This is a genomic window from Pseudomonas sp. W15Feb34 (assembly GCF_023127765.1).
In the GTDB taxonomy this organism is placed as follows: domain Bacteria; phylum Pseudomonadota; class Gammaproteobacteria; order Pseudomonadales; family Pseudomonadaceae; genus Aquipseudomonas; species Aquipseudomonas synxantha_A.
Map to the genome: position 1 here is coordinate 286,773 of NZ_SPKN01000046.1, position 57,671 is coordinate 344,443.

The following is a 57,671-nucleotide window of genomic DNA, read 5'->3' on the forward strand; positions in this document are numbered from 1 at the left end:
TCCTAGGTACAAAGGTACGAGGAAGCTGATTGATGGATTAACGCAATAACGCAATAACGCAATAACGAATTAACGCAATAACGAATTAACGCAATAGCGCAATAACGCAAGTAACCACAAACCGCATTTTAGCGGCTAAAATTTTCCTCAAACCGTGCTGCTGTTGGGGCAGACTATTTCTCCTCAGATGGGAGAATCAAAGAGGCCCCTTGATTCCGAGGGTTGCCGACGGCTTTGTTCACTGTGTACCACCCAAAGTCGTCAGTTGGTTGGCAGCACGTGCGCGCGATTTCTTCGGCTCGTGCTGGAGTGAGATTCGGATCAAGCCATTCCCTGGCGTGCTCAGGTGTCAGCACCAGCGGCTTGCGGTCGTGGATGTCCACCATGCCCTGATCGCTGGCGGCGGTGATGATCACGAACCCATCGCCGTCTTGGGGATCTAGGCCAGGATGAACTTGGGCGAGCGCGCCAAAGAACATGGGCTTCTGACTCTTCAGGCGAATGAAGTAGGGCTGCTTTCTCTTCGGATCGTCAGGGTCTTTGACCCACTCGTACCACCCTTCACTCGGCACCAGGGCTCGGCCTTTCGGCCAAAGTTGCTTGAAGAACTTTCCCGTGGTGACCGTCTCTACACGGGCGTTGATCGGATCGGGGCGCTTGCCCTTGGCCCAGAACGGCGCCCATCCCCATTTGACTGTATCAATATGCAGCCCATCCTCTGCGGCGTGTAGCACCTGCACCCGTGTCGACGGCGCGACGTTGTAGCGATCAATAGGCTGAGCGTCGTAACCGCTGAACAGCTCTATCTGGGGGCTCAGTTCTTCAATGAAGATCGCCATCCCTTCGTACTGCACGAATCGTCCGCACATATGCACCTCTCCGCCTGTCGAAATCCCCTACAGAAAAATTGACCGCAAGCGCCCTACAAAGTTAACTGTACATTCGTACAGTATCTGTAAAAGGCCGCATCATGAGCTTCACCATTCTAGGTCCTATCGCTGAGGCAGGCGCAAAGCTGCCTATGTGCTCGTTCCAGGTTCCAGCCGGCTTTCCTTCGCCGGCGGCGGATCATATTGAGCAGCACATCTCATTGGATGAGGTTCTGAATATCCGCGCACCGCATGTGTACCTGGTAGCAATCACCGGGGAAAGCATGCAGGGGATTGGTATCTTCGAAGGCGATCTCGCCGTGGTGGATCGTGCCATTGAGCCTGCTCACGGGCATGTGGTGGTGGCTCTGCTGAACAATGAGCCCGTCTGCAAGCGCCTGTGTAAGCGCGGCCGGGAGGTGGTCTTGCTATCGGAGAATCCCAAATACCCGGCGCGTTACGTTCTCGAAGGGGATGAGCTGTCAATCTGGGGTGTGATCACCAGCACAGTGCGCAGCCATGTCTAAGCAAGAACCGACCTTTGCGCTGATCGACTGCAACAGCTTCTATGCCAGTTGCGAGCGAGTGTTCCGGCCGGACCTGGCGAAGGTGCCCATTGTGGTGCTGAGCAACAACGATGGCTGTGTGATCGCACGCAGCTACGACGCGAAGCCGTTCATCAAGATGGGCGAGCCGTATTTCCAGATCAAGCATAAGCTCAGGCAGCACGGCATTGTCGCCTTCTCCTCCAATTATGCGCTGTACGGCGACATGAGCGAACGCGTGATGAGTCTGATCGAGGCGATGGTGCCGGCAGTTGAGGTGTATAGCATCGACGAGGCATTCGCCGACCTGACTGGTATCGGTGGCCTGGATGCCTTGGGCCGACAGATTCGCGCCCAGGTACTTCGTTGCACCGGCATTCCTGTCGGCGTTGGTATAGCTCATACGAAGACACTGGCGAAACTGGCAAACCACACCGCGAAGCGGTTGCAGTCGCAGACTGGCGGTGTGGTCAACATCACCGAACCGATTAAGCGCGACTGGGTGTTGCGCAATACCGACGTGGCGGAAGTGTGGGGTGTTGGCCGAAAGATGAAACTCCACCTGGGAGCGATGGGCATTAAGTCGGCCATGGACTTGGCTAAGGCGGACCCCTGGACGCTCCGCAAGAAGTTCAGCGTTGTTATTGAGAAGACTGCCAGGGAGCTGTGCGGAACGCCTTGTCTGGAATTGGATGAGCCCGATCCGCCAAAGCAGGAGATCTGCTGTAGCCGCATGTTTGGCAAGCGCCTGACTGATTTGCCTTCTATTAAGGAAGCTGTGGCCACCTACATGATGCGCGCCTCAGAAAAACTCCGGGCACAAGGATCGCTGTGCAAGAAAGTGCGTGTATGTATCCGCACGGGCATGTTCAATCCAGAGGAGGCGAAGTATGCCAACGGTGTGGTGGTAGATATGCCCTATCCCACCGACGACGTGCGACTGCTGACAAAGGCTGCTGTTGACGCGGTCGACCGTATTTACCGGCCAGGCTTCAAATACAGTAAGGCCGAAGTGATGCTACTCAACCTGTGTCGGCCCGGCGAGTACACCGAGGATCTTTTCGCTATTTCGCAGCCCGCTGAGTCGACTCGAGTAATGACTGTGCTGGACATGATCAATGGTCGATGGGGCAGGGGAACGCTGCGTTCAGCCAGCGTGCCCAGCAACCCAGTTTGGGCTATGCGCAGGGAAATGATGAGCCGGAGCTACACGACCAAGCTAGATCAACTTTGGTCAATCACATGCAAATAACGTTAGCTTTCGGCTTGCTTGGGCCTAGCTTCATGCCTTCAGGCAGAAACGCACAGCTTCGGCATCTCGCCCCAATGTTAGGTACAACACCTGACGTGCTGCCTTGAACATGTGGATACTAATTAGGTCTCGTCGTAGCGAGCACGCCAAGCATGGATTTACCCGCGTGGTGCTTCTCAACGACTTCACCTACTTTTTCCTTACCAAAACCAATAAGTGCACCGCTGGCTACGCCTGCGAGCGCAACTGCTGGAGCACTTACGGCCAAGAGCGGGGAGAGTAAGGGAAGCATGACAGCCGATGCGACAAGACCCGCGCCTAAGATGCCGCCTGTAAGGATCGCCGCTTTCTTCGGCGCGTACTTTGATTCAATATCCTTAAGACTCTTACGTTGCCGCTGTACTAGCGAAGCGAGGCCGTGGCTGACCTCTTTGATCATTTCATTCGTATCAATCGGGCCGATGGATGCTAGTTGACTGGTATATTTATTTAGTTCCTCTCGGAGCCACCGGTGTTCATTATTCAAAATTAGGTGAGTAAGAGTTGTTACAGGAATATTAGCGAGCCAGGATAGGCTGTCATCCTGGACCGCATGGAGCGTCTGATACGCCTGATCAGAAATCACATTTTTTGAACGGAGATCTCTTGCGTTTGCTTGAGCGATTTTTTCGAAATAGTGCCAGTGAACAGGCTGCGATAGAAGTGCCTGCGCTCCAAGCTCACTGGAATTTTCAAATAAATGGTATTGCGGACGCAGTCTTTCCAAGACTCCATTGAGGAGCAGCAGGCCGACGGGCATTCTTTTCATCTGATCTAGAATATGGAGAGAGCGCTTTCCCTCAAGCTCAATGAGATACTGGCTCGCCGCTTCGCTGGCGCTGAGTTGAATGCCGGGCTCCCCACCTGGTGGGATAAACAAACCTGATGGCATGAGCGCATCAAGGAAATCAGTTTCTTGTTTACTTGAATATTCGAAAAGTTCTTCCAGTGACTGAATCTGCCCGTCGCATAGTGGGGAGATCAGCCGAATTGCCAACTGCTCAAAACCCAACTTGGTATGTGCATCGTTTTGCTCCAAGATCTCCTCAAAACTTGGAAAAATGAAAACAGCTGGAACGGGAAGCTTTGCATCTACTAGCGGGCGCAATTGCAGTATATGGAAGAGCTGAATGGCAAGTTGCAAGTATGCAGCGTTCAGGTTCAGATCCGAGCTTAAGAATGGATATATAGGGTCCGGGACTAACTGTGTGTCCGCATAAAGTCCGGTTATGCGCACGGCATTAAGTGCGGATGGCCCAAAGTGACGCTGCCCCCCTGTAACCAACCTCATTCCGCCAAAATTCTTTGCTTGTTGGTAAATATTGACGGAGTGGCGATTATAAAATTCACCCAGCTCACCTATTGCTTGGTTTACAGAGTTGGCGAACACGTCTGGCTGATATTTGACACGGTGCATCATCCGTTGTTTGATCTCGTCCACGTCTTTGACCAAGTCGACAGAACGACATATCAATGCAGCAAATAACGAACTGAAGAGGACAAATAGTTCGGTTTGAACTTCGTTGATGGCAGTCGATGGTTGATGGGCTGTATCCTTTACTGCTTCTGCTCTTTGTATCGATAGAGCTGCGCCGAAACTCTTTGCCATCAATATGGTCTCTGCAGATAAACCTTGTGTATCTACCAATCCAGTAACCGTCAAAGGGGCAGCCAAGAGCTCATCCGCGTGGGATTGTAACGACGGAGGAAACTTTAGCCTCCCCTCTTTCATTGCCTTCCATGCATCCAGAAGTCGTTGTGCATTTTCTGGGCTGTCAAAACTGTTCATGATTTTTCTCAAATGAAATTCTAGGTTGTTTGAGTGATAGTGATTGTTGGTCGGTATAGCATCATCTTTAACTTGGTATCAACCATTTTTGGCTTCGGTTATTGACTACTACATACTGACTGCCAGTCGGCCACCTACGAGAGCTATGGGGCGGCTGCCGTCGGTGATGACAGGCCGAAATCAAGCATGAGCAAACTGTCGCATCAGACGACAAATCCAGTAGCTTCCGCCCCAAAAGCGGCCAGTGTAAAAGGCTTCGGCCAGACAAAAAAAACGGCCGATTTAGCTTGTGTTTGAGTTTTTGGACTCTAGCCTTCCTGCTGCTCAGACTTTTTGAAGTAAAATTTCCCTATATACCAAATAGATCGTCCAAAGTTGTGAATCAGTTGCTCACCTTGACGCAAGAATGAGCTGTTCTGGTCAATGCCTGCGAGCTTGATGGCATCTAAAACTTTTGACCCGGTCGGATGTGCATCTCCGACACGCATGTCATAGGTGCCAGCAATTTCGGCAAAAAAAATTCTGGCTTTATCTGATCCAATCTTCTGAGATAATATATCTTGCAGAAGCTTATTTGATCCAAACTTATCTTTTTCAGAGTGAGTTGAAATTTTGCGTAATTCGCGAATGTTGAGCCTGTCTGAGAATACTCGAATAAGTTCTTTTGCCAGTCTTAGTAAAGACGCTTGATCCTTACATACAAATCGAGAAATTTGCTGTGAAGTTTCAAAGTCATCTATTTCATGAGCGAATAGCGAGATTTGGTGTTCCTCTTGAAAGCCCCTCTCTAGTAAACGCATACTTTGGAATAAAAGATTTTCAGCAGCGTGTGTGGCTGCTGGCTGAGCTTTGACTTGGGACGCTAGCAATTCTCCAGACACCTTCCCCTCCGGGGCAACATTATGTGCTGCCCAAATGTGCTGTTCCCAAGAGGCAAGGCGTGCAATATCATAAGCATGAACAGTAAGTAAGTCGGAAGAGTTAATTCCAAAGTGAATCCTACAGCCAGATGTTGAATGAATTCCACCCGTTTCTGCGGTATACCATTCAAGCTTGAATCCACGATTAGTAAGAAGCTCAGTAACTATGCTGGAGCGGAACCACAACCAACGACCGATGTCTCGATCATAAAGTTTGGACGACCCTACGCGAGTCCCATCGGTCTCAATAATGAATTGAGGCAGATTCGTGTCTGCATCTCCACGTACTCGAATACTTATAGATTGATGATCAACCCATTCATCCCGCCAAAATTCACCCTCAATTCGAACACCTTCATAACCTCCACGATGTCCTTTTGAGCTTTCATAATCAGTGTTATTGTCATTTTCGGCGCCCATCACAGGCGCGTCCTCATCCTCATCGACGTCCGTTCGCCAAGTACGGAGCATTGCCCAGCCCCCTCCAAAAACATCATTGATTTCGCGAATTCGAAGCTCGAATCTACCATTGTCTCTTTCTATCTCATGTTTTTGTAAAGTTGAGTAGGTGCTCTCTTCAAATATAGGCACATTTTCCACTCTCTGACGATAATAAGATAAGCGAAGTGAGAGGTTTCTTGCCGCTAAATAGTCAAGCAAAAACTCTCTTTTTATCTCGATCAGACAATGTTCGCCTTTTTCGTCAAAGCTTTCGCGGGCAACTACGACGAAATTTTCTTCAGGTCTAACCCAGTTTGTTCCCTCCTTGATGAGGCGTAGCGCAACAACCAGGTCGGGATTTAAAATCCATTGTTTTCCGCCAACAACAGGTTGTGGGTGATCAAAGATAAAGTTAATACCTATAGGGTCTTTATCGTTGTGCTGAAACTGATCAATCGGGGCGTAATAGCCATCTGCATAAGCGTGAGGTGCTACATCATGACTTATTCCGATATTACTCCAGCCTAGTGAGTCCTCAACCAGTTCACGATGTTCTGGTGGGAATGCAACAGATCCGCAACCAAAATAGTCGCAAATGTAGCCTGCTCTTTTAATATCTCCTTTTTCGTAATTTACGGACGCCCTCAAGGGAATCCAAGTGGCATTAGAGAATGGTCGGCGAGTTTCTTTTGTTTGGAGAATCCATTCTTGATTCATGATCAGTTTTTCCGTTGTTAGTATATCGCAATATTTTCGGGGTCGTATTATTAGTAGTGGTAAACACTTGTGAAGTGATGATTTATACCACTAGCGTCGCATGACTTCCCAGGTTTACCTGTAAAATTTTTATGCATCGTGTCGAATAATCAGCGGATGGGAAAATACAGTAACTATAGACCGGAGGACACGAAGTCGCGTGGGAATTGTCTACGGCTGATTGCGAAGCAAGGGTATCGTAAAACCAAAGACCAATTCTGGCAAAAAACAGTCCGTCAAAATAATTCATATTGCCAATCATTTGGCTTGCCGAGCGTGACCTTGAACACATGGGATAGCCGGCAGCACCGGTGGGGCTATGGGGCAAAAATGGGGCAAACCGTACGCCAAATCATGCCATTCAATGCCCATTATGCGTTTTTGCAAGCAGGTAAGAACGGGCGTTACAGGCAGTAAGCGCGGGGCCCTAGCGCCAAAGCTATCTCATACCCCAGCACAATCGGGGTGTGCTTTGTCAGAGACGATTAGTTCGTAGCTTCGCCAAGCCCTGCTTGATGTGCCCAGCATTTTCGCCGATCACGAATAGAGCACCACGTACGTTGTCACCAACCTCATCCATGCCTTGCTTTTCGCTTTGGAGAGCCAACTCCATCAGAGCTGCTTCCAACGCGAGCTGATTCTCGTACATTCGTTCAAGCAAATCTGGGAGTGAGTATTCCCCTGCCATGTGTGTCACCCCGCCTAAAAGGGCTAAGCATAGCAGTGGCGTAGTAAATTGGTGCTTGCTTAGAAATTGCTACGAGAAAGGCCGCTCAATGCCTCGAAAGCAGGGGGTAGTGGCGGTTTTGGGGAGGGCGACGTCCAATCCGTCATCGGACGGATCGTTTAGCTAGTTTCCCTGCGGTCGTATGCGATCCTAAGCTGCCTTCCGCGAAGGGCAGCAGTCGGCCAAAAGCAGCCCGTCAAAAGGATCTAGGAAATCAGGCGTGATTCATAAATTGACCGACCTTGGTCTAGATTCAAAACGGCTGAGGGAATCGGCTATGATGATGGCCATTTGTTTATATGATGCCTTTGGCCTCGGCGATAAGGATTCGCGACATGAAAAAACCAGTGGCCGCTGCAGTCGTTCATCTTGATGGGAAAATTCTCATCACTCGTAGGGCCCCAGGTCAAAATCTCGAGGGCCTGTGGGAGTTTCCAGGCGGCAAGCTTGAACACGAAGAATCTGCCCTGGAGTGCATCACCCGTGAGTTACGTGAGGAGCTTGGTGTTGAGTCTGTCGCCGGTGAAATACTCACCACCACGACTTACGCCTATCCCGGCGGCGAGATCGAACTGATCGCCATTTCGGTTGAGCTGCAATCCACCCAGTTCACCTTGCAGGTCCATGACCGGTTTGAGTGGGTGCTAACTCAAGAACTCCTTCAATACAACTTGGCTCCAGCCGACATTCCCATTGCCGAAGAGGTCGTCCGGAAATATGGCTGATTTCATTCCTCCTGTCCCCGGATCAAACCTTAATAACGAAGACCTAATTCTTCATTTTTTATGCAGTCCTCAAGGTGGAATGCGCCGGTCGAATCGGACCAATACTCTCGTCATTGTTTCTAATCACGTGGCGTCAATTTATGACGATCGCTGGGTAGAAGATGTATTGCATTACACCGGCATGGGTCAGGTCGGTAATCAGTCTCTTACGTTCAACCAAAACAGAACACTGAACGAGTCGCGCATTAATGGAGTGGCCGTACATCTATTCGAAGTCTTTACAGCCAAAACCTATACCTACATCGGTGAGGTAATGCTGGCTGATAAGCCATACCAAGAGAGACAACCGGATGTGGAAGGGCAGGACCGCTTTGTTTGGATTTTCCCCTTGCGTTTGAGATCGGGCACTCCGCCGGCAATTTCTGATGTCACGCTGCAGCAACTCAATCGGATTAAAGATAAACAGGCCCGGAAATTTAGTGACGCTGAGGTAGAAGCGTTGGCCCGGCGTCAAGGACGGACCAATGTTGGGAAGCGCAGCGCTAGAGTCACGCAACACCAGCGCTCACCATGGGTGTCAGAGCACGCTAAGCGTAGATCCAAGGGGCGATGTGATTTGTGCCAGGAACCCTCTCCGTTCAACAGGAAAGATGGGACGCCATATCTGGAGACACACCATATTGAGTGGCTTGTACATGGTGGAGCAGACACGGTGGAAAACACGGTTGCTCTCTGCCCCAACTGCCATAGAAAAATGCATGTGCTTGATGACCAGGCCGACAAAATACTGTTGGTCGCACGGGTCAATGCCTACTAATTAAAGGAGCTATGTGTGGACGAGGAAATCAGTTTTGAGCATGAAGGGACAAAGTATACCGGCACCTACTCGCTTCACGGAGATGAGCTCATCGTTTATCTACCTGATGGTAGCCAGCGGGCAACCACGTTGCGTGGCCTTGATCCTGAAATGGCTGCCTTGACTCATCTACGTGGGTTTGTACTGTATTCGAAAAACGTTGATCGGACTGGTAACTGACAGTCTGCATCGTTATATAGACAGAAAAAATTCTACGAGGGATTAGGTGTTGCGCAAAAAAAACCTTAAGTGCTTTAATGGTTTAAGTCTGCACTTGAGGTATTGAATGTCTATTTAACGCATGAGCACTGATAATCAGGTCATTAAAGTTCAGGATGGGAACATGGTTTCGCAAAAAGAAATTACAAGCGCAGTTATGCGCTGCCTAGAAATAGCGAATTTGATAAAGGCTCATGAAAAGTACAATTCGAAATATACGGGAGCATTTCCAAGCGAGAAGGAGCTTGCAGATCCAGTAGCTCATTTGCCGGTAATCGCAGAGCAACTTGAAAAAATAGCCGAGAAATTGCAATCAGGCCAAATCAAGCCAAATTATCTCGGGATTTCAACGGAGGCTACCGATTTAATAGCTTTGTCCGAGATAATTATTTCAGAAATTAGTGAGCTTCAGCTTGAGCTCCCCGAACTTAATATAATCCCCAAAATAACTGCGAGTCAAAAATCCATCCCTGGTTATACCTTTCTGAATCATGCTCGTGAAGCATCCCTTCCTCACACTTATAGTTTTATTGAACTGCCCGATCAAAAAAGAATTCTTCAGCAATTCAGTGCGCCATTTTACATCCGGCTCGCCCTTGAAGATAAATTTCGCAACATGGTGGGCTTCAAGTTACTGAGGATTACTCGAGGCAATCGACCACAAACCGACGCAAGCTTTCCTATGAGTCTCTTTATAAAATTCCTCATGGAAAGAGGCTCTATTTTTTTTGCACTAAACGTCTCACTTGAAGACGTAAAAAACATTTACAGCTGGAGCTGTAAATTTGTCCACACTGGACAAAAAGAATATCGCTGGCTAATACTCAAAGCTCTGGATGTTGTAGCGCAGCTATTCTTAAATCATCAAGGAATGGGAGGGCGAATTCAAACATTAAAGCCTGGCATGACGCTAGACAAATTACAAACCGCTCTTAACGATTTCACCAAGGCCAATACAAAAAGAAATAGTCCGGAACGCCACTGGGAACTAAGTGACAAGATTTACGATATCAAGCATTACATATATGATTCGAGAAAATACTTAATGGGTCCTCCGAGGCGATAAATCAATCATCCGCACCTTATTCTCTATATACGATCAGCCGAGCAACCGTGAGTATTATTGAGCAACTAATAGTTGGTGAGCAGGCGCATGTGGCCCGAGAGGTCGACGGGAGAATTATGAGCGTAAGGGGCTATGTCTTCAAAATTCATTTCATTGGCGGGGCTTCAGTTTAGTGAGGCGGCACACGATGCGAACTGATCTGATTGAGGGGAAAATCGCTGCGACCGCTTTAAGTCGATCTCTATCGGTTCTGACCGGCTGCTTTTGGTCGATTGCGACCTTCGTGACTGGCTGCTACTGGCCGAAAGCAGTCACGATGTATGTCGTAAATCTTTGGGCAATTCTGCGGCTTGCCTTCATTCGACGCGATGCTTGGGAGGGCAAAAACGGTTCCCAAACTCAAAACGCACCCCCTGCAGAATGCGCTCTGTAGCCTGACCGGTTGCCATAAGTAATGGAACGCCGACGGCTTTCAGGGCATCGGCCCGCGTGAATTTGCATAGCGGTCTTGAAAACCGGCGGACGTTAATAGCGTCTCCAGGGTTCGAATCCCTGGTTTCCCGCCAAGATTCATACAAAAGCCCCGCGAAAGTGGGGCTTTTGCGTTTTCGGGTTTTGGATAGGCAGAAGCTCTAAAGCCTGATCGTTTCCGCATCATTTCTGGCGGTTTCCGCAACCTATTGCTTACCCCGGTCAGCGCGTAGGCTTCATACTCTCCTCGGAACGACGGTAAACCGCTACGTCGGTAGATCGTCGCTGCTTCAAACAGTTCGACAACGCAATTGCTCAATCAGTCATGCAGCCAGGGCGCACAGATCACGCCGAGCCGCTCCCACTTTACTGGTACTCCATCCATGCTGGATGCCTATTAAACCGGGAGATTCTCTCTTTTCCTGGAGGCAAAAGGTTTCACTTCATTGACCCGGATGGTTATGAGTTGGCGGTCTGGAGTGCGCAGGCATAAACCTTTGCCAGTCCAGTCCCGAGCTGGGTTTTTTGCATCCAGCCCTCTCAGTGCTACAGTCCCGCCAAACTAAAAAGGGAATGACATGCGGATTTTGATAGTGGCCGCCGCGGTGGCGATGCTAGCGGGGTGTATGGCGCCAACGATGAACGAGGCTCGCCAAGAGGGACCATACAAAGTCTTGACCTCGAAGAAGTCCGACGCAGCGCTGGCTAAATGTGTTCATTACGAATGGCAAAACCAGCCCATCTTCGGGGGTACTCCTGGCGCAACGCTTCAGCCTGGACGCGATAATGGATATACGGTCTTTACAGAAGGCTCCCAATATTTCGTCGATATTCAGCCTCAAGGGGCCGGCTCGGAGGCCAAATATTATGTGGTGGTTGGCAACTGGATCGCCAACAAAAGACTGGCGGCACTGCAAAGCTGTCTTTAAACGATCCGCCATTTACTCAAGGCTCGTTTCGGCGGGCTTTTTTTCCAGAGAAAATCTCATGGCAGTACTCGCCATCAATTACCAGCCCATGACTACGATTATGCTCATGGGCACCTTACCTATTCCAGTGCATCGGAACCTATAGGCGCGTCATCCAAGGCTCTTTCGTCTTGCTCTGATCGAATAATCAAGATGTGTTTCGGTGCAGTGATTCCTAGGGACACAGTGTCGCCTTCAGCCTTGATCACTTTGATTTGGATTTCGTCGCCGATGTATAGGCGTTTATTGGGTGTTCTGGTGACAACTAGCAATGGGTATCCTTTCTGGTTAGCTCCTTGAATATATGGGATTAATTGCATGAAATCAGCGCTAAAGATGTAAGACCTTTCTTATTTTTCCAGCGAAAATCCTTATTTAATTTTTCTCTCACTAACCGGGAGGGGCTCTGCTTTTACCGTTCAATATCGGCATTCGATCATTGTGAATGGCGGCACGGTCCCTCTATGATCAGCTCGCACTCACCAAAGAGGCGCTGAGCCTCGACCCCCTTTGAAGGATATGAGCGTGGACAAGTACTTCGATAATTCAGGTCTTTTCAAAAGCATTTCGTATCAAGCCAACGCCTCCCTAGATGTCAGCGTCGCTGGCTGGGAGCTGAAAAACACTGCGCTGAATACGAAGGAGTTTTTGATATGTCCAAAGAACTACTCGGAGTTTTTGCTCTAGGGTTGATGGTGATCGGGGAGTTTTGTGCAATCTACAGCGAGGTGGTAACCGCCAGGCTGGCCCACACCGGCAGCGGCTCCTGGGCGACGTTTGTGCTGCCCGTCGTGGTGATGTGTTTTGCCGGGCTTTGCCTGCTGGGCGCTTATTGGCTGGGGTACAAGGCGGTGGGTGATATCTGGATTGTCACCGTGGTCTCGGTCACGTCCTTGTTGCTGCTTGAGCCTGTGGTGGTTTGGTCGCTGTTTCATGAAGCGCCTGGGCGCGGCGCGTTGGTCGGGTTTTGCCTGGGCGCCTTGGGGATGCTTGCCACGATAGTGCTTTAGCGCATCCGGCCATCAAGTGCCGGGTCAGATCAGCGCCTGTAGTCCCATGCTTATCTGACCCGCACCGCTGCACTTTTTTCCATTTTGCTGATCTACCCCTGTCCCGGCCACTCGACTCCCGCACGTGGCCCACAGAATCAGACCCGGTGCCGATGGATCGAACGTCAACAGTTTTTACCTCTCTATGGCCGCTGTTGCTGGCTGCGCTGCTTGCGCTCTGCGCAGTGGGTTGCAGCCAGCAACAAGGCCGCGATATCGCCAGGCAATTCAGCGATGGCAAGCCCGATGAGTTCTTCCAGACCAGTGTCGATCGCATGGCCACCCTGGGGATGCGCGACAACCTGCAAAGCCTCTACCTGCTGATGAGCAAGCTTTACCTGCGCAATCCCAGCCAGTGGCGTCAGTCGGGCTATCCGGATGCGGTGAGCGCCGCCCGGGTCATTCGCCAGGCCATCGAAAACCGTCAACCCTTGCCCGCACTGGGAGACCGGCGTGATCTGGCCGCCCTGAGTTACTCCCTGAGTCCCGACTTTCGTGGTGACCGTGTCGGCGCGTTTATCTACGCGATTGGCAGTATGCTCGTGACCGCCCACGGCGGGCGTACGCAGTTTTATGTGACTGACTCGATTAACCCGCAATTTGTCAGCAATGCGGCGCGCAATATCGAAAAGGCCACTTGGCTGCTCAGCCAGCGCCAGGATGCCAACGGTGTATTGCTGTTGTTCTCCAATGAAATATCGGAGGAGGGCAGTAACCTCAGTTTTGCCGTTGAGTTTGGCAAGATCGTTGCGCGCCTGGACTTACTTACCCAAATCCTCGATGAGCGTTACCGACGCATTGGCCTCAATTACGCGCAAAGTTTATTGCTGATGAACTTCCTGCCGGTGCAGTGAGGCGCATCCATCGAACAATCAGTGGGGTGTTTCCCTTTCTGCTGTAGGAAGGTGCCTATCTTGCCTCTCGCTGCTTGAAACGCTTGCCTGCGAGCAATAGCCTCGGATTTTTCTTAAACACGAGGCCCTCCCTTGGGTAAACGAAAAACGGTTTGGCCCACGGATCGCGAAATACGTTTGCGGTTTATCCTGTTCGCGGTCATCGACGCCGCGACTGCTCAGGGCGTCTCTGCCGAGTTGCTGTTGCCGGCGCACACGCTGCTGCGCAACTCACCCTCGCAAGCCCAGCTGCTTGATGCCCTGGACGAGATTCTGGCTACCGATGAAATGTACGGTTTCCGCTTTGCGCCGGGTTCCGATGCGGATGATCTGATGCGGGAATTGGCGGAGCCGGAGGGCTGAAACCTGCCCGGTACTGTTTTGCCAGCGCCATGGTTCGTCAATAAGGCGTGACCTGACGGGCGTGCCTGCCTTCCCATCACTGTTCGCGTGGTGGGCCTGGCCTGCCGCGTTCCGTAATTCCAAGGACCCGCCCCAATGCTGCTGCGCCAACCGCCCTTTCTTTTTGCCGCCCTGACTCTCAGCTCGCTGGTACAGGCCGAAGGCCTGCAATTGGCGCCAGTCGAAGTCACCACCACTGAAGCCAGTGCCGGCGAAATTGCCCAGGCACAGCTACAGCGCGTGCCCGGCGGCAGCAATTACATCGATATGAGTAGCGTGCAACAGGGGCGGGTGAGCAGTAACGAGGATGTGTTCAAGTACCAGGCCGGGGTGTACGCCAAGGCGGCGAATAACGAAGGCGTGAAGCTGTCCATTCGCGGTTCTGGCCTGAATCGCAGCCCGGGCGCCCATGCCTCCGGCCTGTATGAAATGTTCGACGGTCTGCCGCTCACGGGCCCGGGCGGTACACCTTATGAACTCAAGGACCCGTTGTGGCAAAGCCGCGTGGAAGTGCTGCGGGGCGCCAATGGCTTCGATCAGGGCGCGTTGGCCCTGGGTGGTTCGGTCAATTACGTAACCCACACCGGCTACGACGCGCCCAAACTGAAGGTGCGCTATGAAGTCGGTAGCCGCGGCTATGCCCAGCGGGAGGTCAGTTCCGGCCAGGTGCTGGGGGATGCCGATTACTACATCAGCCTCACTGATTCCGAGTCCGACGGCTACCAGCACCAGAGCGCCGGAACCGGCAAGGGCATCGCCGCCAACTTTGGCTACCGCTTCAACCCGGACCTGGAAACGCGCTTCTACCTGCGCTACCGCGAAACCACCAACGATTCCCCCGGCAAGCTCACGCGCTACCAGATCAGCCACGACCCACGTGCCGCCAACAGCCTCAACGCCGCCCGCGATTCAAAACGCCTGCAACCGGGCTCTACCTGGATCGCCAACAAAACCACCTTGCAACTGGACGACAACGCCCGAGTGGAAGTCGGGCTGGCCTATCACGACTACCCGATGGATCTGCGCGAGGGCACCAACCGCCTCAAGGTCGCCTATACCGATATCAGCGGCACCCTGAACTACATCCGTCAGGACAGCCTGTTCGGCCACGCCAGCAAAACCACCGTCGGCCTGCGTACCACCCAGGCGATGCCCAATAACGGCGCGTCGGAATATGTACGCATCCCCGCAGGCAACACCGCAATCTACGCGCCCGGCACCAAAACCCGCGATTACAGCTACCTGGGCTCCGACACCGTGCTGCATGTCGGCAACGAGCTGGAATTGGTGGAGGATCTGTGGCTCACCACCGGCCTCGCCGCGATCTACACCCGCCGCGAAACCCAGGTGACTTACCCCGATGGCCAGGCGCCGCTCAGTCAACATGACTGGGACTACGCACCGCGTATCGGCCTGCGTTATGACTTCACCCCGCAATTGCAGGTATACGCCAACCTGAGCCGCTCGGTAGAGCCGCCGCACGCCTGGTCGATGATCTGGGGTTCCAACAAATACTTCAACGCTGGCCCTGCGAATGGGTTGGCACGCGAAGGCGTCAGCCTGAAGAACCAGACCGCCACCACCCTGGAAATCGGCGGGCGCGGCGAAGCGTGGCTCGGCCAGTGGGACCTGGCCCTCTACCGCTCTGAAGTACGCCACGAACTGCTTTCCGTGGAAACCCAGGCCCAGACTGCCAACAGCAGCGCGATCATCGCCGAATCCAACGCCAGCCCCACCATGCACCAGGGCGTGGAACTGAGCCTGCTCAGCCCGCTATGGGACGGCGGCCGCAACGGCAAGCTCGACCTGCGCCAGGCCTATACCTTCAGCGACTTCCACTACCGTGACGATGACCGTTTCGGCGACAACACCTTGCCCGGCATCCCCAAGCATTACTATCAGGCGCAGGTGCGCTACAGCCACCCGACGGGTTTCTACACCAGCCTCAACACCGAACATGCCTCGCGGGTAGCGGTGGACTACGCCAACTCTTACTACGCCGCGGCCTACACCACCCTCGGCGCCACGTTCGGCTATGACGCGCCCAAGCAAGACTGGCAAGCCTGGGTCGATCTGCGCAACCTGACCAACCGTCGCTATGCCAATACCGTTACGCCGGGGTACGACGACAAAGGCATGGACGCAGCACGTTCTACCCCTGCCGATGGGCGTGGTATCTACACCGGCGTGTCGTGGAGCTGGCGTTAAATCAACCTTCGTGCTGGCGCAGGCGCTTGTACAGGGTATTGCGGCTCACTCCCAACTCCCGCGCCAGGTGGGAAATATTGCCGCCCACGGCTCGCAGGCGTTGGTTGAGGTCAAGATTTTCATCCAGGCGCTCGCAGGTGGGCAGCGGCGCCGTTTGCTTCAAATCGGTAAAAAAATCATCGGGCAGATGTTCTGCGCGGATCGGCTGCTCCTCGGCCATCGCCAGCGCCACCTGTAACACGCTGCTCACCTGACGCAAATTGCCCGGCCACGGATGTTGCTCGAATAACCCCAGCACCTCGGCACTCAGCCCGGCCCACTGGTTCGGCTCGCGATGTTGCTGCCACAGTTGCTGGAATAACGCTTGCTTGTCGGTGCGCTCGCGCAATGGCGGCAACTCCAGGGTCAGGCCACCGATGCGGTAGTACAAATCCTCGCGAAAGCGCCCGGCCTGCACCAGCTCGCGCAGTGCGCGGTTGGTCGCCGAGATGATGCGCAAATCCACCGGGAACGCCTCACTGCTGCCCACCGGTTGCACACAGCGCTCCTGCAACACCCGCAACAGGCGCGCCTGGGTCGGCAAGGGCATATCACCGATCTCGTCGAGAAACAGCGTGCCCTTGTCCGCCTTGCGAATCAGGCCAATGCTGCCTTTCTGATTGGCGCCGGTGAAGGCGCCTTTTTCGTAGCCGAACAGTTCCGATTCCACCAGCTCAGCCGGAATCGCCGCACAGTTCACAGCGATCAATGCCTGTCGGCTGCGCGAGCTGGCCTGATGCAGGGCTTTGACGAACACCTCTTTGCCCACCCCAGTCTCGCCGTGAATCAGCAATGGAATGTCCTTTTCCAGCAGGCGTTCGGCCTGGCGCACCGCTTTCTCCATGCGCACATCGCCAAAGTGCAGGGTCTTGAGGTTGATCGAGGGCAGCGCTGGCGGCGGTTGGCTGAACACCCGGGCCTGCACTGGCATCTGCCTGGGTCGCTTCAACAGGCACTGGAAGCGGTTGCGCCCAGCCGCCTGCAACGCAAACGGCAACCCTTCGGGCTGGTTGAGCAACTCCAGCAGCGACACCTTGAACAGACTGTCGATCATCACCCGCGACAGGCTGATGCCCAGCAGGTTATCCGCACGCCGATTGGCTGATAGTACCTGGCCGCTTTCATCAAAGATCAGCAGGCCGGCCCACTGGCTGTCGAGGTTGCTCAAGCCGGTGTTGAAGGTCAGTTGGAAATGTTCGCCACGGAACAGGTTGAGGATCAGCCGGTTTTCCACGGTCTGACTCATCATCTTGACCATGCCCAGGGTGTGGGAGGGCGGCAGGTAGCTGTCGCTGGACACATCCAGCACCGCGATGATTTCGCGCTGGGCGTCGAAAATAGGCGCCGCGGAACCGGTCATGAAACGGTTGGCCTTTAGGAAGTGTTCATCGTGCTCGATATGCACGGCCTGGGCGCAGGCCAGCGCGGTGCCGATGGCATTGGTGCCGCTGGCACGTTCCATCCAGCTGGCGCCGGGGCTGAAGCCACGGGCCAGCTTGGGTTCGATAAACCGCTGGGTGCCCCACGAGGTCAGCACCTGGCCCTGATTGTCAGCCAGCATGATCAGGCAGTTGGAGTTGCTGAGGATGTTTTCATAGTAGGGCAGTACTTCCTGGTGCGTGGTCTGCACCAGTGAATGCTGGCTTTCCAGGAGTTGACTGATGCCTTCGGCGGGCAGTTGATCAAAGCTTGGCGTGCTCTGGTGGTCCAGGCCGAAGGCGCGGCAACGTCGCCAGGATTCCTGGATAAGGGTGTCGTGTGCCAGTGGTTCGGCCATGGTGCGACCTTCATTTTTATTGTTATTGGATGTGCACATTCAACCATTGAAATGGGTTCAAGTGTGGGAGGGGCGGTGCGACGATTCGACTTGCTCCCGATAGCGGTATGTCAGTGAAAAGATGCTGACTGATACACCGCTATCGGGAGCAAGCCCCCTCCCACATTTTTATCTTGTGTTGGTCATGAGAGTGTTGTTCAGAACTGTTCATTGTCAACCCCGAAAGTGTTCAGTTGTTCAGCCACTTTGTTCACTCCTGAACATCACCATTAACCCATTTCCTTATGCATCAAGCGCTTGCAGTTTTGGCACGAAACTCGCTCTGACACCTGGCCAGATTCATTCCAATAATAAAAAGGTCGTGTCATGTCATTGACCCTGGAACATGTCTCCCGCGTTGTCGACGGCCAAACCTGGATCGACGACGCCAACCTGCGTTTTGAAGCCGGCTCTTTCAACGTCTTGCTCGGTCGCACCCTGTCGGGCAAAACCAGTCTGATGCGCCTGATGGCTGGTCTGGACAAGCCCGACAGCGGCCGCATCCTGATGAACGGTGTAGACGTTACGCAAAAGCCGGTACGCCTGCGCAATGTGTCGATGGTCTACCAGCAGTTCATCAACTATCCCACCATGACCGTATTCGAGAACATCGCCTCGCCGTTGCGCCAGGCCGGTGTGTCCAACGAGCTGATCCAGAGCAAGGTGCTGGAAACCGCCAGGATGCTGCGCATCGAGAAGTTCCTGCAACGCCACCCGCTGGAACTGTCCGGTGGCCAGCAGCAGCGCACCGCCATGGCCCGCGCCCTGGTCAAAGACGCCGAACTGATTCTGTTCGATGAGCCCCTGGTGAACCTGGACTACAAACTGCGCGAAGAGCTGCGTCAGGAAATGCGCGAACTGTTCAAAGCGCGCCACACCATCGCCATTTACGCTACCACCGAACCCAACGAGGCCCTGGCCCTGGGTGGCACCACCACCATTCTTCACGAAGGCCGGGTGATCCAGAGCGGCAAGGCCGCCGAGGTCTATCACCAGCCGCAAACCGTTCTGGCCGCTGAGCTGTTCTCCGAACCGCCGATCAATCTGATGCCAGGGCGCATCAGCGGCAACGAAGTGAGCTTCGCCAATTTCGTGCATTTCCCACTCAACGTCGACCTGCGCCCCATCGGCGAGGGCGAGTTCCGTTTCGGCGTGCGTCCCAGCCATATCAGCCTGGTACCGAGCAATGACGATGACCTGGAGCTGGCGGTGACCGTGGAAGTCGCCGAGATCAGCGGCTCGGAAACCTTCCTGCATGTGCGCAGCGAGCACTTCCTGCTGGTGCTGCACTTGCCGGGGGTGCATGAGTACGATGTGGACGCGCCGATCCGCGTGTATATCCCCACCCATAAACTGTTTGTGTTCGATGGACAGGGCCGTTTGGTCCAGGCCCCCGGGCGCCGTGTCGCGAGGGTTGCCTGATGGCCGAGATCCATTTGCGTAACCTTGCCCATAGCTATAGCCCCGCGCCAAAAGGGCCTGAGGACTACGCCATTCGGGAAATGAACCATGTGTGGGAGCAGGGCGGTGCCTACGCGTTGCTCGGGCCGTCGGGCTGCGGCAAGTCCACGCTGCTCAATATCATCTCCGGCCTGCTCAGCCCCTCTGAAGGCCAGGTGCTGTTCGATACCCAGGTGGTCAACGACCTCACGCCGGAGAAACGCAATATCGCCCAGGTGTTCCAGTTTCCGGTGGTGTACGACACCATGACGGTGTTCGACAACCTGGCCTTCCCGCTGCGAAACCAGGGCATGGCCGAAGCGAAAATCCACAGCAAGGTGCAGGAAATTGCCGAAGTTCTGGACCTGCAAACCCTGCTGAGCAAAAAAGCCCGCAACCTCACCGCCGACGAAAAACAGAAAGTCTCCATGGGCCGTGGCTTGGTGCGCGATGACGTGTCGGCGATCCTGTTCGATGAGCCGCTGACGGTGATCGACCCGCATCTGAAATGGAAACTGCGGCGCAAGCTCAAGCAGATCCATGAGCAGTTCAATATCACCATGGTCTACGTCACCCACGACCAACTGGAAGCCTCCACCTTCGCCGACAAGATCGCGGTGATGTACGGCGGGCAGATCGTGCAGTTCGGCACCCCGCGTGAATTGTTCGAGCGCCCGAGCCATACCTTTGTCGGTTATTTCATCGGCAGCCCCGGGATGAATCTGATTGAGGTGCAGGCCAGGGGTGGTGGTGTGGGGTTTGCCAATACCTTTCTGCCGCTGTCGGAGGCGTTGCAGCAACGGATCAACGCGACCGACTGCAAAAAACTCCAGGTTGGCATTCGCCCGGAATTTATCCATGTATGGGATGACCACAACCCTGACGCCCTGCAAGCCGACGTCACACATGTGGAGGACTTGGGCACCTACAAGATCATGACCCTCAACCTCGACGGCGCCATGCTCAAAGTGCGCCTGGCCGAAGACAAACCGGTGCCGGAGGGCAGGGCGTCCATCAGCTTCCCCGCGCAATGGCTGATGCTTTACGCCGACGATTACCTGCTGGAGGTGGCGCCATGAACAAGGTGCAGAACAACAAGGCCTGGTGGCTGGTATTGCCGGTGTTCCTGCTGGTGGCGTTCAGTGCGGTGATCCCGATGATGACCGTGGTCAATTACTCGGTGCAGGATATTTTCGACCAGTCCAGCCGCTACTTCGTCGGGGCCGACTGGTACAAGCAGGTGCTGCTCGATCCACGTTTGCATGACTCGTTGCTGCGCCAGTTCATCTATTCGGCCTGCGTGCTGCTGATTGAAATCCCGCTGGGCATCGCCATCGCCTTGACCATGCCGACCAAAGGACGCTGGTCATCACTGGTGCTGATTATCCTCGCCATTCCGCTGCTGATTCCATGGAACGTGGTCGGCACCATCTGGCAGATCTTTGGCCGTGCCGACATCGGCCTGCTGGGTTCGACCCTCAACGCCATGGGCATCAGCTACAACTATGCGGCCAACACCATGGACGCCTGGGTCACCGTGCTGGTGATGGATGTGTGGCACTGGACCTCGTTGGTGGCGCTGTTGTGCTACTCGGGTTTAAGGGCCATTCCGGACGTCTACTACCAGGCCGCGCGGATTGATCGTGCATCGGCCTGGGCAGTGTTCCGACATATCCAGTTGCCGAAGATGAAAAGCGTGCTTTTGATCGCGGTGATGCTGCGCTTCATGGACAGTTTCATGATCTACACCGAGCCTTTCGTACTCACGGGGGGCGGGCCGGGGAACGCCACCACCTTCTTGAGCCAGACGCTCACCCAGATGGCCGTAGGCCAATTCGACCTGGGCCCGGCAGCGGCGTTTTCGCTGGTGTATTTCCTGATCATCCTGTTGGTGTCCTGGCTGTTCTACACCGCCATGACCCATTCCGACGCCAACCGCTGAGGCCGCCAACATGAGCAAGCGCAAGCTTATTCCGTTACTGGTTTATATCCTGTTCCTGCTGGTGCCGATCTACTGGCTGTTGAACATGTCGTTCAAGAGCAACACCGAAATCCTCGGCGGCCTGACCCTGTTTCCCCAGGATTTCACCCTGGCCAACTACAAAGTGATCTTCACCGACCCGAGCTGGTACACCGGCTACCTCAACTCGCTGTACTACGTAAGCCTGAACACGGTGATCTCTCTGAGCGTGGCGCTGCCGGCAGCCTATGCGTTCTCGCGCTACCGCTTCCTGGGTGACAAGCACCTGTTCTTCTGGCTGCTGACCAACCGCATGGCGCCGCCGGCGGTGTTTCTGCTGCCGTTTTTCCAGCTGTATTCCTCCATCGGCCTGTTCGATACGCACATCGCCGTGGCCCTGGCTCACTGCCTGTTCAACGTGCCGTTGGCGGTGTGGATCCTTGAAGGCTTCATGTCCGGCGTGCCCAAGGAAATCGACGAAACCGCCTACATCGATGGCTATAGTTTTCCCAAGTTCTTCGTGAAGATTTTTATCCCGCTGATCGGCTCCGGCATTGGGGTGACTGCGTTTTTCTGCTTTATGTTTTCCTGGGTCGAACTGCTGCTGGCGCGCACGCTGACTTCGGTCAACGCCAAGCCCATCGCGGCGGTAATGACCCGCACGGTCTCTGCGTCGGGGATTGATTGGGGGGTACTGGCGGCAGCGGGGGTATTGACTATCCTCCCGGGCATGTTGGTGATCTGGTTTGTTCGCAACCACGTGGCCAAGGGCTTTGCCCTGGGCCGGGTCTAGAGGAATCGATGATGGAATGGATGGCCTGGACCACCCCCACTGCGCTGTTCTTTGGCGGCATCGCCCTGATTCTGGCGGGCATGACCACCTGGGAACTGCGTTCGCCGAGCATTCCTCGGCGCGGGTTGCTGCCGATCAGCACCACCCGTGGTGATCGCTTGTTTATCGGTCTTCTCGGCAGCGCCTACCTGCATTTGCTGGTCATCGGCGTTACCGACTGGAGCATCTGGGTGGCGTCCGCGCTCTCCCTGTTATGGCTGTTGAGTGTGATGCGTTGGGGCTAATGCCCTTATGAATAAACAACCAGGAGGTCTCTATGTTGAATAAAAACAATAAGCTGCGACATAGCATTTCATTGGCCGCCGTACTGGCCCTCAGCGGTTTGAGCGCTTCGGCCTGGGCCGATGCGTATGAAGATGCCGCGAAAAAATGGATCGGCAGCGAGTTCAAGCCCTCGACCCTCACCGAAGCCCAACAGCTTGAGGAATTGAAGTGGTTTATCAAGGCGTCGGAGCCCTTCCGTGGGATGAAGATCAACGTGGTGTCGGAAACCCTCACCACCCACGAGTACGAATCCAAGGTACTGGCCAAGGCGTTCAGTGAAATCACCGGCATCAAGCTGACCCACGACCTGCTACAGGAAGGCGACGTGGTGGAGAAGCTGCAAACCCAGATGCAGTCCGACAAGAATATCTATGACGGCTGGGTCAATGACTCGGACCTGATCGGTACGCACTTTCGCTACGGCAAGACCGAGTCCATCACCGACCTGATGGCCAACGAAGGCAAGGACTTTACCTCGCCGACCCTGGACCTCAAGGACTTTATCGGCCTGTCCTTCACCACCGCGCCGGACGGCAAGATCTATCAGTTGCCCGACCAGCAGTTCGCCAACCTCTACTGGTTCCGCGCCGACTGGTTCGAACGCCCGGAGCTGAAAGCCAAGTTCAAGGAAAAATACGGCTACGACCTCGGCGTACCGGTGAACTGGTCGGCCTATGAAGACATCGCCAAATTCTTCAGCGAAGACGTCAAGGAAATCGACGGCAAGCGCGTCTACGGGCACATGGACTACGGCAAGAAAGACCCGTCCCTGGGCTGGCGCTTCACCGATGCGTGGTTCTCCATGGCCGGCGGCGGTGACAAGGGCTTGCCCAACGGCTTGCCGGTGGACGAGTGGGGCATTCGTGTGGAGGACTGCCACCCGGTGGGCTCCAGCGTGACCCGCGGCGGCGACACCAACGGCCCGGCGGCGGTGTTCGCCACACAAAAATATGTGGATTGGATGAAAGCCTACGCGCCGCCGGAAGCGGCGGGCATGACCTTCTCCGAATCCGGCCCGGTGCCGTCCCAGGGCAACATTGCCCAGCAGATCTTCTGGTACACCGCGTTTACCGCCGACATGGTCAAGCCGGGCTTGCCGGTGGTGAATGCCGACGGTACGCCGAAATGGCGCATGGCGCCGTCGCCGGTCGGGCCGTACTGGGAAAAGGGCATGAAGAAGGGCTATCAGGACGTAGGCTCCTGGACCTTCCTCAAGTCCACGCCTGAGAAACAGAAACTCGCGGCCTGGCTGTACGCGCAGTTCGTGACCTCCAAAACCGTGTCGCTGAAGAAGACCATCGTTGGCCTGACGCCGATTCGGGAGTCTGATATCAACTCCCAGGCCATGACCGACATGGCGCCCAAGCTCGGGGGCCTGGTGGAGTTCTACCGCAGCCCGGCGCGCACCGAGTGGTCGCCTACCGGCACCAACGTGCCGGACTACCCACGCCTGGCGCAACTGTGGTGGAGCAACATCGCCGCCGCCGCCAGCGGCGAGAAAACCCCGCAACAGGCGCTGGACAATCTGGCCAAGGAGCAGGACGCGATCATGACGCGCCTGGAACGCTCCAAGGTGCAACCGGTGTGCGGCCCGAAAATGAACCCCGAGCGTGACGCGCAATACTGGTTCGACCAGCCGGGCGCGCCGAAGCCGAAACTGGCAAACGAGAAGCCCAAGGGCGAAACCGTGAACTACAACGATCTGCTTAAACAGTGGGAGGCGGCGCGCAAGTAACAGCGCTAAGTGAGTACGACGCAACGGCACGTTTACGTGCCGTTTTGTTTGAAGCTTGAAGTGCGACGCCCTGCATTTCATCCGGTGGTTCGAGACAGCCCGCCAGGTTGCGACTAAACTGCTGAGCATTCATACAGGAGGTTATCTGATGGGTGTTCAACTTTCCCCAATTGTTTCCGAGTTTGAAACCGAAGAGCAGGCGAGTAGTCATGATCTCTGGTTTCGTAAAAAAGTCGAAAAAAGCTTGGCCAACCCCGGCCCCGGTGTACCTCATGACGAGGTCATGGCACGAGTTGAGGCGATTATTCTGCAAGCAGAGCTTGAGCAGCGGACCAAAGCTTGATGTTGGCCGTTGTTTGGCTTGACGAAGCCATCGGCGACCTGATTGATATCGTGACTTTTATCGCAGCAGAAAGCCCCGGCGCTGCATGACGCATCAAGACCCGCCTGGAAGGCGCGCCTCTACCACTGGCTGAGCACCCCTATCTGTATCCGTGCGGCCCAGTGCCAGGTACTCGTGAGGTGGTTGTACATCCCAATTATGTGCTGGTGTATAGAGTGACTGCCGAGCGGATCGAAATAGTCAACGTATTGCACGCCAGGCAAGAATATCCCTGAGCCTCCCGCCTTCGTATTTCATCAGCGAGCGCCTTTACTGCGACCGCTTATCCCCCCCTTCATAACCTCATTTGAATTTTCCGCACGCCCCGACGCTCTGCATTCTAGAAGCGCGTGAAGTTGAGCGCTCTTGCGGGGCCACCTTGTGGGAGGCCCGTTGTAACGGACTTTGCGGAAACTGCCATCATGACACTCCTTACAGCGCTGTCGGGCCAGCCGGCCTCTCTCACCGACTCGGTCCAGGGCCATCATCAACGGGTGTATCGACAGCTGTACGGCGAAACGCCAGACGCCGCCGAACTGGCGCATGACTACCTGCAGGATCAATTGGCCCAGGTAGAGGAAACCGACTGCGACTTGCCTGAGTCGCCCGAACACCTGACGGCCTGGGTCGAACAGCGCTGCGCCGTTGTGGCCCAGGCCTATGCCGATTACCTTGAGCAGCGCCAGCAAGGCCGGCCACGGCGCTATTTTCACAACAAAGCCCACGCGTTGTATGTCCTGCAGCGTGTGGCGCCGACCAAACAGGTGGACGGCGCCTGGCTCTATGGCCTGCTGCACTATTGGCAAGACCAGCGCTTCGACGGCTTGCTCACTACCTATCTGGAGGAATTGGGCGACGGTGAAGCCGCGCAGAACCACGTGGTGATCTATCGCAAGTTGCTCAGCGACCACGATGCCGACAGCGAAGCCGGCCTTGAGGATGAGCACTACCTGCAAGGTGCGCTGCAACTGGCCCTGGGCCTGTGCGCCGACCAATTCCTGCCGGAAGTCATCGGCTATAACCTGGGCTACGAACAGTTGCCGCTGCACCTGCTGATCACCGCTTACGAACTCAGCGAACTGGGCATCGACCCCTATTACTTCACCCTCCACGTGACCATCGATAACGCCAGCAGCGGCCACGCCAGCAAGGCCGCGCAATCGGTGTTGGGCCTGCTGCCGCTGGGCGAGGGCAGGGCCGCGTTCTACCGCCGCGTCGCCGCTGGGTATCGCCTCAACGATCTTGGCCCGGGTACCACGGCTGTCATCCAGCAGTTCAACCTGCACGACGAAGTGGTCGCGATGCTTGAGCGCAAACGCACTTTCGGCCAGCACATGCATTCGGACTACTGCCGCTTCGAAGGCCAGACCGTCAACCAATGGCTGGCCAAGCCGGGGCAGATCGGCGATTTCCTCACCGCCTTGCAGGACAAGGGCTGGATCAAGCGCAACCAGGACCCTGCCGACAGCCGTTTCTGGCAGTTGATCGAGGGGGCCGGCGCGGCGATGTTCGGGGTATTCAGCGCGGCGGAAAAACAGCTGCTGCATGACTGGATCGCCGGTGACTGGGCCAGCGGCCAGCGCGTGCCGCCGTTACGGCCGGGGCGCGGCAGTCGGCTTGCCCGCGAGCAGCACTGCCCGGCGGACCCCGACACCCAGGCCCTGGCCGATTCACTGTGGAACCTGCCCGACGAGCAACAGCTCAATGCGCTGATCCCATGGATGTCGGCGCGGCGCCACAGCAGCCCCGCAGGCTTGTACGCCACCCGCCGCTTTATCCAACTGCGTGCGCGTTTGCGCTAAGGAATGTGCCTATGTCTGCCCAACAACTCGCTGATCGCGCCTTGCTGAACCTGGGCCGGGGGTTGAAGGAGAGCGGTTACCGCTTCATTACGCCGACGCCCTTGACCCATGAGCGCGTCTACCGGCGTTTGGCGACGCCGCTGGCGATGACGCTGCGCGACGTATTCGGCTGGTCGATGCCGTTCGACCACGACCTGCTGCCGGAGGCATTTCGCGAAGAGTTGCAGCAAGCCGATGTGATCGAAAAGCACGATGCCTTATGGCGCAGCACGGTGCGTTGGTCGAGCCTCGACGATCTGCTGTTCGCCCATTCGCCGTATCCCACGGTACAAGCGGATGCGGTGTTCTTCGGCCCCGACAGCTACCGTTTTGCCCAGGTGATCGAAGCGCATTTGCAGCAGCGTTTCGAACCGCTCAAGCGTGCGGTGGACATTGGCTGTGGCGCCGGTGTGGGTGCCTTGGTGGTTGCCCGGGCCAGGCATGACGCCCAGGTGCTGGCGGTGGACATCAACCCGCGTGCCCTGCGCCTGACCGCCGTGAATGCCGAGCTGGCCGGGTTGAATAATGTCAGCGTGTACCACAGTGACGTGCTGGCCAGCGTCGAAGGGCAGTTCGACCTGATCGTCGCCAACCCGCCGTACATGAATGATGACCGCCAGCGTGCCTATCGCCATGGTGGCGGGGCGTTGGGGGAGCAGTTGTCGGTGCGCATCGTCAGCGAGTCCCTCGCACGCCTGGCTCTGGGCGGCAGCCTGTTGCTGTATACCGGAGTGGCGATGGTGGCGGGTGGCGATCCTTTCCTTGACGCGGTCAAGCCGTTGCTGGGCAGTGATGCCTACGGCTGGACCTACCGCGAACTGGATCCTGATGTCTTCGGCGAGGAGCTGGAAAAACCTGGCTATGAACGTGTGGAGCGCATAGCGGTGGTTGCGCTCACCGTTACCCGACTGCGTTGACCCTTGATGCTCACTTTCGGCATCGAAGAAGAATACTTCATCACCGATCTGCACACTCGCCGGATGCTCGGCGAGCCTTCGGCAGCGGTGCTGGCGGCCTGTCGCGAGGCGATCGGCGCGGGCTTTGCGTATGAAATGTTCCAGGGCCAGATCGAGGTTGCGTCACCGGTATTCAGTGCCAGCGCTGAAGCCGCGGATTACCTGGCGACAGTGCGTCGCAAACTGGCGCAGCGCCTGGGTGAATTTGGCCTTGGCGTGGTGTGTGCCGGCAGCCATCCGTTGGCCGACTGGCGCGAACAGCGGCCTACTGACCAAGCCCATTTCCAGCAGTTGTTCGACGATATTCAGTATGTAGCGCGGCGCAGCGTGTTGTGCGGGCTGCATGTGCACGTGCAGGTGCCGCACACCCATGACCGCATCGCCGTGATGAACCAGGTGTCACCGTGGCTGCCGCTGCTGTTGCTGCTCAGTTGCTCCTCGCCATTGTGGGATGGTGCGCCCAGCGGCTTTATGAGCTACCGCCAGGCCGCTTGTGATGAATGGCCGCGCATGGGCGTGCCGGAACATTTCGCCGATTGGAACGAATACCTGCGCTACCTCGCGTTGCTGCATCGGATGGGTGCAATCAAGGCCGATGGCAACGGCTGGTGGGGTATCCGCCCGGCGGCGCGTTACCCTACCCTCGAACTGCGCATGACCGATGCCTGCCCGCGGTTGGCGGATGCCCTGGCCCTTGCCACGCTGTTTCGCGTCATGGTCACCCATGCCTGCGGCCTTGAGCGACCCGGCGCCGGGTTCTGTGCGCAAACGCGCTGGCTGCTCAAGGAAAATCGCTGGCAGGCCAAACGCTACGGCGCGGGCGGTCACTTTGCGTTGGACGACACAGGCGCCATGGGCAGCGCCGAACAGTGGTTGCACTGCGCGCGCCAGACGTTCGGTGCCACCGCAGAGGCCATGGGCGAGCCGCGGCTGTTCGATACGCTGCAAGCGCTGCTGCGGCGCGGCAACAGTGCCACCGAACAGTTACGTTGGTACGCCCAGGCCCGCGCCGACGGTGCCGATGAGGTGGGCAGCCTGGGCAGCGTGGTCGACCATTTGCTCGCTCAGAGTCGCGGCGACCATTGATGGGCTGCGCACAGGCGCCTTTTGATGTGTCAGGCCATGGCTTGCGGCTGAATACGCAACTCGCCGTCCACATCCTTGACCAAGCCACTGGCCACGAACAACGGCGCCAGGCGCTTGTGCAACTGCGGCTCGACAAACTCCTTGACCGTGTCCAGCACCAGCACGCCACTGAGCGGCAACTCGGCCTTGGTGTACGACAGCCATGCCTTTTTCAACGCCATCAACACATCGCTGCCCGCCGTCGAAGCGAAACGGCGATGCACTGGCTTGGCGTCGAAAGTGAAGGCGTGCTGGAACTCATAGCCGCTTTCGTCACCGCCACTGGCAGCGCAACGCACGCACGTGCAAGGGCCATCGCCGAAGGCGCTGCGCAGGTAGGCGTTGAAGTCCACCACGGGCTTGAGTGACAGGCGCTTATCGACCTCGAACAGGTCCCCGGTCATTTTTTCGTCAGTGTTCAACGTCCATTTCCTCGCAGTCGGTTGCTGTGTTTCAAAGCGCGGCACAATACCAGCCGAGCGTGGGTTTGGGGATTATTTGCGTCGTGGGAGGGTCAGCGGAAGAACTCACCGGGGGTGGAATCGAACTGCTGACGAAATGCATTGATAAACGCTGAGGTCGATTCATAGCCACACCCCAATGCCACATCCGTCACCCGCTCGCCTTGTTCCAGGGCGGGCAGGGCGCTTAGCAGTCGCAGGCGCTGGCGCCATGCGCGAAACGTCAGCCCGGTGTCACTCAGGAACACCCGACTCAGGGTCTTTTCGCTGACCCCCAGTTTGCGGCTCCACTCGCCCAAGGTGGTCTGCTGCTCGGGGTGCAGGTTCAAGCTGCGGTAAATCTGCCGCAGCCGTGGGTCGTGAGGCAGCGGCAGCATCAAATCCACCTGGGGCGCGGCGGCGAGCTGGTCGAGCAGCACCTGGGCCAGGCGCCCATCCGGCCCATCTTCGGCATATTCCACCGGCACCTGGCTGAAATTACGGATCAACTCGCGCAACAAACTGCTCACCTCCAGCACCTGACACCGTTCGGCCGCCCAGGCAGTGACGCTGCAATCGAGGTACAAGCTGCGCATTTCGGTATGGGGCGAACTGAACACCCGATGGGGCATGCCTGCCGGAATCCAGACGGCGCGCTGCGGGGGCGCGACGAAACGGCCGACGCTGGTGTGGATCTCCAGCACCCCGGAAATCGCGTAGGACAACTGCACCCACGGGTGGCTGTGCCGTCTTGTCAGCGCCCGGTTGGGCAAGGACTCGGTACGCCCATACACCGGCCGTGGCAGGCTGGAAAGCCCGGGCACACTGCGGCGCACGGTTTTTTCATGTCCTTTTGGCGGCATTTACTGGCTCATTGGCGTTAGTCGGTAAAGGATCGTTACGTTAGAGTCGCCGGGACGCTCTTGGCAACCCCTGGAAGATCTGCTTATGACCCGCCCGCGCTTTCTGCCCGACAACTTCACCCTGACCCTGATCGCCACAGTGATCCTTGCCTCCCTGCTACCGGCCAGCGGCCAGACCGCCGTGGCCTTCGGCTGGGTGACCAACCTGGCCATCGCGCTGCTGTTTTTCCTGCACGGCGCCAAGCTGTCACGCCAGGCCATCGTCGCCGGCGCCGGCCACTGGCGCCTGCATTTGTTGGTGTTCAGCCTGACCTTTGTGCTGTTCCCGTTGCTGGGCCTGGCGCTCAAGCCGGTGCTGTCGCCGCTGATCGGCACCGAGCTGTACATGGGCATGCTCTATCTGTGCGCGTTGCCGGCCACTGTGCAATCGGCGATTGCCTTCACGTCCCTGGCCCGCGGCAATATCCCGGCGGCGATTTGCAGTGCGGCGGCTTCCAGCCTGTTCGGTATCTTCCTGACCCCGCTGCTGGTGGCGCTGCTGCTGAACGTACACGGCGATGGCGGCTCCACCGTCGACGCGATCCTGAAGATCAGCGTGCAGTTGCTGCTGCCATTCATTGCCGGGCAAATCGCCCGCCGCTGGATCGGCGACTGGGTCGGGCGCAATAAAGCCTGGCTGAAATTTGTCGACCAGGGCTCGATCCTGCTGGTGGTCTATGGCGCATTCAGCGAAGCGGTCAATGAGGGCATCTGGCACCAGATCCCTCTGTGGCAACTGGGCGGTCTGGTAGTTGCCTGCTGCGTATTGCTCGCGTTGGTGCTGGTAGCGTCCACGTTGTTGGGCAAGGCATTCGGTTTCAGCCAGGAAGACCGCATCACCATCCTGTTCTGCGGCTCGAAGAAAAGCCTGGCCACCGGCGTGCCCATGGCCCAGGTGTTGTTTGCCGGGGCGAGCATGGGCGTGTTGATCCTGCCGCTGATGCTGTTCCACCAGATCCAATTGATGGTGTGCGCGGCGTTGGCCCAGCGTTACGCCCAGCGACCGGAAAGCATCCCTGAGTTGATGGGGCAGGTGGATCCGTGATCCACCTCTAATTCCCAGGCAAATAAATTCAAGTGAACTGCCGCGCCGCCGACTAACCTCTTACTAACCCAAGAAGGAGTGTCGGTATGAACGTTAATCGTTTTTCGGCAGTGATAGGTCTTCTGTGCTTATGGGCAAGCACCTGTGGCGCGGCACAGACACTGGGGCAGGGCACCATCAGGTTCACTGGCGCCATCGTCGAGCCGGGGTGTGCGACAAATGCGCGCAGCGGGTCGGTGATGGAACTGCGCGGCTGTGCCAGGGCCAGTCGCGGCAGCCGCTTCGAGGTGCGCCATGTGGCGCCGGTGGCCAGCGTCAACGCGGCCCATGTGCAACTGGTGGCAGACAGCGGCGAGGGGCGCTATTACGACCAGCGCTATCTGCTGGTAGACACCGCCGGCAAGCCCATTGAGTCCGGCAGCTACATCATTACCATGACGTCGCCATAAGCCATCGGGCGACGATCCGCATCAACAGCCGCGCGAGAAACCTATAGAATGCTCGGCGGCGGCGCTTGTCCTGGGTGGCCGCTTGATCATCGCCAGAGTACCCCGCCCGTCAATGAGCCTTTCAGCCGCAACCCCCCAAGCCAACTGGCAACCGGTCATCGCCCTGGCGCTGGCCGCGTTTGTGTTCAATACCACCGAATTCGTGCCTGTGGGGCTGCTCAGCGCCATTGGCGCCAGCTTCGACATGCCCGTGGCCAGCGTCGGTCTGATGCTCACCATCTATGCGTGGATCGTGTCCCTGACCTCGCTGCCGGTGATGCTGCTGACCCGCAACGTCGAACGGCGCAAGCTGCTGATCGTACTGTTCGGCCTGTTTATCGCCAGCCATATCCTCTCCAGCGTCGCCACCAGCTTCGGCCTGCTGATGGTCAGTCGCGTCGGCATCGCCTTGGCCCATGCCCTGTTCTGGTCGATCACTGCCTCGCTGGCCGTGCGCCTGGCGCCGGAGGGCAAGCAGGTGCAAGCCCTTGGTTTGTTGGCCACGGGCACGTCCCTGGCGATGGTGCTGGGCATCCCCTTAGGCCGCCTGCTTGGCGAGGCCATGGGCTGGCGTACCACGTTTCTGGTGATCGCCGCGTTCGCTGCGGCCCTGGTGTTCTGGCTGGCGCGCACCCTGCCGCCGTTGCCGAGCCAGAACTCCGGCTCCCTGCGTAGCCTGCCGCTGCTGTTCAAGCGCCCTGCACTGGTGGCGCTCTACGTGCTGACCGCGATGACCGTCACCGCGCAATTTACCGCTTACAGCTACATCGAACCCTTCGTCGAAGGCGTCGCCGGGCTGGGGGGCAGTGCGGTGACGTTGATCCTCTTGGTGTTCGGGGGGGCCGGCATTATCGGCTCGTTGTTGTTCAGCCTGGTGCACCGCTTCAACCCGCACCTGTTCGTGATCGGCGCAGTGTTTATCCTCGCCGCGTGCCTGGCGCTGATGCTGCCGTTGAGCGGCGCTGAATCCTACCTGGTGGTGTTGAGCATTTTCTGGGGCATGGCGATCATGGGCTTTGGCCTGGCCATGCAGTCCAAAGTGCTGGTGCTTGCACCGGACGCCACCGACGTGGCCATGGCGATGTTCTCCGGTATCTACAACATCGGCATCGGCGGTGGCGCGTTGATGGGCAGTTGGGTCGGCAGCCACTTCGGCTTCGCCTGGATCGGCGCGGCGGGTGGGCTGCTGGCGGCATTGGCGTTGGTGGGGTATTGCCTGGCGATTCGGCGGTTTGGGACGGGTGTGCCGAGCTGATCGACCAGTATCCAGCGGGTGACCACAGACTAAATGTGGGAGGAGGCTTGCTCCCGATGAGGGAGTGTCAGTCAACACATCAGTGACTGACTCACCGCCATCGGGAGCAAGCCCCCTCCCACACTTACGCCACCGGAATCAATGGATCCGCCGCCGCCAGCGCCACCGCTCGATCCGCCGCGGGTGGGTAGATCCACACGCTGTTGATCTGTTGCTTGAGCGCCTTGGCTTCCTGGCCCACCAGCTTAAGCTGACGGTCCCAGCCTTCGGTGTACACCGCGCCCCAGGCGCCGAGGTCGAGGCAGGTCACGTATTTGGGTTGGCTGTAGGCCATTGGTGCCACACCGATCAAGTCGGCGGCGACGTTGTTACCGGCGTAGCGGCCCAGCGCGATGGCGTGCTGGCAGGACATGGCGGCGAAGTTGCCCAGGTCGTCGGTGGCGGCATAGGCCACGTCCCCGGCGGCGTAGACGGCAGGCTGACCCTTGACCCTGAGAGTGGCGTCCACGTGCAGGCGACCCTGAGGATCGCAGATACCATCGATCTGCTCGGTCAACGGGTTGGCGCGAAAACCAATGGTCCAGATCACGGTGCTGGACGCAATCCGCTGCCCATCCGCCAGAGTCACGCCGTCGGCGTCCACCGAGGCGACCGAGGTGTTCAGTACCCATTCAAGCCCAAGCGCCTGGCTGGCCTCGATGATCGCCGGGCGAATGCCATCCCCCATGGACGCCGCTATCTGCGGGCCCCGGTCTACCACCACCACGCGAATATCGGCAGCATCCCCCAGCGCCGCGCGCAGTCGAGCAGGCATTTCGGTGGCGGTCTCGATTCCGGTAAAACCACCGCCGGCGATGACCACGGTGTTGCGGGCCGGGCTGTCGGGCTGGTTTTTCAGGGCCTTGATATGCGCTTCAAGTCGCGTGGCGTCTTCGATCTGGTCCACGTCGAATACGTGCTGGATGCCGTCCATGCCCGGGCGATTCAAGCGGCTGCCGGCAGCAAGCACCAAGCGGTCGTAGCTGAGGGTGGCCGGGGCTTCCGCTGCGTTGCGGTAAGTCACTTGCCTGGCGTTGGCGTCGATGCTGTCGGCAGCGCCTTGTACAAAGGTCACGCCCACTGCGCTCAACAGCGGGCCGAGCGGCGCCTGCATGGCGTGCACGTCGGGCTCATAAAAACGTGGGCGAATACGCAGTTGCGCCTGCGGGGCGAGCAAGCTGATGTGCACATCGTTGCGGTCGTGTTTGTCCAGCAGGCGGGCCGCGCTCAGGGCGCTCCACACGCCACCGAAGCCGGCGCCAATGATGAGAATGTGTTGTTTCATGGGGTTGCTCCAGAGACCAGGTAAGCCGCAAGGCATTGCCGGATCACTGTAAAAGCCGTACGGCTTGTCAGAAAGGACAGATAACCCTGAATCACTGCCACTTTTAACCGGCCTAGCGAGAAAAGCGCTCGCGGTAGTCGCGAGGTGCGATGGCCAGATGCCGGTGGAAGGTGCAGCGCATACGCTCTTCGTCGCCGAACCCGCACAGCCGGGCGATCTGGTCGATGCTGCGTTGGGAATCTTCGAGCATCCGCCGCGCCGCTTCGATGCGAAACAATTCAATGGCCTTGGCCGGGGTGCGACCGGTTTTCTGTTTATAGACCCGGGCAAAGTTACGCGGGCTCATATGGCTTTGCGCAGCCAGGCGTTCCACGCTGAGGTCGCTGTCGCTTAGGTTGTCGCTGATCCACACGTGCAGGGCATCGAAGCCGGCGCTGTCGGCGGTTTGCGCTTGCAGCACCTGGCTGAACTGCGCCTGGCCGCCGGGGCGCTTGAGGAACACCACCAATTCGCGCGCCACTTGCAGCGCTACCTCGCGCCCGCAATCGGCTTCCACCAGTGCAAGGGCCAGGTCGATCCCGGCACTCACACCGGCGGAGGTCCATACCGTGCCTTGCTGCACGAATATCGCATCCACATCCACTTCGATGCTCGGGAAGCGTTGTCTGAGCAGCTCGCACATGGCCCAATGCGTCGCCGCGCGGCGCCCCTCAAGCAAGCCGGCCTGGGCCAGCAAAAAGGTGCCGCTGCATACCGAGGCAGTACGCCGAGCCTGGCCGGAGGCATTGCGCAGCCAGTCCACCAGCGCAGTGTTATCCGCCATGGCTTGCTCGATGGCGGGCGCACCGGGCACCACCAGCGTATCGATAGCGCCAGGGGCCAACTGTGCCAGCGCCACGGTGTCGACGCTCAAGCCTTCGGCGGTCGGCATCAGGCCACCCGCCAGGCTGGCGTTGTGTACAACGTAGCCGTGCAAACCGCGTTCGGCCATGGCCTTGGTCGCGGCCCAGAACACCGTTTGCGCGCCGGTCAGGTCGAGCAAGCCCATCTGAGGGTAAGCCAGGAACACCAGCGTGCGGGGTTGACCCAGCGGGTTGATAGCGGTCATGCGTCGGCCAGCAGCGTTTCCAGTTTCTCCTGACCCCGCGCAAACTGCAGACGGCTGATGGCTTCCAGGCCGCCGGTGTCGCAGACCACGGTGGTGAATTGCTTGAGTTGTTCGAGCTTGGACGTCATGAGCGGTGGCCTCCAGGAAAGTGGCAAGGACTGCTTTTGTACCACTTCCCGCACGCCTTGTTTACCTAGGGCTGCCAGGTCTGCACCGCCTTGGCATTTACCTCGTTGGGCAGCAGGCCAGCCTTGAAGAACGCATCGGCAATTTTCTGCTGCTCACCCAACTGTTCCAGCGTCACCGGCTGCACCTGATAGCTGCGGTGCGCGTTGGCGGCTTCCACCGTCGCAGCGTCCAGGTTACCCCATAACGGCCCGAGCACTGTTGCCGCCTCCTGCGGATGCGCTTTCACCCATTGGCCGGTTTTTTCCAGTTCTGCAAACACCACCCTCAGCACTTCAGGATGGGCCTTGGCGTAAGGCGTGCCGGTCAGGTAATAACGCTTGTAGCTGGCAAGCCCGGCACCGTCTGCCAGGGTGCGGGTCTGCAGTTGCCGCTGCACGCTGGTGAGGAAGGGCTCCCAGGTGACCCAGGCATCCACCTTGTTGTTTTCGAAGGCGGCGCGACCGTCAGCTGGCGAGAGGTACGCCGGCTGGATATCAGTGAACGCCAGGCCGGCCTTGTTCAGCGCGGCGATGAGTAAATAGTGGGCGCCGGCGGCCTTGGTTACCGCGATTTTCTTGCCTTTTAGGTCCGCCAATTGCTGGATCGGCGAGTCCTTGCGCACCACGATGGCCTGGGCCGCAGGCGAGGGCGCTTCCTGGGCAAAGTAGGTGAGTTGGGCCTCGGCTGCCTGGGCGAAGATCGGCACCGTGTCGGCGACGTCGGCGCTGATATCCACGTTGCCAACGTTCAGCGCCTCCAGCAATGGCAGGCCGCTGGGAAACTCATGCCAGCTGACGTCGATGTGGTTGGCGTTGAGGGCTTTTTCCAGGGTGCCCCGGGTTTTCAGCAGGGTGATCAGGGTCGAGGATTTCTGATAGCCGATGCGCAGGGTCTCCTGGGCGTCGGCGCTCACGGTGATGGAGAAAACCAGCAATCCTAATACAGCAGCAAGCGGGCGGCGGAGGGTCATGAGCGGCTCGATATTCAACGGAATGAGCCGAAGCATAAAGTTCTGAAAACCGATTGATAAATACTCTTTCGATCTGAGCTTAAGGACACTTGAGGCATTGTCCGTTGACTGAATGTGCATCAACCAAATCGGGCCGTGAGCAATCATTCGTTGAGGCGACACAGGCCAAATGTGGGAGGGGGCTTGCTCCCGATGGCGGTGTGTCAGATATGGATTAATTGGCTGACCTGCCGCTATCGGGAGCAAGCCTCCTCCCACAAAAGTTATGGGATGTTGGTGGGTTTGGGTTGCAGGCAATCCAGTGCGCGGTCGGCGAGGGTGCGGGCCATGTCGATCAAGTGGGCGGTGGAGCAGGCCATGTCGCGTTGGCTGCCTTTGAGGCCCTCGGCGGTTTCGGTGGCGGTGGTGGTGGCGCAGCGTAGCAGCGAGGAAATGCTGGCGATCGCGTCTTCGAAGCTCAGGTCTTCGTGGGCAACAAAAACGGGATAGGGTGGGTCGGGGACGACTTTGCTCATGGATGAAGCTCCTGCTTGGATTGGGAGCCATTCTTTTGCCGATCTCACACGTCAAAAGGTGGCAGCTATGTGCGGGGTGAGATACCGGAAAGCAGGACCCGGCCAGACCGAAGTCTGCCCGCACATAGCCGCCATAGACGGTTGTAGCGCATGGCGCCTGCAAATACACGGGATCTCACACCCGATCGCTGATATGCAGCGACGAAGCGAAGGCTAGCCAGCGGGTTGAGCAGGCGCAAGGCCGAAGGATTGTCTAGGAAACGTCCTGCAAATTAAAGGGATATGGATTGCTGGCCTTTAACAATGCATGTCAAACAGGCGACACAGGCCAAAATGTGGGAGGGGGCTTGCTCCCGATGGCGGTGGGTCAGATATGGATTAATTGACTGACCCACCGCCATCGGGAGCAAGCCCCCTCCCACAGGTGTGACCTGGGCGATCATCGCCGCAGTACTGGTAAAACTCAGCAAAGTTGAAGAGCCGCGAGCAAACACGGGAACCCTCCCACCCGACACTTGTCCCCGCTTCCCATGTCACCCCCCACCGCGCAAATCCCTTAATTTTTCAAGCCTGCCGGAAGCCCCTCCAGGCCCCCGGCTGCGCCCGTTGTTTTTCAAGGGCGCCGCGCCTAGCGGCAAAACTGAATACGGACATTCTCTTAAACCGTGACTTATCAGGCAGGTTACCCCATGCAGTTCAGCGACTTACTGGCAGCGATCTCCACCCATGCGATCCGTCTGCAAACTGAAGAAGGCGACCTGATCGTCCTGGGCGATGACGAGGCGTTGGATGACGCGCTCTGGGATCAATTGATCGCGCATAAACCCCAGTTGCTGGCCCTGGTCGCCGAGCATGGCGGTGACTGGCTGAGCCCGGCTTATCGCATCACCCCGGACATGCTGGCGCTGGTCAACCTCGACCAGCCGGCCATCGACCGTATCGTCGCGTCCATCCCCGGCGGCGCGGCGAATGTGCAAGATATCTACCCCCTGGCGCCGCTCCAGGAAGGCATGCTTTACCACCATCTTTCTGCCGCGCAGGGCGACCCCTACGTGCTGCACGCGCAGTTTGTGTTCGACAGCCGTGCACGCCTGCAAGCCTTTGCCGAGGCGCTGCAATGGGTGATTGACCGCCACGATATCCTGCGCACCTGCATGGTGTGGGAGCGCCTCGACGAGCCGCTGCAAGTGGTGTGGCGCAAGGCGCAGCTGGCGTGTGAAGAAGCGCATTTTGATGGCGGCGACCGTCTCGCTCAATTGCTCGCGCGCTATGACGCCCGCGCCTATCGCATGGACCTTGGCCAGGCGCCGCTGCTGCGTCTGGTGTTCGCCGAGGACCCGGCCAACCAGCGTGTGGTGGCGATGCTGTTGTTCCACCACACCATTCTCGATCACACCGCCCTGGATGTGGTGCGCCATGAAATCCAGCTGTACTTGGCCGGTGAGCACGCGCAAGCGGGCACGCCGGTGGCGTTTCGCAGCTACATCGCCCAAGTGCGCCAGGGTGTGAGCGAACAGGCCCATGAGGCGTTCTTTCGCGACATGCTCGCCGATATCGATGAACCGACGCTGCCGTTCGGCCTGCAAGATGTGCAGGGCGATGGTCAGGGCATTGATGAAGCGCGCATTCCCGTCGATAGCGCCCTTGGTCGTCGCCTGCGCAGTGTGGCGCGGCCGTTGGGGGTGAGTGTGGCGAGCCTGATGCACCTGGCGTTGGCGCGGGTGTTGGGCGTGGTTTCCGGTCGCGAGGCGGTGGTGTTCGGCACCGTGATGCTCGGGCGCATGGGCGCAGGCGAGGGCGGTGAGCGGGCCTTGGGCATGTTCATCAACACCTTGCCGTTGCGGGTTGATGTTGGCGCGCAAAGCGTGCGCGCTGCGGTGCAAGTCACCCACGAGCGTCTTACGCGCCTGCTCGATCACGAACATGCGTCCCTGGCACTGGCCCAGCGCTGCAGCGGGGTGGCAGCACCCACACCGTTGTTCAGCGCGATCCTCAACTATCGCCATAGTGCGGCCACCGACATGGCCGCCGTGATCGAGGTTGCCGAAGGCATCCAGGTCCTGGGCGCCGAAGAGCGCACCAACTACCCGCTGACGGTCAACGTCGACGATCTGGGGCAAGACTTCGCGCTGACGGTGATGGTGGATGCGGCCATCGGTGCACAGCGGGTTGCCGGCTATCTGCACACCGCGCTGCAAAGCCTGGCCGACGCCCTTGAGCAGCGACCGGACAGGCCGCTCTGCGGCCTGAACATCCTGCCCGACGCTGAACGCCACGCCCTGCTGCATACCTTGAACCACAGCCCCACGCACTACGCCGATACCGCGTTGATCCACCAGCAAGTCGAAACCCACGCCGCCGCCCAGCCTGAAGCCATTGCCGTGCGCTTTGAGCAGCAGCGCCTCACCTATCGTCAACTCAACGAACGCGCCAACCAGGTCGCGCATGCACTGCTGGCCCAGGGCGTGGAGCCTGACAGCCGCGTGGCGATCTGCGTGGAGCGCGGCCCGCAGATGATCATCGGCCTGCTCGGTATCCTCAAGGCCGGTGCCGGCTACGTGCCGATAGACCCGGCTTACCCGCAGGAACGCATTGCCTACACCCTGGCCGACAGTCAACCGGTGGTTGTGCTGGTACAGGCCGGCACTCGTCACCGGGTAGGCGAACTGGCGCAGCTTGACCTCGACAGCCTGGGCCAGTTGCCCATCACCGATCCACGGCTGCACCTGAGCCCGGCCAATCTGGCCTATGTGATTTACACCTCCGGCTCCACCGGCCAACCCAAGGGGGTGATGATCGAGCATCGTCAGGTGGCGCGCCTGTTCAGTGCCACTCAACACTGGTTCGGGTTCAACCCGCACGATGTATGGGCACTGTTCCACTCCTTCGCATTCGATTTTTCTGTGTGGGAAATCTGGGGCGCGCTGATGCACGGCGGCCAGTTGCTGATCGTGCCGCAACTGATCAGCCGCTCGCCGGATGAGTGCTACACGCTGCTCTGCGAAGCCGAAGTGAGCATCCTCAACCAGACGCCGAGTGCGTTCCGCCAGTTGATCGCGGCCCAGGGCCACAGCACCCAGGCGCATTCGTTGCGGCAGGTGATCTTTGGCGGTGAGGCCCTTGAACCGGCCATGCTCAAGCCATGGTATGCGCGGGCGGTGAATGCCGGTACGCAGCTGGTAAACATGTACGGTATTACCGAAACCACCGTGCACGTGACCTATCGTGCGCTGGAGGCGGCGGATGCCCAACTGGTGGGCGTCAGCCCGATTGGCGTACGCATCCCCGACTTGCAGCTGTATGTGTTGGATGAACAACACGAGCCGTTGCCATACGGTGTGGTGGGCGAGCTGTACGTGGGCGGCGCCGGGGTGGCGCGCGGTTACCTGAACCGCGAGGCACTCAACGCCGAACGCTTTCTCGCGGACCCGGCCACGGGCCTGCGCATGTACAAGACCGGTGACCTCGGCCGCCTGCTGGCCGACGGCAGTGTCGAGTACCTGGGGCGTAACGATGACCAGGTCAAGATCCGCGGTTTCCGTATCGAGCTGGGCGAAATCCAGGCGCACCTGGCCACCGCCCACGGCGTGCGCGATGCGGTGGTGATCGCCCGTGAGGATGAGCCGGGTGACAAGCGCCTGGTGGCCTACGTGATCACCGAGGGTGAGCCCAGCGTTGCCGCCTTGCGCGATCACTTGCTACAGAGCCTTGCCGAACATATGGTGCCCAGCGCCTTCGTGCGCCTGGAGGCGTTCCCCCTGACCACCAACGGCAAGCTCGACCGCAAAGCCTTGCCGGCACCCGATGCCGAGGCGTTGGCCCGGCGCAGTTATGCCGCGCCCCAAGGTGCGGTGGAAAACGCCATTGCGATAATCTGGCAGGACCTGCTCAAGCTAGACCGGGTGGGGCGTGATGACAACTTCTTCGAGTTGGGTGGGCATTCGCTGCTGGCGGTCAAGCTGATCGAACGCATGCGCCAGGTAGAGCTGAGTGCCGATGTACGCGTGCTGTTCGGCCAGCCGACCCTGGCAGCCCTCGCAGCGGCGGTGGGCGGGCACCATGAGGTGCAGGTCCCGGGCAATCTGATCCAGGAACACAGTGAGCACATCACGCCGGACATGCTGCCCTTGGTCGAGCTGGACCAGGCCGCCATCGATCACATCCTCCAGGCCGTGCCCGGTGGCGTGGCCAACGTGCAGGATATCTACGCTCTCGCGCCGTTGCAGGCCGGTATTCTCTACCACCACCTGGCAACCAGCGAGGGCGACCCCTACGTGTTGCAGGTGCAGTTGCGTTTTAACGACCAGGGCGCGGTGGATGGCTTTATTCAGGCGCTGCACAGCGTCATCGAACGCAACGATATCCTGCGCACTGCGATTCTCTGGGAGGGCCTGGAGGAACCGGTGCAAGTGGTGTTGCGCCAGGCGCCGCTGGCCGTTGAGCGCTTGGACACCCAGGGCGCCGATGCCCTGGCGCAGTTGCAACAGCGTTTCGACCCTCGCCACTACCGCCTGGACCTGTCTCGCGCTTCGCTGATGCGCCTGGCCTACGCTGAAGAGGCGGAAGGCTTGGTCGGCATCCTGCTGCTGCACCATATCCTGCTCGACCACACGGCGCTGCAAGTGCTGGTCGAAGAAATGAGCGCTAGCCTGCACGGCAACCGCGCGCAACTGCCTGACGCGGTGCAGTACCGCAACTACGTGGCTCAGGCGCGGCTGGGCCTGAGCCAGGCGCAGCACGAAGCCTTCTTCAGCCAGATGCTCGGCGATATCGACGAGCCAACCCTAGCCTTCGGCTTGCAGGATGTGAACGGCGACGGCAGCGGCATCCATGAGGCCCATCTGCCGCTGGAACCGGCCCTCAGCCTGGCCCTGCGCGAACAGGCGCGGCAACTGGGCGTCAGCACGGCGAGCCTGGTGCATCTGGCATGGGCCCAGGTGCTGGGCCAGGTGTCGGGCCAGCAGGACGTGGTGTTCGGGACGGTCTTGCTGGGGCGTATGCAGGGCGGCGAGGGCGCCGACCGCGCGCTGGGGATGTTCATCAATACCTTGCCGCTGCGGGTCAGCCTCGGCAGCGTCGGCGTGCAAGCCGGCGTACGCGCCACCCATGCGCGTCTGGCGCAGTTGCTCGCGCATGAACACGCCGCGCTGTCGCTGGCCCAGCGCTGCAGCGGCGTGCCGGGTTCGTTGCCGTTGTTCAGCACCTTGCTCAACTACCGGCACAGCGCACCCGATGACGCGCCGGGGGACAACCCCTTTGCCGCGTTCGGTATCCAGATCCTCAGCTCCGAAGAGCGCAGCAACTACCCGCTGGTACTCAACGTCGATGACCTGGGCACGGGGTTTGCCCTGACGGTGCAGGGTGTCGCCCATCTGGATGTGCAACGTGTGGGTGAGTACATGCTCACCGCGTTGCGCCATGTGGTGAGCGCGCTGCAACACGCGCCCACCACCGCCATGCACAAGGTGTCGATTGTGCCGCCCGCCGAGCGGCGCTTATTGCTTGAAGACTTCAATGCCAGCGCCCGGGAATACCCGTCGCAGCTCACCGTCGCTCAACTGTTCGAAGCCCAGGCACTGGCCCGGCCTGAAGCCGTGGCGGTGGTGCATGGCCCGCTGTCGCTGAGCTACCGTGGCCTCAATCGCCGTGCCAATCGCCTGGCCCATCATTTGATTGGCCGTGGCGTGCGGCCAGGTGAGGCGGTGGCCCTGGCGCTGCCGCGCTCCATCGACCTGGTCGTCAGCCAGTTGGCGGTGCTCAAGTGTGCGGCGGTGTACGTACCGCTGGATGTCAACGCGCCGCTCGAACGTCGAACCTTCATGGTGCAGGACAGCGGCGCCCGCCAGGTGCTGGACAACCTTGCCGAACTGGACCTGGCCGACCTGCCGGCGGACAACCCGGGGCTGGCCCGGTCTGCGCAGGACGTGGCGTACATCATGTACACCTCCGGCTCCACGGGCACGCCCAAGGGCGTGCTGGTGCCCCATCGCGGCATCACGCGCCTGGTCATCAATAATGGCTATGCCGACTTCAATGCCAGCGACCGCGTGGCCTTCGCCTCCAACCCGGCGTTCGATGCGAGCACCATGGATGTGTGGGGCGCATTGCTCAACGGCGGGCAAGTGCAGGTGATCGACCATGCCACCTTGCTCGACCCGTTGGCGTTCGGCGCCGAGCTTAAGGGCGCGACGGTGTTGTTCGTGACCACCGCATTGTTCAACCAGTACGTGCAATTGATCCCCGAGGCGTTGGCCGGTTTGCGCATCCTGCTGTGCGGCGGTGAGCGTGCTGACCCGGCGGCATTTCGCAGCCTGTTGGCGCGTGCACCGGCGCCGCGCCTGGTGCATTGCTACGGGCCGACCGAAACCACCACCTACGCCACCACCCACGAAGTGCGCGAGGTCGGTACGGATACCGACAGCGTGCCGGTGGGGCGGCCCATTTCCAATACACAGATCTACGTGCTCGATGCACAGATGCAACCGGTGCCGCTGGGCATCACCGGTGAAATCTGCATCGGCGGCGATGGCGTCGCCCTGGGCTATTTGAATCGCCCCGAGCTGACGGCTGAAAAGTTTGTGCAGGACCCCTTCAACCCGGGCGCCTTGCTGTACCGCACCGGCGACCTCGGGCGCTGGACGCAAGACGGCTTGCTCGAATGCCTGGGTCGCAACGACGACCAGGTGAAAATCCGTGGCTTTCGTATCGAGCTGGGTGAGATCGAGGCGCGCCTGGCCAGTTGCCCGGGCATCCAGGACGTCGCCGTGTTGGCCAGGGAAGATATGCCAGGTGAAAAGCGCCTGGTCGCCTACTTCACCTGGGCCGGGGCAGACCTGGGCATTGAGCTGGTCCACGCCTACCTGCAAGGGCAGTTGCCGGACTATATGCTGCCGTCGGCCTATATGCCGCTGGCCAGTCTGCCCCTGACCAACAATGGCAAGCTCGACCGCAAAGCCTTGCCGGCACCGGACCCGTCGGCCTTGCTCAGTCGTGGCTACGAAGCCCCGCAAGGCGAGGTGGAAACCCTACTGGCGCAGATCTGGCAAGACGTGCTCAAGCTCGAACGCGTCGGGCGTCACGATCATTTCTTCGAGTTGGGCGGGCATTCGCTGCTGGCGGTGAGCTTGATCGAACGTATGCGCCAAGTGGGCCTCAGTGCCGATGTGCGCGTGCTGTTCAACCAGCCGAGCCTGGCAGCGTTGGCGGCGGCGGTGGGCAGTGGTCGCGAAATCGTGGTGCCGGCCAATGGCATCCCGGCCGGTTGCACACAGATCACACCGTCCATGCTGAGCCTGGTGCAGCTCACTCCGGATGCCATCGAGCGTATCGTCGCCAGCGTGCCGGGTGGCGCGGAGAATGTGCAGGACATCTACCCGCTGGCGCCGTTGCAGGAAGGCATTCTCTACCACCACCTCAGCGCCGAACAGGGCGACCCGTACTTGCTGCAATCGCGCATGGCGTTCGACAATCTCGACCGCTTGCACGGGTTCATGGCGGCGCTGCAACAGGTGGTTGCCCGCCACGATATCCTGCGCACGGGCGTAGTCTGGGAGGGCCTGGACAGCCCGGTGCAAGTGGTGTGGCGCAAGGCGCAACTGGGGGTGCAGGAGGTTCATCTGGACCCGGCCGACGGCGGCATCATCGAACAACTGCACGCTCGCTTCGATGCCCGGCACTATCGGCTGGACATCACCCAGGCGCCGTTGCTGCGCATGGTCTATGCCCAGGACCCGACGCACAACCGTGTTGCGGCGATCCTGCTGTTTCACCACCTGGCGCTGGACCACACAGCCATGGAGGTGGTCGGCCAGGAAATGCGCGCCTTCATGTTCAACCAGGCCCAGGACTTGCCCGCTGCCGCGCCATTTCGCAACTATGTGGCCCAGGCGCGCCTGGGCGTCAGTGTGGCCGAGCATGAGCAGTTCTTTCGCGACATGCTCGCCGATGTGGATGAACCAACCTTGCCGTTTGGTTTGCAGGATGTGCAGGGCGATGGCCGTGCCATCGAGGAGGCCGGGCTGCCATTGGACGCCGCGCTGGCGCAGCGGGTCCGCCAGCAGGCGCGACAGTTGGGTGTGAGCGCCGCGAGCCTGATGCACCTGGCCTGGGCCCAGGTCGTGGGGCTGGTGTCGGGCCGCGATGACGTGGTGTTCGGCACGGTGCTGATGGGCCGTATGCAAGCCGGTGAAGGTGCAGACCGCGCGCTGGGGATGTTTATCAACACCTTGCCGCTGCGGGTCGATGTTGCCGCCGGGGCGTCAGCGGCGGTCAAGGCCACCCATGCACGCCTGAGCGCCGTGCTCGGGCATGAACATGCCTCGCTGGCCCTGGCTCAGCGTTGCAGCGGTGTGCCGACCAGCACGCCATTGTTCAGTGCCTTGCTCAATTACCGTCACAGCAACCCCGCCGAGATGGCCCGCGACGGCCACGGCATCTGGGAGGGCGTGCAGCTGCTGGGCGGTGAGGAGCGCAGTAATTACCCATTGACCCTGAGCGTGGATGACCTGGGCGACGGCTTCGGGCTGAGCGTGCTGGCGGTGCCACAGATCGGTGCGCAACGCCTGTGCGACTACATGCACAACGCTGTGGCGCAGTTGCTCACAGCCTTGGAGTGCACGCCGGACACGGCACTCAATCGCCTGCCGATCCTGCCCGCGGCGGAGTGTGAAACCCTGCTGCGCGAATTCAATGCCACGGCCCAGGATTTCCCCCGTGGCCACACCGTGCACGGCGCATTTGAGGTACAGGCTGAGCGCCAACCCCACGCCATTGCCGTGCAGCAGGGCGGCGAGGCGCTGACCTATCAGCAGCTCAATCAGCGTGCAAACCAACTGGCCCATCACCTGTTGGCCCTCGGCGTGCAACCGGATGACCGAGTGGCGCTGTGCTGCCGTCGTGGCCCGCAGATGCTGGTGGGGCTATTGGGCATTCTCAAGGCCGGCGCCGGCTATGTGCCGATTGACCCGGCGTATCCCGCCGAACGCATCGCTTATTTGTTGCAGGACAGCGCCCCGGTGGCAGTACTCGCTGAGGCCAGTACCCGTGACCTGCTGGGCACGATCATGCTGGTCGACTTGCATAACGCCGACTGGCAGCACCTGCCCGTCAACAATCCACAGTTGCCCGCACTGACGCCTGCGCACCTGGCCTATGTCATCTACACCTCAGGCTCCACCGGCCAGCCCAAGGGCGTAATGGTGGAACACCACAGCGTGGAGAACCTGGTGCATTGGCACTCTGAAGCCTTTGGCCTGGCTGCTGCGAGTCACACCAGCAGCGTGGCCGGGTTTGGTTTTGACGCGATGGCCTGGGAAGTCTGGCCGGCCCTGTGCGTCGGGGCGACCCTGCACCTGCCGCCCGCCGAAGTGGGCAATGAAAACATTGATGAATTGCTGGCCTGGTGGAGGGCGCAGCCGCTGGACGTGAGCTTTTTGCCCACGCCGGTAGCCGAGTACGCGTTCAGCCAACATCTGCAACACCCCACCTTGCGCATCCTGCTGATTGGCGGCGATCGCCTGCGCCAGTTCACTCAGGAACGGCGCTTTGCCGTGATCAACAACTATGGCCCCACCGAGGCCACGGTGGTTGCCACCTCCGGTCGCGTGCGGGCCGGGCAGGCGTTGCATATTGGTCGACCCATCGCCAATGCCGGCAGCTATGTGCTGGATGCGCAGTTGCGCCCGGTGCCGGTCGGTGTGGCCGGTGAGCTGTATGTAGGCGGCAGCGGTGTGGCACGGGGTTACTTGAATCGCCCGGACTTGACTGCCGAACGCTTCCTGCAAAACCCGTTCAGCCCGGGGCGCATGTACCGCACCGGCGACCTGGTGCGCTGGTTGCCCGACGGCAATCTGGAGTATCTGGGCCGCAACGATGACCAGGTCAAACTGCGTGGTGTGCGGGTTGAGCTGGGCGAAATCGAAAGCCGCCTGGCCGCGCTGGACGGCATTCGCGAAGCGGTGGTGCTGGTGCGCGAAGGCCGGCTGATGGCCTGGTTCACCGAGCAACGCGCACTCCCCATCGAGACCTTGCGCGCGCAATTGCAGGCGCAGCTTCCCGATGTGCTGGTGCCGGTCACCTACATGCGCCTCGATGTGCTGCCCCTGACCGCCAACGGCAAGCTGGACCGCAAGGCACTGCCCGATCCTGATCAGGCCGCCGTGCTCAGCCGCGAGTACCAGGCCCCCCAGGGCGAGGTCGAAACCACCCTGGCGCGTATCTGGGCCGAGGTGCTGCAAGTGGAACAGGTGGGCCGTCATGACCATTTTTTCGAACTGGGCGGCCATTCATTGCTGGCCGTCAGCCTGATCGAGCGTATGCGCCAGGTTGGCCTCAGCGCCGATGTGCGCGTGCTGTTCAGTCAGCCAACCCTGGCCGCGCTGGCCGCTGCTGTTGGCAGTGGTCGCGAGGTGCAAGTGCCGGCCAACCGGATCAGTGCCGAGTGCCAACGTATCACCCCCGACATGCTGGCGCTGGTGACCCTCGACCAGTGTGCGATTGATCAGGTAGTCGCCCAGGTGCCAGGCGGCGCTGCCAACGTGCAGGACATCTACCCGCTGGCGCCGCTGCAGGAGGGCATTTTCTACCACTACCTCACGGCCGCGCAGGGCGACCCGTACCTGCTGCAATCGCACCTGGCGTTTGACAGTGTCGAGCGTCTGCAAGCTTTCGCGCAGGCGCTGCAACAGGTGATCGACCGCCATGACATTCTGCGCACCGGGGTGGTGTGGGAGGGGCTGGCGCAACCGTTGCAAGTGGTGTGGCGCAAGGCGGCGTTGAGCGTTCAGGAGCTGCATTTGCACGGAGACGTGCTTGCCGGCCTGCATGAGCGTTTCGATGCGCGGCATCATCGCCTGGATATCAGCCAGGCGCCGTTGATCCGCCTGATGTATGCCCAGGACCCGGCCAACCAACGCGTGGTGGCGGTGTTGCTCTACCACCATATCGCCCTGGACCATACCGCGTTCGACGTGGTGCTGCGGGAAATGCAGGGTTACCTGCTCGGCCAAGCCGCGCCAATCACCGCGCCGATGCCGTATCGCAACTATGTGGCCCAGGCGCGCCTGGGTGTCAGCGAGCAGGAGCACGAAGCCTTCTTCCGTCAAATGCTCGGCGATGTGGATGAACCGACGCTGCCATTCGGTTGGCAGGATGTACGCGGCGACGGCAGTGCGATTGAAGAACATACCCTGCAACTGGACAACTCACTGAACCGGCGCCTGCGCAGCCAGGCGCGGCTGTTGGGCGTCAGCGGCGCCAGCCTGTTTCATCTGGCCTGGGCGCAGGTGCTGGCCGCGGTATCGGCACGCCACACGGTGGTATTCGGAACCGTGCTGGTTGGCCGTCTGCAAGGTGGCGAGGGTGCTGATCGGGCCCTGGGCGTGTTTATCAATACCTTGCCGCTGCGCCTGGACATCAATGACCAGGGCGCCCGCGCCGCCGTGCGGGCCACCCATGCGCGCCTCACGCAATTGCTCGGCCATGAGCACGCCTCGCTGGCCCTGGCCCAACGTTGCAGCGGCGTGGCGGCACCGGCGCCGTTGTTCAGTTCGATGCTCAACTATCGCCATCGCGGCGCCGCCACCCGTTCGGCGGACGCGCACTTGGCGTGGGAAGGTATGCAGACCCTGGTCAATGACGGGCGCACCAATTACCCGTTGACCCTGAACGTGGATGACCTGGGTGATGGTTACGCGTTCACGGCCTTGGCCCAGGTGGATGCGCAACGGCTCTGCGGTTATATGCACAACGCCTTGTCCGCGCTGGTCGAGGCCCTTGAGCAGGCACCCCAGCAGGCGATCAATCGCCTGTCGATCCTGGGACCAGAAGAGCGGCAACAGCTGCTGGTGCGGTTCAATGCCACCGAGGTCAACTACAACCTCGACCAGACCCTGCACGGGATGTTCGAGGCCCAGGTTCTGCGCACGCCGCACGCCGTGGCGGTAAAGGCCGGCGAACAGCAACTGAGTTACCAACAGCTCAATGAGCACGCCAACCGCCTGGCCCATCACCTGCGTGAAAGGGGCGTGCAGCCGGACTCACGGGTAGGCATTTGCCTGGAGCGTGGCCTGGACATGGTGATCGGCCTGTTCGCCATCCTCAAGGCCGGTGGCGGTTATGTGCCGCTGGACCCGGCCTACCCGCAAGAGCGCATCGCCTACATGCTGCAAGATAGCGCGCCGGTGGTGGTGCTGGCGCAAGCCGCCACTCGTGCCTTGCTGGGCGACGTGGCCGTGATCGACGTCGACCACAGCACCTGGCACCAGCAGCCTTGCGTCAACCCGCAGGTCGCGGGCCTCACTGCCCGGCACACGGCCTACGTGATCTACACCTCCGGTTCCACCGGCCAGCCCAAAGGCGTGATCAATGAACACGCCGGGGTGGTCAACCGTCTGTTGTGGATGCAGGACGCCTATGGCCTCAAGGCCCACGACACGGTCTTGCAGAAAACCCCGTTCAGCTTCGACGTGTCGGTGTGGGAGTTCTTCTGGCCGCTGTTTACCGGCGCACGCCTGGTGATGGCGCGCCCGGGTGGGCACAAAGACCCTGCGTACCTGTGCGAAGTAATCGAGGCAGAAAACATCACCACCCTGCACTTTGTGCCGTCGATGCTTGACGTGTTTCTGGCCCATGGCGATGTGAGCCAGGCGGCCGGGTTGGTGCGCGTGATGTGCAGCGGCGAGGCGCTGCCGGGCAGCCTGGTGCGTCGGTTCAAGCAGCAGTTGCCGGGCATTGGTTTGTACAACTTATATGGCCCCACGGAAGCGGCGGTGGACGTGACGGCCTGGAACTGCGCCCGCCCGGACGTGCCGGACAACACCCCCATCGGCAAGCCGATTGCCAACACGCGCATGTACGTGCTGGACGGGCAGTTGCAGCCGGTGCCCCTGGGCGTGGTCGGTGAGCTGTTCATCGCTGGCGTGCAAGTGGCGCGGGGTTATCTGAACCGTGCGCAGCTGACCGCCGAGCGCTTCCTCGATGACCCGTTTGCGCCTGGCCGGATGTACCGCACCGGTGACCTGGGCCGCTACTTGCCGGACGGCAATATCGAATACCTGGGGCGCAACGATGACCAGGTGAAAATCCGTGGTCTGCGCATCGAGCTGGGGGAAATCCAGGCGCGGCTGATCGAGCATTCGGCGGTCAACGACGCGGTGGTGGTGGTTCGTGATGAGCGCCTGGTCGCCTATTACACTGGCCTGCCAAGCGACATCGACGGCCTGCGCGCCCAGCTGTTGCAGCACCTGCCGGACTTTATGGTGCCCGCGCTGTTCGTGCACCTGCCCGTCATGCCCCTGAGCCCCAACGGCAAGCTCGACCGCAAAGCGTTACCCGCACCGGGTATGGACGCACTGACGGTGCGTGAGTACGAAGCTCCCGAAGGCGATACCGAAATCCTGCTGGCCCGGTTGTGGTCCGAGCTGCTCAAGGTGGAGCGGGTAGGCCGGCATGACAATTTCTTTGAACTGGGCGGGCACTCGCTGCTCGCTGTGAGCTTGATCGGGCGCCTGCGCCAGGAAGGCATGGAAGCCGATGTGCGAGCGTTGTTCGAACAACCGACCCTGGCCGGCTACGCCGCAATGACCGAACGAATGGAGATCGTCCTGTGAACATCCTCGAGCTGCTGGCAACCCTGAAAACCAAGGACGTGCAACTGGCGCTCAAGGGCGAACAGTTGTCGGTGAACGGCAACCGGCAAGCCTTGAGCGACCCGGCAATATTGGCCGCCTTGCGCGAGCACAAACCGGCGCTGATCGAGCTGATCAAGGCCGGTGAGTACTCGGCTGCCAAGGTTGGCGAAGTGGCCGTACCGGCCAATGGCATTCCCGCCAACGCCGAGCGCATCACCCCCGACATGCTGACCCTCTCGACCCTGAGCCAGGACGAGATCGAGCGCATCATCGCCACCGTGCAGGGCGGTGTGGCGAATATCCAGGACATCTATCCGTTGGCGCCATTGCAGGAAGGCATTCTGTTTCACCATGCCAGCGCCGAGCAGGGCGACCCCTACGTGATGCAGTCGCAGTTCGCGTTTGACAGCCTGGAGCGCTTCGAGGCGTTTGCCCAGGCGCTGCAAAGCGTGATGGACCGCCACGACATTTTACGCACCGGGGTGGTCTGGGATGGCCTGGCGCAACCTTCGCAAGTGGTGTGGCGTCAGGCGCGCCTGCCGGTGCAAGCTTTGATGCTCGACCCGGCCGACGGCGATATCGCCGCACAGCTGCATGACCTATTCAATGCCCGTCATTATCGCCTCGACGTGACCCAGGCACCGTTGTTGCGCCTGGTACATGCTGAAGACCGGACCCACCAGCGCATCGTCGCTACCTTGCTGTTCCACCATATGGCGATGGATCACAGCGCCTTGGAAGTGGTATGCCATGAAATGCAGGCGTGTCTGTTGGGGCAGGGCGCGGCCCTCGGCCAGGCCGTACCGTTTCGCAACTACGTGGCACAGGCGCGGCTGGGCATCAGCGAGCAGGAGCATGAAAGTTTCTTCCGGCAGATGCTCGGCGATATCGTCGAGCCGACCTTGCCGTTCGGGCTGCAGGATGTGCAGGGCGATGCTCGCGCCATTGCCGAGGTCAGCCTGCCATTGGCGCCGCAGCTGGCGCAGCGTATACGCGTGCAGGCCCGGCAACTGGGGGTGAGCGCCGCCAGCCTGTTCCATCTGGGCTGGGCCCAGGTACTGGCGGTGTTGGCCGGCAAGGCGCAGGTGGTGTTCGGCACCGTGTTGATGGGGCGTATGCAAGGCAGCCATGCGACTGACCGCGCCTTGGGGATCTTCATCAACACCTTGCCGTTTCGTGTGGATATCGACGCCCAGGATGTACGCAGCGGGGTCAAGGCCACCCACGCACGTTTGACCACGCTGCTGCGCCATGAGCACGCGGCCCTGGCATTGGCCCAGCGTTGCAGCGGCGTGATCGCCCCGACGCCGCTGTTCAGTGCGCTGCTCAATTACCGTCACAGCGCTCCCGCCGCCAGTGCCGAGGCAGTGTCGGCCTGGCACGGCATTACCGCACTGCGCGCCGAGGAACGCACCAACTACCCGTTGACCCTGAGTGTGGACGACCTGGGCGAAGGCTTCGGCCTGAGTTTGCTGGCCAGCACCCAGGTCGACCCCCACCGCGTCTGCGCCTACCTGCACACCGCGCTGGAAAACCTGGTTACCGCGCTGGAGCAGGCGCCGCACACTGCGCTTGACCAACTTTCGGTAGTGCCCGCCGCCGAACAGCGCCTGCTGTTGCAACAGTTCAACGCCACCCAGGCCGTGTTCCCGCAAGGCACCACCTTGCACGGGCGTATCGAAGCCCAGGCTGCGCTCACGCCGGACGCCATCGCCGCCGTGCACGAAGGGCGGCAACTGACCTACGTCGAACTCAACCAGCAAGCCAACCTGCTGGCCCATCATCTGCTGGCGCTGGGGGTTCGGCCCGATGATCGCGTGGCCATTGTGGCGCGGCGCGGGCTCGACACCCTGGCTGGGCTGCTGGCGATCCTCAAGGCGGGTGCCGGTTATGTGCCGGTAGACCCGTCCCACCCGGCCGAGCGTTTGAGCTACTTGCTCAGCGACAGTGCCCCGGTGGCGGTGCTCACCCAACACGCGTTGCTGGCTCGTTTGCCCGAGCTCGAGGTGCCGGTGATCAACCTCGATCGCTTCACCTGGCAGCATCACTCGGCGAGCAACCCCAAGGTCGCTGTCGGCCCGACGAACCTCGCGTATGTGATCTACACCTCGGGTTCTACCGGCTTGCCCAAAGGTGTGATGGTGGAGCACCACACCGTCGCCAACCTGGTGGACTGGCATTGCAGCGCTTTTGACCTGCGCGCCGGGCGGCATACCGCCAGTGTTGCCGGTTTCGGCTTTGATGCGATGGCCTGGGAGGTCTGGCCGGCGCTGTGTGTGGGCGCCACCCTGCACCTGCCGCCGGCCCATGACGGTGCTGAAGATATCGACGCGCTGCTGGCCTGGTGGTGCGCACAGCCTTTGGACGTAAGCTTCCTGCCCACGCCGGTGGCCGAGTACGCGTTCAGCCAGACTATCGAGCACCCGACCTTGCGCACCCTGCTGGTCGGTGGCGATCGCCTGCGCCAGTTCGGCCGGGCGCAGCGCTTTGAATTGATCAACAACTATGGCCCCACCGAAGCCACGGTGGTCGCCACGTCGGGCAAGGTCGAGGCGGGCCAGCCGTTGCATATCGGCAAGCCCATCGCCAATGTCACCGTCTACGTGCTCGATGAACATCAACGCCCGGTGCCACTGGGGGTGGCGGGGGAGTTGTACGTAGGCGGCAAGGGCGTGGCGCGAGGTTACCTGAACCGCCCGGAACTGACCGCCGAGCGCTTCCTGCGCGACCCATTCAACCCCGGGCGCATGTACCGCACCGGCGACCTGGTGCGCTGGTTGCCCGATGGCACGCTCGACTACCTGGGGCGCAACGATGACCAGGTCAAAATCCGTGGCGTGCGCATCGAACTGGGCGAAATCGAAACCCGGCTCAACCAATTGCCTGGCATCCTGGAAGCGGTGGTGCTGGTGCGTGAAGAGCGCCTGGTGGCCTACTTCACCGAAAACCCGCAACTTGACGCGCTGACGGTAGGCGAAATCCGCGCTCACCTGGTGGCGCAGTTGCCGGACTACATGGTCCCGGTCGCCTTCATGAAGCTCGACGCGCTGCCGCTGACCACCAATGGCAAGCTCGACCGCAAGGCTTTGCCAGTGCCGGACATGGCCGCAGTGTTTACCCGCGAATACGCAGCGCCCCAGGGCGAGATCGAAACCGTGCTGGCGCAGATCTGGGCCGAGGTGTTGCAAGTGGAACGGGTCGGGCGGCGTGACCATTTCTTTGAGTTGGGCGGGCACTCGCTGCTGGCGATGCGCATGGTCTCCCAGGTCCGCCAGCGGCTGGGGGTCGAGTTGGCGCTGGGCGACCTGTTCGCCAACGCCGAACTGGCAGCGGTCGCTGAACTGCTGGCCCAGGCCGGGCGCAGCACCTTGCCGGATATCCTGCCGGCCAATCGTGATGAAGAGATGCCGCTGTCGTTTGCCCAGCAGCGCCTGTGGTTCCTGGCGTTGATGGAGGGCGCCAACACCGCCTACAACATTCCTATCGGCCTGCGTTTGCGCGGGCAGTTGCATGTGCAGGCACTGCAACGGGCGCTGGCGCGGATCGTGGCGCGGCATGAAACCCTGCGCAGCCGCTTTGCCCAACACGGCGACCAGGCCCAGGTGCTGATCGTGCCGGCCGAGGAGGTGTTACCGCTGCAGGTGCAAGACTTGCGTCGCCACGCGCAACCGCAACAGGCGCTGGACGCGCTGATCCACGGCGAAGCCTCGGCGCCCTTCGACCTGGAGCGTGGCCCGTTGCTGCGCGGTCGCCTGGTGGTGATGGCCGACGATCACCATGTGCTGCTGCTGACCCTGCACCATATCGTCTCCGATGGCTGGTCCATGGGCGTGCTGACCCGTGAACTGATGGCGCTGTACCAAGCCTTCAGCCACGGCCAATCCGACCCGCTGCCGCCCTTGCCGATCCAGTACGCCGACTTTGCTGTGTGGCAACGCCTGTGGTTGAGCGGCGAAGTGTTGCACCGCCAAAGCACCTATTGGCAGCAGACCCTGGCCGGCGCGCCGGCGTTGCTGACCCTGCCCACCGACCGCCCGCGCCCGGCGCAGCAGGACTACGCCGGCAGCAGCGTCGAAGTGCGCCTGGATGAACGCCTTACTGCCGGGCTCAAGGCCTTGAGCCAGCGCCATGGCACCACCCTCTATATGACCTTGATGAGCGCCTGGGCTTCGTTGCTGGCGCGCTTGTCCGGACAGCCGGAGCTGGTGATCGGCACGCCGGTGGCCAACCGCACGCGCACCGAGGTGGAAGGGCTGATCGGTTTGTTCGTCAACACCCTGGCGCTGCGCATCGACACCTCGGGCGAGTTGAGCACCGAGGCCCTGCTGGCTCGGGTCAAGGCGCTGACACTGGCGGCCCAAGCCCATCAGGATTTGCCGTTCGAACAGGTGGTGGAAATCACCCGGCCGCCGCGCAGCCTGGCCCATAGCCCGCTGTTTCAGACCCTGCTGAGCTGGCAGGACAGCAGCGCGCCGACCCTGGCGTTGGGCGACCTGGCCCTGGAAGGCATTGTCGAAAACAGCCATTTCGCCAAGTTCGACCTGTCGCTGAACCTGGGGGAAGTGCAGGGCAGTATTCTCGGCGCGCTGGAATATGCCGTGGCGCTGTTCGATGAATCGACGATACGGCGTTACCTCGGCTACTTCACCCGCGTGTTGCAGGCCATGGTCGCTAACGACCAGGCGGTGCTTGCGCATGTGCCGCTGGTGGATGAGCGTGAGCGCAAGCAGTTGCTGGTGGATTTCAACGCTACCACTGTGGACTACCAGCTCGACCAGACCCTGCACGGGATGTTCGAAGCGCAGGTACTGCGCACGCCGCAGGCCGTGGCGGCAAAGGCCGGCGAGCAGCAACTGACCTACGCCGAACTGAACGCTCGCGCCAACCAACTGGCCCACCACCTGCAAGCCCTCGGCGTGCAGCCGCAGGCGCGGGTGGCGATCTGCGTGGAGCGTGGCCTGGACATGGTCATTGGCCTGTACGCGATCCTCAAGGCCGGCGCCGCCTATGTGCCGCTGGACCCGGCGTACCCGCCGGAGCGTATCGCCTACATGCTGCACGACAGCGCGCCAGCGGTGGTACTGGCCCAGGGCAGCACCCTTGGGCTGCTGGGCGAGGTGCCGGTGGTCGATCTGGACCAGCCCACCTGGCAGCACCAGCCCATCACCAACCCAGCGGTGGCCGGGGTGGCCGCCTATGTGATCTACACCTCCGGCTCCACCGGCCAGCCCAAAGGCGTGATCAACGAACACCCCGGGGTGGTCAACCGCCTGCTGTGGATGCAGGACGAATACCGGCTCACGGGAGGCGATACGGTGTTGCAGAAAACCCCGTTCAGTTTCGATGTGTCGGTGTGGGAATTCTTCTGGCCGCTGTTCACCGGCGCACGCCTGGTGATGGCGCGCCCGGATGGGCATAAAGACCCTGAGTACCTGTGCCAGGTAATCGCAGCCGAAGGGGTCACGACTTTGCACTTCGTGCCGTCGATGCTTGATGTCTTCCTCGCCCACGGTGACGTCAGCCAGGCGGGCGGGCTGGTGCGGGTGATGTGCAGCGGCGAAGCCTTGCCGGGCAGCCTGGTACGCCGCTTCAAACAACAGTTGCCGGGCAGCCAGTTGCATAATCTCTATGGGCCCACCGAAGCGGCGGTGGATGTCACTGCCTGGCACTGCGCAGGCTTTGACGTGCCCGACAACACCCCCATCGGCAAGCCAATCGCCAACACGCGCATGTACGTGCTGGACGGGCAGTTGCAGCCTGTGCCGTTGGGCGTGGTGGGCGAATTGTTTATCGCGGGGGTGCAAGTCGCACGGGGTTACCTCAACCGTGCCGAACTGACCGCCGAGCGTTTCCTCGATGACCCGTTTGCCCCTGGGCGCATGTACCGCACCGGTGACGTCGGGCGCTACTTGCCGGATGGCAACATCGAGTACCTGGGGCGCAATGATGACCAGGTCAAGATCCGTGGCCTGCGCATCGAGCTGGGCGAAATCCAGGCACGCCTGACCGAGCATCCGGCGGTCCAGGAAGCCGCCGTGATTGCCCGCGAGCAGCGCCTGATCGCTTACTACACCGGCGTGCCGAGTGAAATTGAAAGCCTGCGCGCCCATTTGCTGCTGCACCTGCCGGAGTTCATGGTGCCGGCCAGCTTCGTGCACCTGGAGGCGCTGCCGCTGAGCCCCAATGGCAAACTCGACCGCAAGGCATTGCCGGCACCGGGCGTGGAGGCGTTGGTGGTGCGCGAGTACGAGGCGCCGCTGGGCGACACGGAAATCACCTTGGCCGCGCTGTGGGCCGAGTTGCTCAACGTGGAACGCGTGGGCCGACACGACAACTTCTTCGAACTGGGCGGCCACTCGTTGCTGGCGGTCAGCCTGATCGGGCGTATGCGCGGCCTGGGCTTGTCGGCGGACGTGAAAGTGCTGTTTGGTCAACCGACCTTGGCTGCCCTGGCGGCAGCTTTGGGTAGCGGGCGTGAAGTGGCGGTGCCGGCCAATGGCATTGCGGCCGATTGCGCGCGCATCACGCCAGACATGCTGGCGCTGGTCAGCCTGGATCAAGCAGCCATCGAGCGCATCGTCGCCAGCATCCCCGGCGGTGCGGCGAATGTGCAGGATATCTACCCGCTGGCGCCGTTGCAGGCCGGCATCCTGTATCAGCATCGCGCTGCGCAAGGTGATGACGCCTATGTGTTACAGGCGCAGTTTGCCTTTGACAGTCGCGCACGCCTGGAGGCCTTCGCCAGCGCATTGCAGGCGGTGATCCAGCGTCATGACATCCTGCGTTCATCCTTGCATTGGGAGGGCCTGGAAGAACCGGTGCAGGTGGTGTGGCGCCACGCCCGGCTAAGTGTTGAGAGCGGTCCGCTGCCGTCACGCCTGGACCTTGGCCAGGCGCCGCTGATGCGGTTGGTGTACGCCGAGCAATCGCAACGGGTGGTCGCGACGTTGCTGTTTCATCACCTGGTGATGGACCACGTTGCCCTGGATATCCTGCAACACGAGCTGCAGGCGTTTCTGCTGGGCACTCAGGACACCCTGGCCGCGCCCGTGCCGTATCGCAACTACGTGGCCCAGACCCGTTTGGGCGCTGAGGATCACGAGACGTTTTTCCGCGAGATGCTCGGTGAGGTCGACGAACCCACCGAGGTGCCCAATCTGGGGGCCGTGGAAAACGTACGCGTGGGTCTCGACCTGTCGCTGAGTCGACGCCTGCGCAGCCA

37 protein-coding genes and 3 pseudogenes (1 of these 40 only partly in view) are annotated in these 57,671 nt (G+C 59.9%); 28 read left to right on the plus strand and 12 right to left on the minus strand.

Annotated features, from left to right (window positions below; translation table 11 throughout):
- Positions 1 to 173: 173 nt before the first annotated feature.
- Entirely contained in the window at positions 174 to 869 is a 696-nt protein-coding gene (locus E4O97_RS24825; RefSeq protein WP_169918366.1) for an SOS response-associated peptidase family protein, read from the minus strand.
- Positions 870 to 970: 101 nt separating this feature from the next.
- On the opposite strand from E4O97_RS24825, the gene E4O97_RS24830 reads away from it, so the two are divergent.
- Together E4O97_RS24830 and umuC are read left to right on the plus strand one after the other, a co-directional pair.
- The gene (locus E4O97_RS24830) at positions 971 to 1,396 is read left to right on the plus strand and encodes a S24 family peptidase (RefSeq protein ID WP_169918365.1); all 426 of its coding nucleotides are present in this window, start codon (positions 971 to 973) and stop codon (positions 1,394 to 1,396) included.
- Positions 1,389 to 2,666, plus strand: a complete 1,278-nt coding sequence (gene umuC / locus E4O97_RS24835) for a translesion error-prone DNA polymerase V subunit UmuC (RefSeq protein ID WP_169918364.1) — start codon at positions 1,389 to 1,391, stop codon at positions 2,664 to 2,666. The genes E4O97_RS24830 and umuC overlap by 8 nt, the downstream gene beginning before the upstream one ends.
- A gap of 118 nt (positions 2,667 to 2,784) precedes the next feature.
- On the opposite strand, the gene E4O97_RS24840 is transcribed toward umuC, so the two are convergent.
- The 3 genes from E4O97_RS24840 to E4O97_RS24850 form a co-directional block, all read right to left on the minus strand.
- Positions 2,785 to 4,494: a hypothetical protein gene (locus E4O97_RS24840; RefSeq protein WP_248162534.1), complete on the minus strand. Its 1,710-nt coding sequence runs from the start codon at positions 4,492 to 4,494 to the stop codon at positions 2,785 to 2,787.
- A 308-nt stretch (positions 4,495 to 4,802) separates the two neighbouring features.
- Complete coding sequence (locus tag E4O97_RS24845) at positions 4,803 to 6,572, minus strand: hypothetical protein (RefSeq protein ID WP_248162536.1); 1,770 nt, start codon at positions 6,570 to 6,572, stop codon at positions 4,803 to 4,805.
- A gap of 514 nt (positions 6,573 to 7,086) precedes the next feature.
- Positions 7,087 to 7,299: a hypothetical protein gene (locus tag E4O97_RS24850; protein WP_043046698.1), complete on the minus strand. Its 213-nt coding sequence runs from the start codon at positions 7,297 to 7,299 to the stop codon at positions 7,087 to 7,089.
- Between the two features lie 374 nt (positions 7,300 to 7,673).
- Between E4O97_RS24850 and E4O97_RS24855 the strand changes: the two genes are divergently transcribed.
- The 10 genes and pseudogenes from E4O97_RS24855 (at position 7,674) to E4O97_RS24900 (ending at position 16,195) form a co-directional block, all read left to right on the plus strand.
- The gene (locus E4O97_RS24855) at positions 7,674 to 8,063 is read left to right on the plus strand and encodes a (deoxy)nucleoside triphosphate pyrophosphohydrolase (RefSeq protein ID WP_169918361.1); all 390 of its coding nucleotides are present in this window, start codon (positions 7,674 to 7,676) and stop codon (positions 8,061 to 8,063) included.
- Positions 8,056 to 8,880 (plus strand): HNH endonuclease signature motif containing protein, encoded by an 825-nt coding sequence (locus tag E4O97_RS24860; protein WP_248162537.1) that lies wholly within the window; start codon positions 8,056 to 8,058, stop codon positions 8,878 to 8,880. Before E4O97_RS24855 ends, E4O97_RS24860 begins: the two co-directional genes overlap by 8 nt.
- Before the next feature lie 15 nt (positions 8,881 to 8,895).
- Complete coding sequence (locus tag E4O97_RS24865; protein ID WP_169918360.1) at positions 8,896 to 9,099, plus strand: hypothetical protein; 204 nt, start codon at positions 8,896 to 8,898, stop codon at positions 9,097 to 9,099.
- A 163-nt stretch (positions 9,100 to 9,262) separates the two neighbouring features.
- Entirely contained in the window at positions 9,263 to 10,204 is a 942-nt protein-coding gene (locus E4O97_RS24870; protein WP_169918359.1) for a hypothetical protein, read from the plus strand.
- A gap of 856 nt (positions 10,205 to 11,060) precedes the next feature.
- Positions 11,061 to 11,168 (plus strand): annotated as a pseudogene (locus E4O97_RS24875) (VOC family protein); the annotation flags it as partial.
- A 145-nt stretch (positions 11,169 to 11,313) separates the two neighbouring features.
- Entirely contained in the window at positions 11,314 to 11,604 is a 291-nt protein-coding gene (locus tag E4O97_RS24880; protein ID WP_236648079.1) for a hypothetical protein, read from the plus strand.
- Positions 11,605 to 12,335: 731 nt separating this feature from the next.
- A complete protein-coding gene (locus E4O97_RS24885) occupies positions 12,336 to 12,653 on the plus strand; it encodes a hypothetical protein (RefSeq protein WP_032880721.1) in 318 nt (105 codons plus the stop codon).
- 152 nt (positions 12,654 to 12,805) lie between these two features.
- On the plus strand, positions 12,806 to 13,546 hold the full coding sequence (locus tag E4O97_RS24890; RefSeq protein ID WP_005789034.1) for a hypothetical protein: 741 nt from the start codon (positions 12,806 to 12,808) through the stop codon (positions 13,544 to 13,546).
- A 132-nt stretch (positions 13,547 to 13,678) separates the two neighbouring features.
- Entirely contained in the window at positions 13,679 to 13,948 is a 270-nt protein-coding gene (locus E4O97_RS24895) for a hypothetical protein (RefSeq protein WP_148853868.1), read from the plus strand.
- Between the two features lie 135 nt (positions 13,949 to 14,083).
- Positions 14,084 to 16,195, plus strand: a complete 2,112-nt coding sequence (locus E4O97_RS24900; RefSeq protein ID WP_248162538.1) for a TonB-dependent receptor — start codon at positions 14,084 to 14,086, stop codon at positions 16,193 to 16,195.
- 1 nt (position 16,196) lies between these two features.
- Here the strand turns inward: E4O97_RS24900 and E4O97_RS24905 are convergent, their stop codons facing one another.
- Positions 16,197 to 18,011: a sigma-54-dependent Fis family transcriptional regulator gene (locus E4O97_RS24905; RefSeq protein WP_248162539.1), complete on the minus strand. Its 1,815-nt coding sequence runs from the start codon at positions 18,009 to 18,011 to the stop codon at positions 16,197 to 16,199.
- 366 nt (positions 18,012 to 18,377) lie between these two features.
- Between E4O97_RS24905 and E4O97_RS24910 the strand changes: the two genes are divergently transcribed.
- From E4O97_RS24910 to E4O97_RS24960, 11 genes and pseudogenes are all read left to right on the plus strand, one after another.
- Positions 18,378 to 19,472 (plus strand): ABC transporter ATP-binding protein, encoded by a 1,095-nt coding sequence (locus E4O97_RS24910; RefSeq protein ID WP_057703149.1) that lies wholly within the window; start codon positions 18,378 to 18,380, stop codon positions 19,470 to 19,472.
- Entirely contained in the window at positions 19,472 to 20,569 is a 1,098-nt protein-coding gene (locus E4O97_RS24915; protein ID WP_248162540.1) for an ABC transporter ATP-binding protein, read from the plus strand. The genes E4O97_RS24910 and E4O97_RS24915 overlap by 1 nt, the downstream gene beginning before the upstream one ends.
- Positions 20,566 to 21,432: a sugar ABC transporter permease gene (locus E4O97_RS24920; RefSeq protein ID WP_005789024.1), complete on the plus strand. Its 867-nt coding sequence runs from the start codon at positions 20,566 to 20,568 to the stop codon at positions 21,430 to 21,432. Before E4O97_RS24915 ends, E4O97_RS24920 begins: the two co-directional genes overlap by 4 nt.
- Positions 21,433 to 21,442: 10 nt before the next feature.
- Positions 21,443 to 22,243, plus strand: a complete 801-nt coding sequence (locus E4O97_RS24925) for a carbohydrate ABC transporter permease (protein WP_003192012.1) — start codon at positions 21,443 to 21,445, stop codon at positions 22,241 to 22,243.
- An 11-nt stretch (positions 22,244 to 22,254) separates the two neighbouring features.
- The gene (locus E4O97_RS24930) at positions 22,255 to 22,527 is read left to right on the plus strand and encodes a DUF2160 domain-containing protein (protein WP_003192011.1); all 273 of its coding nucleotides are present in this window, start codon (positions 22,255 to 22,257) and stop codon (positions 22,525 to 22,527) included.
- A gap of 32 nt (positions 22,528 to 22,559) precedes the next feature.
- On the plus strand, positions 22,560 to 24,302 hold the full coding sequence (locus E4O97_RS24935) for an ABC transporter substrate-binding protein (protein ID WP_216091611.1): 1,743 nt from the start codon (positions 22,560 to 22,562) through the stop codon (positions 24,300 to 24,302).
- 148 nt (positions 24,303 to 24,450) lie between these two features.
- On the plus strand, positions 24,451 to 24,645 hold the full coding sequence (locus E4O97_RS24940; RefSeq protein WP_216091610.1) for a stability determinant: 195 nt from the start codon (positions 24,451 to 24,453) through the stop codon (positions 24,643 to 24,645).
- Positions 24,645 to 24,920: pseudogene (locus E4O97_RS24945) on the plus strand (type II toxin-antitoxin system RelE/ParE family toxin). Before E4O97_RS24940 ends, E4O97_RS24945 begins: the two are co-directional and overlap by 1 nt.
- 186 nt (positions 24,921 to 25,106) lie before the next feature.
- Positions 25,107 to 26,486, plus strand: a complete 1,380-nt coding sequence (locus E4O97_RS24950) for an iron-containing redox enzyme family protein (RefSeq protein WP_248162541.1) — start codon at positions 25,107 to 25,109, stop codon at positions 26,484 to 26,486.
- A gap of 11 nt (positions 26,487 to 26,497) precedes the next feature.
- Positions 26,498 to 27,442 carry a class I SAM-dependent methyltransferase gene (locus E4O97_RS24955; RefSeq protein WP_223019094.1) on the plus strand — a complete coding sequence of 315 codons (945 nt, stop codon included), beginning with the start codon at positions 26,498 to 26,500 and terminating at the stop codon, positions 27,440 to 27,442.
- Positions 27,443 to 27,448: 6 nt separating this feature from the next.
- Entirely contained in the window at positions 27,449 to 28,567 is a 1,119-nt protein-coding gene (locus tag E4O97_RS24960; protein ID WP_248132693.1) for a carboxylate-amine ligase, read from the plus strand.
- 29 nt (positions 28,568 to 28,596) lie between these two features.
- Here the strand turns inward: E4O97_RS24960 and E4O97_RS24965 are convergent, their stop codons facing one another.
- A complete protein-coding gene (locus E4O97_RS24965; RefSeq protein ID WP_216091606.1) occupies positions 28,597 to 29,028 on the minus strand; it encodes a hypothetical protein in 432 nt (143 codons plus the stop codon).
- Between the two features lie 92 nt (positions 29,029 to 29,120).
- Positions 29,121 to 29,909 carry a helix-turn-helix transcriptional regulator gene (locus E4O97_RS24970; RefSeq protein ID WP_005789004.1) on the minus strand — a complete coding sequence of 263 codons (789 nt, stop codon included), beginning with the start codon at positions 29,907 to 29,909 and terminating at the stop codon, positions 29,121 to 29,123.
- Positions 29,910 to 29,994: 85 nt separating this feature from the next.
- Between E4O97_RS24970 and E4O97_RS24975 the strand changes: the two genes are divergently transcribed.
- The 3 genes from E4O97_RS24975 to E4O97_RS24985 all read left to right on the plus strand — a co-directional run bounded on the left by E4O97_RS24975 (position 29,995) and on the right by E4O97_RS24985 (position 32,736).
- Positions 29,995 to 30,993 carry a bile acid:sodium symporter family protein gene (locus E4O97_RS24975; protein WP_248162542.1) on the plus strand — a complete coding sequence of 333 codons (999 nt, stop codon included), beginning with the start codon at positions 29,995 to 29,997 and terminating at the stop codon, positions 30,991 to 30,993.
- 86 nt (positions 30,994 to 31,079) lie between these two features.
- Entirely contained in the window at positions 31,080 to 31,442 is a 363-nt protein-coding gene (locus E4O97_RS24980) for a type 1 fimbrial protein (RefSeq protein ID WP_248162544.1), read from the plus strand.
- 112 nt (positions 31,443 to 31,554) lie between these two features.
- A complete protein-coding gene (locus E4O97_RS24985) occupies positions 31,555 to 32,736 on the plus strand; it encodes a sugar transporter (RefSeq protein ID WP_078821570.1) in 1,182 nt (393 codons plus the stop codon).
- Positions 32,737 to 32,860: 124 nt separating this feature from the next.
- On the opposite strand, the gene E4O97_RS24990 is transcribed toward E4O97_RS24985, so the two are convergent.
- The 5 genes and pseudogenes from E4O97_RS24990 to E4O97_RS25010 form a co-directional block, all read right to left on the minus strand.
- On the minus strand, positions 32,861 to 34,060 hold the full coding sequence (locus E4O97_RS24990; protein WP_248132699.1) for an NAD(P)/FAD-dependent oxidoreductase: 1,200 nt from the start codon (positions 34,058 to 34,060) through the stop codon (positions 32,861 to 32,863).
- A 112-nt stretch (positions 34,061 to 34,172) separates the two neighbouring features.
- Complete coding sequence (locus tag E4O97_RS24995; RefSeq protein ID WP_078821568.1) at positions 34,173 to 35,168, minus strand: helix-turn-helix domain-containing protein; 996 nt, start codon at positions 35,166 to 35,168, stop codon at positions 34,173 to 34,175.
- Positions 35,169 to 35,212: 44 nt separating this feature from the next.
- Positions 35,213 to 35,296: pseudogene (locus E4O97_RS25000) on the minus strand (hypothetical protein); the annotation flags it as partial.
- A 65-nt stretch (positions 35,297 to 35,361) separates the two neighbouring features.
- Positions 35,362 to 36,306 carry an aliphatic sulfonate ABC transporter substrate-binding protein gene (locus tag E4O97_RS25005; RefSeq protein ID WP_078821726.1) on the minus strand — a complete coding sequence of 315 codons (945 nt, stop codon included), beginning with the start codon at positions 36,304 to 36,306 and terminating at the stop codon, positions 35,362 to 35,364.
- Between the two features lie 263 nt (positions 36,307 to 36,569).
- Complete coding sequence (locus tag E4O97_RS25010; protein WP_078821567.1) at positions 36,570 to 36,821, minus strand: DUF3077 domain-containing protein; 252 nt, start codon at positions 36,819 to 36,821, stop codon at positions 36,570 to 36,572.
- A 689-nt stretch (positions 36,822 to 37,510) separates the two neighbouring features.
- On the opposite strand from E4O97_RS25010, the gene E4O97_RS25015 reads away from it, so the two are divergent.
- Together E4O97_RS25015 and E4O97_RS25020 are read left to right on the plus strand one after the other, a co-directional pair.
- Positions 37,511 to 50,428, plus strand: coding sequence for a non-ribosomal peptide synthetase (locus E4O97_RS25015; RefSeq protein ID WP_248162545.1), 12,918 nt, complete (start codon positions 37,511 to 37,513; stop codon positions 50,426 to 50,428).
- On the plus strand, positions 50,425 to 57,671 hold the 5' portion of the coding sequence (locus E4O97_RS25020; protein WP_216091599.1) for a non-ribosomal peptide synthetase. The gene runs 4,081 nt beyond the window's last position; the window shows 7,247 of its 11,328 coding nt (coding positions 1-7,247); its start codon is at positions 50,425 to 50,427; its stop codon lies off the right edge, out of view. The genes E4O97_RS25015 and E4O97_RS25020 overlap by 4 nt, the downstream gene beginning before the upstream one ends.

Bases quoted from the DNA above. Each gene is read 5' to 3' on its own strand.
- E4O97_RS24825 (WP_169918366.1), bottom strand. From the start codon at position 869: ATGTGCGGACGATTCGTGCAGTACGAAGGGATGGCGATCTTCATTGAA.
- E4O97_RS24830 (WP_169918365.1), top strand. From the start codon at position 971: ATGAGCTTCACCATTCTAGGTCCTATCGCTGAGGCAGGCGCAAAGCTG.
- umuC (WP_169918364.1), top strand. From the start codon at position 1,389: ATGTCTAAGCAAGAACCGACCTTTGCGCTGATCGACTGCAACAGCTTC.
- E4O97_RS24840 (WP_248162534.1), bottom strand. From the start codon at position 4,494: ATGAACAGTTTTGACAGCCCAGAAAATGCACAACGACTTCTGGATGCA.
- E4O97_RS24845 (WP_248162536.1), bottom strand. From the start codon at position 6,572: ATGAATCAAGAATGGATTCTCCAAACAAAAGAAACTCGCCGACCATTC.
- E4O97_RS24850 (WP_043046698.1), bottom strand. From the start codon at position 7,299: ATGGCAGGGGAATACTCACTCCCAGATTTGCTTGAACGAATGTACGAG.
- E4O97_RS24855 (WP_169918361.1), top strand. From the start codon at position 7,674: ATGAAAAAACCAGTGGCCGCTGCAGTCGTTCATCTTGATGGGAAAATT.
- E4O97_RS24860 (WP_248162537.1), top strand. From the start codon at position 8,056: ATGGCTGATTTCATTCCTCCTGTCCCCGGATCAAACCTTAATAACGAA.
- E4O97_RS24870 (WP_169918359.1), top strand. From the start codon at position 9,263: ATGGTTTCGCAAAAAGAAATTACAAGCGCAGTTATGCGCTGCCTAGAA.
- E4O97_RS24880 (WP_236648079.1), top strand. From the start codon at position 11,314: ATGAACGAGGCTCGCCAAGAGGGACCATACAAAGTCTTGACCTCGAAG.
- E4O97_RS24885 (WP_032880721.1), top strand. From the start codon at position 12,336: ATGGTGATCGGGGAGTTTTGTGCAATCTACAGCGAGGTGGTAACCGCC.
- E4O97_RS24890 (WP_005789034.1), top strand. From the start codon at position 12,806: ATGGATCGAACGTCAACAGTTTTTACCTCTCTATGGCCGCTGTTGCTG.
- E4O97_RS24900 (WP_248162538.1), top strand. From the start codon at position 14,084: ATGCTGCTGCGCCAACCGCCCTTTCTTTTTGCCGCCCTGACTCTCAGC.
- E4O97_RS24905 (WP_248162539.1), bottom strand. From the start codon at position 18,011: ATGGCCGAACCACTGGCACACGACACCCTTATCCAGGAATCCTGGCGA.
- E4O97_RS24910 (WP_057703149.1), top strand. From the start codon at position 18,378: ATGTCATTGACCCTGGAACATGTCTCCCGCGTTGTCGACGGCCAAACC.
- E4O97_RS24915 (WP_248162540.1), top strand. From the start codon at position 19,472: ATGGCCGAGATCCATTTGCGTAACCTTGCCCATAGCTATAGCCCCGCG.
- E4O97_RS24920 (WP_005789024.1), top strand. From the start codon at position 20,566: ATGAACAAGGTGCAGAACAACAAGGCCTGGTGGCTGGTATTGCCGGTG.
- E4O97_RS24925 (WP_003192012.1), top strand. From the start codon at position 21,443: ATGAGCAAGCGCAAGCTTATTCCGTTACTGGTTTATATCCTGTTCCTG.
- E4O97_RS24930 (WP_003192011.1), top strand. From the start codon at position 22,255: ATGGAATGGATGGCCTGGACCACCCCCACTGCGCTGTTCTTTGGCGGC.
- E4O97_RS24935 (WP_216091611.1), top strand. From the start codon at position 22,560: ATGTTGAATAAAAACAATAAGCTGCGACATAGCATTTCATTGGCCGCC.
- E4O97_RS24940 (WP_216091610.1), top strand. From the start codon at position 24,451: ATGGGTGTTCAACTTTCCCCAATTGTTTCCGAGTTTGAAACCGAAGAG.
- E4O97_RS24950 (WP_248162541.1), top strand. From the start codon at position 25,107: ATGACACTCCTTACAGCGCTGTCGGGCCAGCCGGCCTCTCTCACCGAC.
- E4O97_RS24955 (WP_223019094.1), top strand. From the start codon at position 26,498: ATGTCTGCCCAACAACTCGCTGATCGCGCCTTGCTGAACCTGGGCCGG.
- E4O97_RS24960 (WP_248132693.1), top strand. From the start codon at position 27,449: ATGCTCACTTTCGGCATCGAAGAAGAATACTTCATCACCGATCTGCAC.
- E4O97_RS24970 (WP_005789004.1), bottom strand. From the start codon at position 29,909: ATGCCGCCAAAAGGACATGAAAAAACCGTGCGCCGCAGTGTGCCCGGG.
- E4O97_RS24975 (WP_248162542.1), top strand. From the start codon at position 29,995: ATGACCCGCCCGCGCTTTCTGCCCGACAACTTCACCCTGACCCTGATC.
- E4O97_RS24980 (WP_248162544.1), top strand. From the start codon at position 31,080: ATGAACGTTAATCGTTTTTCGGCAGTGATAGGTCTTCTGTGCTTATGG.
- E4O97_RS24985 (WP_078821570.1), top strand. From the start codon at position 31,555: ATGAGCCTTTCAGCCGCAACCCCCCAAGCCAACTGGCAACCGGTCATC.
- E4O97_RS24990 (WP_248132699.1), bottom strand. From the start codon at position 34,060: ATGAAACAACACATTCTCATCATTGGCGCCGGCTTCGGTGGCGTGTGG.
- E4O97_RS24995 (WP_078821568.1), bottom strand. From the start codon at position 35,168: ATGACCGCTATCAACCCGCTGGGTCAACCCCGCACGCTGGTGTTCCTG.
- E4O97_RS25005 (WP_078821726.1), bottom strand. From the start codon at position 36,306: ATGACCCTCCGCCGCCCGCTTGCTGCTGTATTAGGATTGCTGGTTTTC.
- E4O97_RS25010 (WP_078821567.1), bottom strand. From the start codon at position 36,821: ATGAGCAAAGTCGTCCCCGACCCACCCTATCCCGTTTTTGTTGCCCAC.
- E4O97_RS25015 (WP_248162545.1), top strand. From the start codon at position 37,511: ATGCAGTTCAGCGACTTACTGGCAGCGATCTCCACCCATGCGATCCGT.